Raw genomic sequence first — 56,850 nt, forward strand, 5'->3', positions numbered from 1 at the left:
CCCGCTGTTCCTGGCCGGGATCGGCGGCGGGATGGTGGTCACCCCCAACATCACCCTCGCCCTGGAGGCGGTGCCCGTGCGGATGGCCGGCGCGGCCGGTGGAGCCCTGCAGACCGGCCAGCGGATCGGCGCCGCGCTGGGCACCGCGGCGCTGGCCAGTGTGTTCTACTCGGGGCTCACCCGCACCCATGACTACTCGACGGCCATCTCGGACGCGTTGTTCGCCGCCGCCGGGTCCATGCTGCTGGCCCTGGCGCTCGCCGTCGCCGAACTGGTCCGGCGGCGGTCGCGGCAGCCCGCGCCCGTGCCCACCCCGCACCCGGAGTGCGACCTGCACCGCATCTGACGGGACGGTCTTGCTCCGGGCATCGCCCGTGGCTCAGGAATTTGGCCGGTTGGCCTGTGGCCACGGGGCATCGGCGGTTGCTGCGGACGGGTGCCCGTGCGGATGTGGCGGCCGACGGCGAGGATCCCGCCGACGGCCAGCGAGTTGGTGATCCGCCGTCGAGCACCCAGCTGACCGAGGCGCGGGATCGGCTCGATGCCGAGCGGCGCCCGACGGGTGCGGGTCTACGCCGGAATCGACCCCGTCGCCCGCCGCCGGCACAACCTCGTGGAGATCGTCCCGGCCGGCCCGGACATCGAACGCCGGGCGCGAGACCCGAGACCGTCTGCTCAGCGACGTTCAGGCGCAAGAAGTTGGCGGAGTCACTTCAGTCACGCGCGGGCGGGGACCGGACGGACATCATGTCCGCCCGGTCCGCGAGGGGTGGAACCGTTCAGACCTTCGTAGCGAGCAGCTCGCCCAGGTGCTGGTCGATCTGCGGCATGTAGCCAGGTGCGACGCCGAACAGCCCCAGGTGACCGAGGATGTCGTCGACGACGCGCAACTCGCTGTTCTTGATGTGCTTCTGCTCGGCCTCGTGGTCGCGGACCGGGAAGAACATGTCCTCGTTGATCGGTATCACGAAGGTCCTGGCCGTGATCCGGCCGAGCGCCGCCGCGAGATCGCCGTTCGTGTGGCGGGCGACATCGCCGTGCTGCCACTTCCAGGCCATGGTCAACAGGTCGTTGGGGTCCCTGACGGTGAAGTAGGGCTCGAGGAAGCCTTCCATGAAGGCCTCCTTGGACTCGAACTCCAGCGCACGCCAGACCTCCTGCTTCCAGAACTCGGTGGAGAAGCCCATCACCGCCCAGATCCCGGCATGGCGCGTCAGCCCGTCGACGACGTCGACGTTCGACTTGTACTCGCCCTCGGCGAAGCCCGGGTCGGACGTGATCGCCTCCATCAGCGCCTTCCCGAACAGGTAGTCGTGCGGCGTGTTCTGCGCGGTGCCGGCGATCGGGGCCGCGCGCAGGACCTTGCCCGGGAACCGGACCGCCCACTCGTAGGTCTGCTGGGCCCCCATCGACCCGCCGACGACCAGTTGCAGCTGCTCGATGCCGAAGTGCTCGCGCAGTAGCCGCTCCTGCGCCACGACGTCGTCGCCGATGCGGACTCTCGGGAAATGGGACATGGAGATCTCGTCGGGGGCGTTGTGCGGCGAGGTGGAGAGCCCCGACCCGATCTGGTTGATCACCACGATGAAGTACCGCTCGGGGTTCAGCGCGTGGTCCGGCCCGATGTAGACGTCGCGGAAGATCTGGTGGGTGCCCGAGTACCAGGTGGTCACCAGAATGGCGTTGTCCTTGGCCTCGTTGAGCGAGCCGAACGTCGCCACGGCGAGCTCGCAGTCCGCGATCGAACCGCCCTCCTCGAGGTCCAGCCTGCCGACGGAGATCAGGTCGTAGTCGCCATGGAACTCGTGGGAGTAGAACGGGTTGTCGATCATGCCAGTGCTCCCTGCCTGCCGGTGTCGAACACGAACCCTTCGTAGTCATTGGCGACGATCTCGTCGCACTTGGCCCGGTAGGGGCCGACGAAGCTGAGGTGGGGCATGAACACCCGCGGCTTGCCAGGGATGTTGGCGCCCATGTACCAGGTGTCGGCGGTCTCGAAGAGTGTCGGTTTGACCAGCTCCGCGTTGTGCACCACCCAGGCGTCCTCGGCCTCCTTCGTGGGCTCGACGGTCGCGGCCCCGCGGTCGCGCACCTCGCCGATGATCGTCGCGACGAGGTCGACGTGCTGCTCGATCGAGACCGGCATGTTCGAGAGCACCGAAGGGCTCTGCGGCCCGGTGATGGTGAACAGGTTGGGGAACCCGGCGCTGGTCAGGCCCAGGTACGTGCGGGGACCGTCCGCCCACTTCTCCCCCAGCAACTGACCACCGCGACCCCGAATGTCGATCTTGTTCATCGGCCCCGTCATCGCATCGAAACCGGTGGCGTAGACGATCGCGTCGAACTCGAAGGTCGCGCCGTCCTCCAGCCGCAACCCCGTCGGTGTGACCGCGGCGATCGGGTTGGACTTCACGTCCACCAGGTGCACGTGCGGCTCGTTGAACGTCTCGTAGTAGCCGGAGTCGAGCGGGTTCCGCTTGACCCCGAACGGATAGCCCTTGGGGATCAGCAGCTCCGCGGTCTCCGGGTCCTTCACCTTCTCCCGGATGCGGTCGTGCAGGAAGTTGCGGACCTTGGCGTTGGCGTCGTCGTCGAAGAACATGTCGACGTAGCTGCCCAGCCAGATGCCGAACCCGCCCTCCTCCCAGCGGGGCATCAGCTCGCTGTAGATCTCCTCGTCCGTGGACTCCAGCGCGCCCTTCTCGAGCAGGTCGAGCTCGAAGCCGAAGTACGACTGCTGGATGCGCTCCCGGATGCCGGCGTAGTTGCCCAGGCGCGCCTGCCGGATCTCCTCGGGCACCGGCCCGTTGTTGGCCGGGATGACGTAGTTGGCCGTGCGCTGGAAGACCGTCAGGTCGGAGGCCTCCTTCGCGATCAGCGGGATAGCCTGCACGGCGCTCGCGCCCGTACCGATGACGCCGACACCCTTGCCGGTGAAGTCCACGCCCTCGTGCGGCCAGTGCCCGGTGTGGTAGGTCTCGCCCTGGAACGAGTCGCGGCCCGGAAAGTCCGGCAGGTTCGACACGGACAGCGCCCCGACAGCTGTGATGAGGTATCGCGCACTAATCGTCTGACCCTTGTCGGTCGTGACCGTCCAGCTGTTGTCCGCCTCGTCGAAGGTGGCGCCTGTGACGCGGGTGTCGAAGGTGATGTCCTTGTTGAGGTCGAACCGGTCCGCCACGTGCTCCAGGTAGGCGCGGATCTCGTGCTGCTCCGGGTAGCGCTCGCTCCATTCCCACTCCCGCCACAGCTGCTCGTCGAAGGTGAAGCCATAGACGTAGCTGTCGGAATCCGACCGAGCACCGGGATAGCGGTTCCAGTACCACGTCCCACCCACCCCGCTTCCCGCCTCGAAGACCCGGACCGTCAAGCCCATCCGGTCGCGCAGCTTGTGCAGCATGTAGAGGCCGGAGAACCCGGCCCCGATCACGACCGCGTCGACGGTGCTCGTGCGGGTGTCGTCGCTGACTGTCATCGGACGTGTCTCCCTCAGAGGTGCGGGATGGGTGATGCGCACAATCCCGGCACCGTTGCCTCCGAAGCTTGAACGCGCGGCTCGTCGGCGTTGAAGAACCTTGCTCGATGGAAGGATCAGCCGCAGCGGTAGAAGAACCTTGCGCAAAACAGCTGTGATCGGGACCACACGACATACTCTGACAAGCGGAACAGGTGGCGTCGGCGCGGACGCGGAGGTTCACATGGCGGAGGAGTTCATCGCCCCCGACCAGCTCCCGCAGTGGGTACCGGGACAGCTCACCGTGCAGAGCCCTGCGGCGGGGTGGGACGGGGTGTCCGTGCGCGGATACCGCTACGCGGGATCCGACGTCGAGGTGCCGCCGCTGCGGGACTACATGGTCGTCGCCTACCGACGGGGCGAGACCTCGATGCGGCGCCGCATCGACGGCGAATGGATCAACGAGACACTCGGGCCGGGCGACGTCTCACTGCTGACCCGCGCCGCTGAATCGCACTGGGTGTGGCCGGAGGACATCGAGGTCGTCCACGTCTACCTCACCCAGGACGAGCTCGCGGCCACCTGCCGGCAGATGTACGAACGCGACGTCCAGGAGGTCGAGCTCCACGACACCGTCAAGGCCAACGACCCCGCCATCCACCAGACCGCCATGCAGATCGCCTGTGAGGCCGCGCAGGGCGCCGCAGGCAGCAGGCTCATGGTTGACTCGCTGTCCTGCCAGCTCGCCGTTCACATCCTGCGCCGCCACGCCCACGTGCTCTTCCGCGAGCGCGGCGGGGCCGACGGCCTGACGTTCCAGCAGGACCGCGCCGTGCGCGACTACATCCACCAGCACCTCGACGAGAAGATCTCCCTCGACGACCTGGCGACCGAGATCGGCCTGAGCCGCTTCCACTTCGCCCGCAGCTTCCGCGCGACGACGGGAACGCCACCCCATGAGTTCGTCCTCCGGGAACGGGTCGACAGGGCACGGATGATGCTCGAACGCTCCAACCGGCCGCTCCTCGACGTCGCCTGCGCCTGCGGCTTCGCGGATCAGAGCCACATGACCCGCGAGTTCAAGAAGCGGGTCGGAGTGACGCCGGGCAGGTACCGGTCTCAGAACCGGTAGCCCGCACGCGGCGCGATCCGGTCGTCAGTTCGCCCGACCGACGAGCGTTGCGCTGGCAGGCAGGTTCCAGACGGTCTTGAGAAGTGGTTGAACCGATGGCTGCCTTTCGCTCAAGGGCGGAAATGTCAGCCGCAGCCGGCTCGTGCTCGCGCTCGTCAAGCACTCACGTTGTCGGCTGTCTGGTGATCCGTCGCTCCGCCGAGCGCTGCTCCTGCCGCGCGACGGATGTGTTGTCCCCAGAGGTCGGCGGCCCCCGCCGCGTCCCGGGCGGTGATCCGGTCGAGGACGCGTTCGATCTCGGTGACGCTCGCATCCGGCCGGCCCGCGCTGGAGAGCGACCGGGCGCGGAGCCGGTAGAGGCGGCTCTGGAGTAGCGCGGCCTGGTCGCGGAGTATGTCGTTGCCGGAGCCGGCGTAGAGCGCGTCGTAGAAGTCCTTCTTGACCTCGAGCATCGCTGGGACTTCGCCGGAGCGGTGGGCTCTTCGTACGGCCTCCACCGCCGTACGCAGTCGGTCGATGTCGGCGTCGCTGCCACGTTCGACGAACAGGCGTACGGCCATGCACTCGAGCGCCTCGCGCACTTCGTAGACCTGTCGGGCCTCGTCGTCGGTCAGGACGGTGACGGTCGGTCCCTTATGGGGGGCGATGGTGATGAAGCCTTCGACCTCGAGCTGCCGGTAGGCCTCGCGGAGCGTGTTCCGCCCGACATCGAGCTCGGCGCAGAGTTCCCGTTCGATGAGCCGCTGGCCGGGCTTGAGGCCACCGTTGATGATCTCTGCCCGGATCGCGTCCGCGACCTGCTCGCGGACCGGAGCGTATACGCGGGTGATCTTCATCTTGGCTCCCTCGTCCTGTCTCGGGGTCGAGCCTAACACCGTCGCCCTACGACCCCACGGCCCTATGGCCCAACTGCCCCATTGCCCGATTGTGGGGCAATCGGCTAACGTTCCTCTCGGTCACCGATTCCGAAGAAAGGCTCTGGCATGTCTCACGCCGCCGACACCGCGGTCGCCCATCCGCCGCAGGTCCCGCCCACGCGCTACGGCTTGTTCATCGACAACGCCTTCGTGGAGCCGTCGGGTCCCGGGTACGTCGACGTCGACGACCCGGCGACCGGTGAGGTCTGGGCCCAGGTCCCGGACGCGTCGGTCGACGATGTGGACCGCGCAGTGCGCAGCGCGCGTCGGGCGTTCGAGGAGGGCCCCTGGCCGACCTGGCGGGCCGCGGACCGTGCCGCGTTCCTGGTGCGGTTCGGCCAGGCCATCGGGGAGCACGCCGAGGAGCTCGCAGCGCTGCAGGTGCGGGAGAACGGGAAGCTCTACCGCGAGATGTACGGGCAGGCCAAGCTGCTGCCCGAATACTTCACCTACTACGCGGGGCTGGCGCAGATGCCCGCGGGGCACACCAACCCGCTGCACCTGACCGACATCATCAACTACACGGTCCGTGAGCCGCTGGGCGTCGTCGCCGCGATCACGCCGTGGAACTCGCCGCTGCTGCTGCTGATCTGGAAGCTCGGCCCGGCGCTCGCAGCCGGGTGCACGGTCGTCGCGAAGCCGTCGGAGATCACGCCGGTCTCGACGCTGCGGCTGGCCGAGATCGCCGCCGAGTGCGGCCTGCCCCCGGGCGTGTTCAACGTCGTGACCGGGCTCGGCCAGCCCTCAGGCACGGCCCTGACCGGACACCCGGAGGTCGACAAGATCGCTTTCACGGGGTCGACCGCGACGGGGCAGGCGATCGCCTCGCAGGCGGGCAAGTCGCTGAAGAGCCTGTCGCTGGAACTGGGCGGGAAGTCCCCGAACATCGTCTTCGCCGACGCCGATGTGGACACCGCCATCAACGGCGTGATCGCGGGGATCTTCGGCGCCAGCGGCCAGACCTGCATGGCCGGGTCGCGGATCCTGGTGCAGGACGAGATCTACGACCGGGTCGTCGACGAGCTCGCCCGGCGCGCCGAGGCGATCGTGGTCGGCAACCCGCAGGACGACGCCACCCAGATGGGCACGATCGCCAACCAGGCCCAGCTGGAGAAGGTCCTGCACTACATCGACGTGGCGAAGGCCGAGGGCGCCCGTCTCGTCGCCGGGGGAGTGCCGGCGACCGTCGCGGACCTGCCGAACGGGCTGTTCGTGCGGCCCACCGTGTTCGCCGACGTCACCAACGACATGACGATCGCCCGCGAGGAGGTCTTCGGCCCCATCGCCTCCGTCCTGCGGTTCACCGACGAGGCCGACGCGATCAAGATCGCGAACGACAGCGAGTTCGGCCTCGCCGCGGGGGTGTGGACGGGGAACGTGCAGCGCGCGCACCGGGTCGCCGGGAAGCTCCGCGCGGGCACGGTCTGGATCAACAACTACCGCAAGACCGGCTACGCCACCCCGTTCGGCGGCTACAAGCAGAGCGGTGTCGGCCGGGAGAACGGCCCCGACGCGCTCCACGCCTACACCGAGGAGAAGAGCGTCTGGGTCGACACCGGTCAGGGTGTCAAGGACCCCTTCAACCCGCGTGCCTGAGGAGCGAGGAACCATGAGCGAGAACCCCTACGACGTCGTGGTGGTCGGCTCCGGGATCGCGGGCCTGTCGGCCGCGGTCGCTGCGGCCGAAGAAGGCGCGCGCGTCCTGGTCGTGGACCGGGCCGCCGAGTCCGAGGCCGGGGGCAACACCCGATGGACCGCGGCGTACTTTCGGCTCGACGACGTCTACGAGCCGGACCCGACGTTCGTCGACGATCTGGTCGGCTTCTCCGACGGCCGCACTCCCCGCTGGTATGTCGACGAGCTGCTCGAGCGGTTGCCCGAGACGATGGAGTGGATCCAGGGGCACGGTGCCCGCTTCCGCCGGTTCCCCACGTACTTCATCAACAGCGCCCGACCTCGGCTGCAGCCCCACGGCGGCGGCGAGGCCCTGCTGGCCGCGTTGCGCCCGGCCGCTCAGAAACTGGGTGTCGAGTTCCGCTACTCCACCACCGCCGAGAGCCTCGTCATCGAGGGGCAGCAGATCACCGGGCTGCGGGTCACCGGGCCCGAGGGGCCGGTGACCATTACGGCGGGTTCGGTGGTGATCGCCTCCGGCGGGTTCGAGGGCGACCCGGAGTTCCTCACCGAGGCGCTCGGTCGGGACGCGTCCACCCTGCTGCCGATCGCGCCGAGCGTGCACGGCAACCGCGGCGAGGGAATCCGCATGGCGCTCGACGCCGGCGCCGCCCGAGCCGGGCAGTGGGACTCCTTCCACGCCGAGCCCGTCGACCCCCGCAGCGCCGACGCCGAAGCACTGGTGATGGTCTTTCCCTACGGGATCCTCGTTGACCGGCACGCCGAGCGGTTCGTCGACGAGGGCCGCGGCACGGTCGACGAGACCTACGAAGCGACTGCCCGGGCCGTCTGGGCCCGCGACGGGGGAACGGCCTGGTTCATCACCGACACCCAACTCGACCGCGTCACCGACCGCGAACGAGGGCTGCTCACCGGCGTCAAACCGGTGGTCGCCGACACCCTCGCCGAACTCGCCGACGCCACCGGTCTTCCGGTCGATGCCCTCACCTCCACCGTCACCGCCTTCAACGCGGCCACGGGGGAGGGCGAGTTCGACTGGCGCCGGCCCGACGGGCTGGCCACCACCGGGCTGGAACCGCGCAAGAGCAACTGGGCCGTGCCGCTGGCCGCACCGCCGTTCCGGGCCTGGCCCGTCTCCTGCGCGATCGTGTTCACCTTCGGTGGCCTGGCCACCGACGAGCGCGCCCGCGTCGTCCGTGACGACGGCTCCACGATCGCCGGGCTCTACGCCGCAGGCGAATGCACCGGGCTCTACCACGGCAAGTACCCCGGCGGAACCTCCGTGCTCCGCGGAATGATCTTCGGTCGCACCGCGGGCATCGACGCCGCCCGCGCCGGCGCCGCGTCCACCGCGGCCCCGGCCGCCACCACCTGACCTCATCTGGAGGGCCAATGTCGGCTCCAAGTCAGACCCCCGAGCACGTCGCACCCGCAGTCCAGCACCCGTTCCGCACCCTCCTCGGAGCCGGGGTCGGCAACACCCTGGTGTGGTACGACTGGAGCGTCTACGCGATCTTCGCTCCGTTCTTCGCCGCCCAGTTCTTCGTCGACGACAGCCCGACCGGGGCCCTGTTGTCAACCCTCGCCGTGTTCGCCGTCGGGTTCTTCATGCGACCCATCGGCGGGTTCGTGTTCGGGTGGCTGGCAGACCGTCGCGGCCGCCGGTTCTCCATGACCACCTCGATGCTGCTCATGGCCGCCGGGAGCCTCGTCGTCGGCGTCGCGCCCACCCATGCGAGCGTCGGTATCTGGGCTGCGGTCATCCTCGTCCTGGCCCGGCTCGGGCAGGGGCTCGCCCACGGAGGCGAGATCGCGGCGTCCTACACCTACATCGCCGAGATCGCCCCCCGCGCCCGCCGCGGGCTCTGGTCCACCAGCCTCTACATCTCCGTCACCGCCGGGATCGTCCTCGCCTCCCTGATCGGCGCCGGAGCCACGAGCGTGCTCGGCACCGACACCCTGCGGGACTGGGCCTGGCGAATCCCGTTCCTCGTCGGCGGGCTCCTCGGAATCGTGGGGCTCTACCTCCGCCGAAGCCTCCCCGAGACCGAGGCCTTCGCCGAGCAGGACGACGACACCTCCACCAGCCGCAGCACCCGCGAGCTTCTCCGCGGCCTGGCCCGGAACAAGGCCAGCCTCGCCCGGATCCTGGGGCTGAGCCTCGGCGTCACCGTCGTCTACTACATCTGGGCCGTCGGAGTGTCCGGATTCGCGATCAGCGCCAAGGGCGTACCGGCCAGCGGCGCGCTCTGGGGCAGCGTCATCGCCAACGTCTTCTTCATGATCACGCTGCCGCTCTGGGGAAAGCTGTCGGACCGCTTCGGCCGCAAACCGGTCTTCCTCACCTACGGCATCGCGTTCGTACTGCTGTCGTTCCCGCTGCTCAACGCCATCAACGACTCCGCGCTGCGGCTGACCCTGATCATGATGGTCGCGCTGTTCTTCCTCGGCGCCTTCGTCGGGATCATGCCCGCCTACTTCGCCGAGCTGTTCCCCACGGCGGTGCGGGCCTCCGGGATCGGGGTGCCCTACTCGTTCATCGTCGCCATCTTCGGCGGCACCGCACCCTATGTCCTGACCTGGCTGACCTCGCACGACCTGCAGTGGGTCTTCGCCCTCTACATGATCGTTCTCGTGTCCATCGGGCTGATCACCACCCTCCTCACGCCCGAAACGAAGGGACGCGAGCTGACCTGACCGTCGACTGCCAGCACGTTCGGGAGGCTGTTCGGCCGGGCGGGCTGGGGCGCGGTCAGCCCGGCGAACCCCCTTTGCTGCGCGGCTACCGTGAATCCGGTCCTGGGGCGAAAAGGTGTCGCATGTTGCTGCCATGGGCCGCGAATGCGGCTGATCTCATGGCCATGAGCGCTGGTACAGGCCCTGTTGGTCGGTTCACGGCCGCCGCAGGGACGACCACCGGGCCGACCGGCCTCAGGGCCACGGCGGGCCAGGGCCAGCACCGGCACCTCGCAGGTGATCACCGGCCTGGCCGCCGGCGACTACCAGTTCGGACCCGCGACGCAGGTCGTCGCCAAGCTCAGCACGGGGAGCGAGGGCCCGGCGGTAGCAGTGCCGTGACCACACTGCTGCCCCCGCTCACGGAGGGAACGCTGCGTCGGGGGCGAACGGTCCATGGATGACGCCGCACTGCGGTCCGGGTCAGCCAGCCGGACGCTCGAAGGTGACCAGCAGGCCCTCCACGCCGCCCGGCCCGACCCGGCCCTTCACCTCGGTGCTGGTGATCGCCTTGAGCTGCCACCCCTGGCGGGCCTCCTCGTTGAGCAGCTTCTCCAGCTTGTCCGCCGAGAGCTTCCCGCCGATCATGCTCTCCCGGATCTGCAGCACCCGGTACTCGTATCGCGTCATGGCCCCCACCCTGCCAGCCTTCCAACCTGTCGTTCGCCGTGCGCAAACAGCCTCGTGCTATTCCGGGTGTCCGGACGATCCACCTCGCCCCGGCGCGGAGAACACCCCGCCCGTCGAGTCCGCCGGCAGCTCCGTCGACGCGCACATGTGCCGCTCGTTCATCGCGTCGACGATCGGCTGCAGCGCCGCGGTGCTGTGCAAGGTCGCGGCCTGCTCGCCGTCGTGCATCGTGATGATGCTGTTCGGGTGAAGTCCTTCGAGTACGTTGCGGGCTACGACGTCCGCCGTCACCCCCGCCTCCGTGTCGTGGCTGTCGTCGAAAAGCATGTCGTCGTGGTCGCTCCACGGCATGATCAGCCGTAGGCCCAGCTTGGTGGCGATCTTGTCGACCTCGAGATTCACGGAGCCGTAGGGCGGACGGTATTGCGTCGGGGTCGGAGCGCCCGCCGCGGTGATGACGCGGTTGTCCATGATGAGCTCGAACTCGATCTGCGAGGCGCCCCACGGTGTCCGTCCCACGCCGGCGAGGTCCGTGCCCGTCACCAGGTTGAAGTGCCGGTAGGAGTGGTTCTGCACGCTGTGGCCCTCGGCGACCTCTCGCCTGATGATCTGCTCCCGGCCGGCGACACGCTCGCCCATTACGAAGAACGTCGCTTTGAGGTGCAGTGCGGCCAGGCGATCGAGCAGGAGCGGTGTGTGGACGTTCGGACCGTCGTCGAAGGTGAAATGGACGGTCCCACCGGAGCAGTCGTTCGCCAGCGGACGGGCTGCCCCCCCGCTGCTCTGCGCCGCGACCTCGTCCGTGGAGGCCTGCTGGTCGACGACCACAGCCGCTGGTGCCGAGGTACCGCCCGTAGGTGGGCTCACTGTGAGCGCGGCGGCCACGAAACCGCACGCGGCGAGGAATGCCAGCCAGGCCCAAGGCGAGAAGCCGGCACGGCCCCCACCGGCCACCTTGTGAGAAGACACGGACGACCTCCGGTGATCAGGATGGAAGGGATCTCAGGTGAGCACGAGGCGGCCGACCTCGGAGGCGAACCGCCAGCCACCGGCGTCGTCGGCCGCGGTGTTCCAGCAGAAGGCGCCTCTGACCCCTGGCACGGCCTGCTGAACCCGGCACCACGCGTCCGCGCAACGCTCGACCGTCATGTAGAGCGGCGGTCCGGAGATGATGCCGAATCCGACGTAAAGCCGGGTCGCGCCCACGAGGCCGGCCCATTCGCCCACGCTGTCCACGATGTACTGAGTGCTCGTCAGTCCCGGGTCGTCGTAGTACTGCGGTCCGCAGAGGTCGAGCAGGCCCGCTCCGGCCATGTCTCGGCAGAAGGCCCTGTCGGTGTCCCGCCAGGGCGCAGGTGGCGCACACACGGCGAACGCTTCGCCGTAGGCGGATTTGAGCCCTTCGCTGATCCACGAATACTCGTCGAGGTTCGGCCGGTGCTTGTCCTCGAACGTGTTGAGATCCACGCCGTCCACCCCGCCGAGCTCGGTGTCGATGATCCGACGGAGGCCGTCGACGAACCGGGTGGAGGTCGCGCGCGAGTCGAACGTGATCCCGTGCCCGGCGCCGCCGACGGACAACAGGACCGCGCGACCCTGGCTCTTCCGCGCGAACGCGATGTCCGTCCTCAGGTTCGTTCGCGCTCCGCGGCCGTCGCCGGGCGGTTGCCACGCGACGTCCCCGGAGGTTCCCCTCGGTGTCGCGGCGAACAGGTGCACCACGTTGTACTCGGCGGGAAGGTCCCGCACCCGGATCGCGTCCGGCACCCAGGTCGGCCAGTAGCCGGCGACGACCTTCGCCGGCAGCGGGGGCCTCTCCACGGAGGCGCCGCAGGAGAACGCCGACAGGCCCAGGCTCGCCGTCCCGGCGAGGAGGGCCCGCCGCGAGAACGCGGGGGTCACGGGACCGTGTTGAGGAGGCGGTAGACGGTCCACCGGGCCTCGGGGTCGACGGTGTCCGCGATCGGGCCCTCCTGCATGTAGTCCGCACTTCGGTTCAGGGCGTCGAGCAGCGCGTCCTGCGCCGGGGCGGCCGCGGAGTAGGGCTGCAGGATCACCATCGCGTACCTGCGGGCGGCGACGGCCCCGCGAACGGCGTCCGGGCCCGCGGCGTAGAGCGTCGACGTCCCCTCCCACCGAGGAGCGTCCAGCCGGCCGCGCGTGTAGTAACGCAACGTGTCCGACGCGGTCGAGAGGTAGAGGCCGGGGGTGCGATGGCGTTCGACGACGGCCAGGGCAGGGCGCACGTCCACCCAGCCGTGGAACATCATCTGGGACTGGGCGGTGGCCAGCACGGGCGCCACCACGAGCACGGCCAGGACCGGCACCCACCGAAGCAGGCTTCGCGACATCGCGGCCAGGGCCTGCCCGGCCAGAGGCGCCAGGAGCAGGGCCGAGTAGGCGCTGAGCCGGTTCGCAGACGTCGTCCCGCCGGCCCACATGGCGACGAAGGGGACGACCGCCCCGGTCACGAGGACGCAGACCGGGAGCAGGCGGGCGCCGCGCGGCGCGAGCGCCGTTCCGGCGAGGGCGAGGAGCCCGACGACGGTGAGATCGAGGCCGAGCCAGCCGATGGTCGGACCCAGGTCCACGAGGTGCGCAGGCAAGGTCCCCGGGGCCGTCGTCGTCACGACGAGCCCCTCGGTGAAGGCCGGGCCCTCGAGCAGGAGGAGACCGGCGAGGAGGCCCGTCAGCACCACCGTGGCGGCCAGAGCCATCTGTACGCGCTCCGACCAGGTGCCGCCTCCCTTCCATCTGCGGAGCAGCACGATCACCAGGACGACCGCTGGGAGGAGCAGCAGTGCGACGTACTCCAGCGCGACGGCGAACGCGAGGGCGCCGCCGCACAGTGCCCCGGCGCCCGCGGTCCGTCCGGCTACTCCGCACCACAGGGCGAGGGCCAACATCAGCAGGCACAGGGCGTCGGGCGTGGCCAGCGCACCGGTGTAGACCGCGCCCGCGGTGAACGCGAACGCGGCGCCGCTGAGCAGGCCGAAGCGTGCGGACGAGGTCGCGGTGGCCGCGGTCGCCCTGAGCAGCAGGATCGTTCCGAGCAACGCGCACAGGCTCAGCATCCGGACGGCCGCGAGACCGCCGAACGCGTCCAGGACCGCGGCCAGCACGGGGTAGAACGCGGGGGCACCGCGCAGGTGGAGCGGCTCCGTGGCCGCGGCGCCCAGGCCGTACGACAACTGATCCCGGCCGATCTGGATCAGCGCGGCCTCGTCGGTGAACACCGTGTTGTCCAGCGCCAGGACCATCGCGGCGAACACCACCAGCACGGCGAGGACGGGAAGCCTGCCGATCCGCCGCTCCGCAGCCGCACCTCGCCACCGCAGCGGCAGCAACCCGGCCACCGCGGTACGCCAGGGCAGACGACGGTAGGGGATCGGGGGAGGTGTGTGGGAGCGGACCGTCGGCGCCGACACGTCGATCATCGCTGGTCACCCGGTTCCCGGCCCACGATGTCCCGAGGTCGCCGGGGCACCAGACGGTACAGCGCGAGGCCGACCACGAACAGGGTCAGAGCGGTGAACAGCCAGGTGGCGATCATGAAGAGGTCGTGGCCGAACTCGAGCAGGAGATCGGCGATGGTGACGTGGTCCATCAGGTGACCCACTCGGACTCGGTGCGGCGCAGGCTGCGGAACAGCGCCTTCCAGTAGACGAACGACTGCCGGACGTCGTAGAGCCACATCGGGACGAGACAAACCGCCCAGAGCCGAGCGCGGCCTCCCGCCTTCCAGGCCGACACGAGCTGGTCGAGCATGAACACCGGCAGCACGATCAGCCAGAACGCCTGGAAGGTGATCGACTCGAACGCCAGCGCGTAGCCCCAGTAGGCCACCATCAACAGCGGTATCAGGGATCGGAAGTACGTCCAGACCTGGATCGCCCAGGCCTTGCGCGTGTGCTGCACGAAGCCGTACCCGAACAGGGTCTCGAGGGTGCCCCGCTGCCAGCGCAGACGCTGCACGGACCAGGCCTGCCAGGTGTCCATCACGTCGGTGACGACGCGGCAGTCCCGGGCGTTGACCGGCCGGTAACCGATGCGCTTCAGAGCGACGGTCAGTTCGTAGTCCTCGGTGAGGGACTCCTCGTGGTAGACCGATCCGCGCGGCCCGGGTAGCGCGGGCGAGCCGCGGAGCGCGGCCACCTTGCGCAACGCCCCCGCCGAGAACATGCAGGCCGCCCCGGACAGGACGTGGATTCGACCACCGCGGGAGTGCACGGTGTGGAGACCCTGCGCGTACTCGATGCGCTGGAGCAGAGCGACGACACGCGGGTCGTCCCGCGCCACATAGGACCCACTGATCGCCCCGCGATCCGGTGTGCCGACGAGGTGGCGAAGTCCGATGTCGACGAAGTCCGGCATCAGCCGGCTGTCCGCGTCCATGGCCAGCACGACGTCCTCGTCGCGCAAGACGGGCAGGACCATCTCGAGGGCGAAGTTCAGCGCTCCCGCCTTCTTGTGGACATTCCCGACGGTCTCGACGACCTCGGCGCCGGCCTCACGGGCGAGCATCACCGTCTCGTCCGTGCAGTTGTCCGCGACAACGATGATCCGGTCCGGTGCGCGAGTCTGGTCGCGCAGCGAGCGGACCGTCCCGGCGATGCCCTCGCGCTCGTTGTGCGCAGGGACCAGGGCGACGACGGTCGTCGTACGCCGGACCTGAGGCGGCGTTGTCGGGCGGGCGGAAGGACGGCTGGGCAGGGGCTGGAGCCGACGCTGGCCGGGGATCGTCGGAAGCGGTGCTCGGCCGACGCCGGAACCGGGCGGGGCCTGTCGAACCATCGGACCGCTCCGCGCCTGCGGCATGTTCGGAGCTGTCCGGCGGTGCTGGACGACCGGACCCGTCCGGCCCTGCTGGCTGATCGGGTCGGCTTCGGCGAGGACATGCGCGCCGGACCGGGCGCCCTGGTGAGGATGGGGGAGCGAGGGCGATGTCTCGGATAGGCGATCATTGACGCGGTCCACTGCGGATACCTCGGTCAGGCCTTTGTGGCCGTAACGCGACTGATCCGTTTTCATCAATCTTGATGAACTCGTTCGGCCCAACCGCGCTGCCATATGCTGCCCGTTCAGAGGAGCCGTCAGGCGTAATCGAAGCGGAGCGTGAGCGTGAGCGACACTAACGAGTGACGGTCGCGGGCCCGAGGAAGATGCCGGAAGCCACTGGGTCATCGGCACCAGCCTGTTCGCAGTCGGCGCAGCGATGAATCCCGGGCGAATCGGGCGAGCGGCCGGGCGGGGCCCCGACGAGCAGGCGTGGTGGCGGCGTGCCCTAGCGGAGATCGGCGACCAGCGGCCGGTGATCCGACGAGGTCACCCGGTAGGTCTCGGGCTCCCCCACGGTGCTCAGGCCGCGCGTGAACAGGTAGTCGATCCTCTCGCCCTGCGGCTCGGACCCGCGGCCGTCGACCTGGTTGCGGCTGGTGGACCGGTTCCTTGCCCGGTCGACGTCCTCGAAGTCCCTGAGCAGCGGCGCGAGCAGCGATGTCTCGGCCGGGCTCGTGTTGAGATCACCGAGGACGACGGCGGTCGCAGACGCGCGCGCGGCCTCCGCGACGACCGCGATCTGATCCCCGCGTACCGCACCTCCGGTCGAGAGGTGGGTGGTGACGACCCGGATGTCCCGGCCGTCCTGCCTCCGCAGGGTCGCCGCGAGGTAGGCACGAGGTTCGTCGTCGTCAACTCCGCTGCGCACGGGGAGCGAGGCCACGACCGTCGATCCCGCCACGACCTCCAGCCTCGTGAGAAGGGCCTGGCCGAACGCACCGGTCCCGATCTTCCGTCGACCGCAGTCGACGCTGGCGAAGACCCTGCCGCCGTCGACGGAGGTGGGGACGGGGCCGGGGACGAGCCGGTACCCGATGCCGTAGTCGCGCCCGAGGATCGCCCGTAGCTCTTCTGCGTCACCCGAGCAGATCTCCTGCAGCGCGACGACGTCCGGGTCCTGCGCCGCGATGACCGGCGCCCAGTCGGGCGGGGCGAAGTGGATCGTGTTCACGTTCCAGGTCATCGTCCGGATCAGCTCCGGCGTGGGCGGCGAGGTGGTGCACCCGCCGGCGGAGCCGAGGAGCAGCAGCGCGGCGATGGCCGCGACGGCCGCCCTGCGCAGGCCCATCCGAACTCCTCGTGCGGTGCGTCCGGTCCTGTCTCGCGCGTCCGCTCACTCCCCGCCGAACTCGGCGGCCTCGCGCTCGGCGTCGGTGCGGTCGTCGACCCCGCTGTCGGTGGGGTACGCGGTGCCCTCGTCGGCGTCCCGGGTGTGCGCCACGTACGGGCCGCCGGGGGAGTCGTCGTCGGACCGGTCGTCGGCGGACTCGGGACGGGTGGTCGGCATGGGCCCTCCAGGATCCGTCGCCCCGGCCGGGAACCGGGGCGGGCGTGCGAGGCGTGCCCGAGCCGGCGCGTCGGCAAACCCGTGGAGCGGACGGGCCGCCGGGCATGGGTCGCCGAACGCACCGCCGGAAGTCACTTCACGAGGCACCCGGCGTCGACCGGAAGCGCGACGCCGGTGATGTAGCGGGCATCGTCGGAGGCCAGGAACACCAGCGCCTTGCTGATGTCGATCGGCTCGACCCAGGGGATGGGCAGGGCGTTCATCGCCTGCGAGGAGACGGCGAAGTCCTCGCGCGTGGGATTCGGCTTGTCCGGGACGAAGATCTTCATCGTCTCGTCATTCATGACCATGTCGGTGTCGACCTGGGTCGGGTGGATGCTGTTGACCCGGATCCGGTCCGGGGCGTACTCCACCGCCAGGGTGCGCATCAGTCCCACCACGCCATGCTTGGCCGACACGTAGTGCGCGATGTTGGCGTAGGCCTGCAGCCCCGCGGCGGAGCTCGTCAGCACCAGCGCGCCGCCCTCGCCGGCGGCCAGCATGTGCGGCAGGGCGGCCTTGCAGGTCTGCCAGACGCCGGTGAGGTTGATGTCGATCATCTGCTGCCAGACGTCGCGCTCGATCTCGTGCGCCCGGTGTGGCATCGACCCGATCCCGGCGTTGGCGGCGACGATGTCGAGCCGGCTGAGCTGGGAGACGCCGTCGTCGACCGCGGCCTTGAGGGCGTCGAAGTCGCGGACGTCCGCCTTCGCCGCGACGATCCGCCGGTCCAGCGCCTCGACCTGCTCGACGGTCTCCTGCAGCTTCTCCCAGCTGCCCGTCGGGTACGGCATCCCGTCGACCTGCTCGCAGATGTCGACGGCGATGACGTCGGCGCCCTCCCGGGCCAGCTCGATCGCGTGGCTGCGGCCCTGGCCCTGGGCCGCGCCGGTGACCAGCGCGACCTTTCCCTCGACTCTTCCCATGCCGGCGGTTCTACCGGCACGTGTTCCCGATCACAACCGAGAGCGGCCGCGCGGGTGCCCCGCCGGCGCGGTAACACCCGGGCGACGCCGCACACATCCACCCGCCGACGGGCGCGCAGGGCATGAACACCGGCATCCAGGACGCCGTCGCCCTGGCATGGCGGCCGGCGCTGGCCGTCGAGGGCGTGGCCGCCGAAGGGCTGCTCGACAGCTACGACGCGGAACGGAGGCCGGTCGGCGAAGAGGTGGTCGGGCGGACGGTCAGGCACGCCCGCGCCGGGTTCGAGGCCGGCGATCCGGCCCGGATGCTCCTGCGCGAAGCTCAGCTGCTGGTCGCGCACCCGGACAGCCCGGTGGTCGGCGAGGGCGCCGGTGTGGAGGCGCTGGACGGCGGTCCTCGCCCCGGCGAGCGTGCTCCGGACTGCCGTGGTCTGCGCCGCGCGCGGTGGCGTTCACGGGTGCGGCTGTTCGAGCTCCTCGACGGACGGCGGCACACGCTGCTGCTCTACGCGGACGAGGCGGGCCGGCTCCCCGACCTCGCCGCCGCCGCGGCCCACGAGCGGGCGCGCGGCCGGCTCGCCGTCATGCCGGTCCTCGCCGCGGGCTCGGACACCGGGGTCGTGTCCTCGACGCCCTGAGACCGGTTCCTGTTGCAGTGCGGGGGAGCGGGGTGAACAGTCACTCGGATCCGTTCGTCCGTCGGGGGAACGCACATGGTCACATCGGATCACGGGTGGCGCCGAGCGCACGTCGGCGTCGACCACGAGCGCGGAACCGCATCGCCGGGCGACGCACCCTCCGAGCGGGGATCGACGGCCACCAGCACCGGGCCGCGTCCGCCCGTCACCCCGATCGGCCGGCACCCGCGTGATCTGGTCGTCCTGGGCGTCGCCGCCGCGGTCGTGGTGCTGTGCTCACTGGTGGCGCGCATGCCCGTCGCCAACCCCGTCGAGGTGGCGATCTTCGAGCAGATCGGGCAGATCCCGGCGGCGTCGACCGTGGTGTGGAAGGTGCTCGCCATGGCCGGAGGCTGGCCCGGCATCGCGGTCGTCACCGCGGGGACGCTGTACCTGAGACGGATCAGGCTCGGGCTGCAGGTCGCGGCGGCCGGCGTCCTCGCCTGGGGCCTCGTCCGAGCAGTCGAAGGGCTCGTCGGTCCGCGACCCCTGCCCGCCGAGTTGCTGGCCACGGCCGGCGTGCGGCTGCCCGACGCCGCAGGCTTCGCGTTCCCGGCCCTGCACGCCGCGGTCGCGGCGGCGATGGTGGCGGTGGCCGGGCCCTACCTGCAGGCGCGTCACCGCAGGATCGCGTGGGGTGTGGTGGTGCTGGTCGCCGCCGCCGACGTGTACCTGGGCACCAACCTGCCCCTCGACGTGTTCGCCGGGGCGTTCCTCGGTGCCGGTGTCGGCGCCGTCTTCCACCTGGTGCTCGGCGCCCCGGGCCGTCAGACGTCCGAGCCCGCGGTGGGCCGGGCCCTGGAACAGGCCGGGCTCGCGCCGGCGGAGATCGTCCGCATCCGTGGCCACCTGCTCGGACCCCTGGAGTTCCTGGTCACCACCGCCGACGGGGACCGGCTGCGCGTGCAGGCGGTGCGCCGGCTGCACCGTCGCGCCGGGCCCCTGTACCGGCTCCGGCGGCTGCTGGCGTCCCTGGAGGTCGAGGACGAGCCCCGGCTGTCGAGCATCCACCACGAGACCGATCACGAGGCGCTCGTCACGCTCTTCGCGCAGGCCGCCGGCGTGCGCACCCCGCCTCTCGTGCTGACCTGTGCCACGCGGCACGGGCCACCCCTCCTGGTGCGCCGGCAGGTCGACGGCCGACGGCTCACCGCGCTGCCCCCCGACACGATCGACGACCGGTTGCTCGACGCCATCTGGGAGCAGGTGGCCACGCTGTGCGAGGCGCGGATCGCGCACCACGACCTGCGCGCCAAGAACGTCCTCGTCGACACCGCCGGCGACCCCTGGCTGCTCAACCTCACCTTCGGCAAGATCGGCGCCTCGACGGCGCGCACCGCCCAGGACCTCGCCGACGCGCTGGTCTCCCTCACCTCGCTCGTCGGAGTGAACCGCACGATCGACAGCGCGTGCCGCGTCCTGTCCGCCAACCAGCTCGAACCGGCGCTGGCCTACCTGCAGCCGCTCGCCCTGCCACGCCGCATCCGCACGCAGCTCAGCGACGAGCGCTACCTGCTCATCGACCTGCGGGAGACCCTCGCGGAACGCATCGACCGGCCGATCCCGACCCTGCGCTCCCCGGTCCGTCCGGCCACCGTCGTGGGTCTGCTGCTGCTCGGCGGCGCCGTCTACACGGTGCTGCCCCAGCTGTCGGGCATGCGCGAGGTGGTCGGCTCGCTCCGGCACGCGGACTGGGGATGGCTCGCCCTGGCCACCCTCACCGGGCTGCTGGCCATCGTGGCGTCCGCGGTGTCGATCATGGGTTCGAGCACGACGGCACTGCCGTTCTGGCGGACCACGGCCGTGCAGGTCGCCGCGGCGTTCACCGGGCGCACCACCCCGGGCGGCATCGGCTTCTTCGGCATCAACATCGCCTTCATGGAGCGCCTCGGCATCCGCCGCTCCAGCGCGGTCGGCGCCACGGTGCTGAACATGACCGCCACCGCGGTCGTCGGCGGGGTGTGGTGCGTCATCGGCGTGCTCGGGATCGGTGTGTCGAACTCGCTACGCGGCCTTCGGATCCCGCTGGGATGGCCCGCGGCGACCGTGGCCGTCGTGGTCGTGGTCGCCGCCGTCGCGGTACTCGCCTCGCCCTTCGGGCGGCGCAAGGTCGTCCGTCCGGGGCTGCAGGTGACGCGCGAGCTCCTGGCGACCCTGCGCCGACCCGTGCGGGCGGCTCAGCTGTTCGGCGGGGCGACGGCGCACCTGCTGCTGTCCGGGCTGGGCCTCGCGGCGAGCCTGGCCGCCTTCGGCTCCCACGTCCCGCTGTTCGGCGTGCTCGCCGTGTTCATGGTCGGGCAGACCCTGGGCCACATCGCCCCCGTCCCCGGGGGCCTCGGCCCCGTCGAGGCGCTGATGATCGGCGGGCTGACCGCGCTGGGCATCGCGCCGACGGCGGCCGTGGCGTCGGTCCTCGCCTGCCGACTGCTGACCTACTGGCTGCCGGTGCTGCCCGGGATCGCGGCCTTCCGGTACCTGCAGCACCGCGGCGTCATCTGACGCCGGGCGCCCGGGGAACCGCGCTCCGCAACCTGACGGACCCCCGCCCGCCCGCCGGGGCCCAGCCGCCCACCCCGCATCGCCGGAGCGTGAGGAGGAGGTCCCCGCTGCCGCGCTTCACCTCGAAGATCAGGCGGTTGTCGAGCATGCACTTCCAGTTGCTCGGCAGCGGCGGGAGCGGGCGCATCTGCGTCGGGATTCGGCTGTCGTCGAGGGCGTTGTCACCGATGACGATCCTCATGACCGGGACCTTGTAGTCGGGGTCGGCCGAGGCGCGCGACGAGGTGGACCACATCCGCCCGTCGGGCATCTTCATGACGTTGGTCAGGTAGATCACGTCGCCCTTGGTCGTCGGCGAGCCGTCCTGGTACCGGGTGAAGTCGACGACGAACATCTTCGGTAGGTAACTGTGTGACTTCGGTCCGTACTTCATCGTGTAGTGCGGGTTGCCGTCGCTCTCCGGCGCGGTGTGCCCATTGTGCAGACGGGTCAGAGAGGACCAGTCCGGAGCGCCGAAATCCTGGCGGTCGAGGACCAGCGGGTTCTCGTCGAGGTGGTTCTCGAAACGGACGAGCACGGGCTTGCCGTACTCGGCGTTGATCCGCTGGCCCCGGGAAAGGTGCCGTTGAAGCCGTAGATGGTGCTCAGCGGCAGGTCCGCTGGGTGCCTGCGTCAGCCGTTGTTGGAGTGGGCGAGACACCCGCAAATACGGGTACAGGAATCGTCGAAAAAGGACGATTCGGCGGTATTTCCGGGATGCCATGTCCGGATCGACCGTGAGACGGTCCGTCGGCCGGCAGCGGCGGGGACGACCCCGAAATTTGGGTGTCCGGCCCGCCACCGTTTGCGGGTTCCCGCAGCTCCGCGTCCCCCGAAGCATGCAGACAACAGGTTTTCGGAGGGATCGGATGGCCGATGGCCTCGACTACCGGTGCGACGCCGAGGTCGCACTCGACCGGTGCGACGACGAGTACGAGGAGTACGAGGAGTACGAGGAGTACGAGGAGTACGAGGAGTACGACGGGTCGCTGCACAACGACTGGTGGGGCACCTGCGACCGGCGGCGCCCCGATGTGGACGAGGTGGGGCCGCCGCTCCCGCCGCCCGAGAGCTCGCGCTACGCGCTGCTCGCCGGGGCGGTGGCCGTCGCGGCCCTGATCGGCCTGCTCGCGTTGCCGGTCGCGGCGACGGCTCCCGGCGTTGCCCCGTCGGGAGCCGTGGCCGATGTCGTTGCCGGGCCGGTGCCGGGCCCGGAGGCGCCGCTGATCGTGGCCCTCGCGGCCGAGAACAGCGGTCCGGGCGCCGACGTGTCGGTGACGACCGCCGATTCCGACGCGCGGGCCCAGGCCGCGATCACGTTCGCGATGAAGCAGATCGGCATCCCCTACGTGTGGGGCGGCGACGGGCCGGCGAGCGGGGAGGGCGGCTTCGACTGCTCCGGGCTGACCAAGGCGTCCTACGACTCGGCGGGGATCGACCTGCCGCGCACCGCGCACACCCAGTTCTACGCCGGGCCCCACGTGCCCGCCGACGCCGCGCTCAAGCCCGGTGACCTGGTCTTCTACGGCACGCCGCGACGCGTGCACCACGTCGGGCTCCACCTGGGCGGAGGGCGGATGGTGAACGCCCCGCACACCGGCGCGCTCGTGCAGGTCGCGTCCGTCCGGTGGGAGGGCGACGACTATCTCGGCGCCACCCGGCCGGCGGCCGGACCGGGCTCGCTGATCACCGGTCCGATCGACGCGGTCGTCGTCGCCCCGGTGCCGGGGCCGACCGCACCCGTGACCGACGAGTTCGTGGCGCCCCCGGCGGCGCTCCCGCCGGCCGCTGCGCCGGCCCTGCCGGCGACCGCGCTCCCGGTGGCTCCCGCACCGGCGCCGGTCGTGGCCCCCGCGGTCGTCGCCCCGCCGGCTGCGGCTCCGGCCGGCACGGTGCCGGCCCCGGCTGCCACGACGCCGCCGGCCACCTCGCCGGTGGTAGTCCCGAGCCCGACGACACCGGCGACCACACCGCCCGTCGTCGTGCCGGTGCCGCCGTCGCCGGCCACCACTCCTCCGCCGGTGTCGTCGACCACGTCGTCGTCGTCGCCGCCCCCGCCGTCGGCCCCGGTGGTCGTGCCCCCGGTGGTCGTGCCCCCGGCGGCCGTGACCGCCGCGGTCACGACCACGACCACGACCACGGCCGCCCCGCCCAGCCCGTAACCGGGCCGGGCGGCCTCGGGACGGCGGACGCCGCGATTCCCGTGGCCGGACGCCGGAGGGCCGGCCCGCAGGAGCCGCGGGCCGGCCGTTCAGAGGACGCCTCAGGAGGCGGGGACCACCACGGGCGCCCCGGCCAGCCGGAGGAGGTCGCCCATCCGGAACGACGGGCCGCCGACGGGGGTGAAGCCGGCCGGGGAGTTCCAGTACGACCCGAGGTCGATCTGCATCAGGCCGAGGATGACCTCGGCGACGATCCGCCCGCCCACGGGGCCGAGACGGCGACCGCCATCGAGCTCCGCCTCCCGGAGGCAGTAGAACCACAGTGGCGCCTTACCTCCCCACCGCGGGTCGGCCAACCCGAGCCGGTCGTTCGTGAGCGGGGCGGGCATCGTCGGAACCCGGGTGCGCATCGCGGCGGCGACGTCCTGGCCGGACGGGAGCCCGAGCCGCTTGCCCCGCAGCAGGTTGCGCTGGGCCAGCGCGATGATCGCGCCCGGGGTGTGGGCCACCACGGAGTCGGGGAGATCGTGCAGCGGCCGGGCCACCTGGGTGTCGATGAGCCGTGCCATGTTGCGGTCGTCGGGCGGCCGGACGCCGGGGATGTCGAAGAAGTAGTTCCAGTCGACGGTGGCGTCGGTGAAGAGCGGGCGGGAGCCTCGCAGGTCGCGGGGGTTCGGACCGGTCTCGGTGCTGAAGATGGGCAGCACCGCGGGATTGGGCGACAGCGACGTGTCATGCATCTCGTACTCGGCGCGGATGCCGCTGTGCCCCCAGCGGTAGGCGGCCACGGAGTACTCGATCGGCATCATCGGCCGCAGCGGGTTCCCCGGCCGGTAGAACAGCGTCCGGGCCCGGGTCCGCCGGCCCAGGGCGAAGATCATCTCGTCGAGAAGCTGCCGGCCGACGACGTGCGGCAGGAAGTCGTTCACGATGACCCACTGGTAGTGCCAGCGGGTCTGCTGCCGGGCGCGGGTGAAGTTCTTCTCGGTGTCCATGAAGTGGTTGTGCAACTTGATGAACGCCATCTGCATCTGGGCGATGATCAGGTTCTCGTCGTTGCGCGGGTCCCCGACGAACGCCGAGCCGTTCGCGCCGCGGGGCAGATCCTCGAGGCCGTTGGCGTTCTGGCGGAGCAGCAGGTAACCGGGCCGCTGCGGGTCGTAGAGCTCGGGGTTCGCGGTGGGACCGCCGCCGTAGACGGAGCCGAGATCGAACCGCGGGGTGTCGAAGTTCGTCAGCCCACGAGGGTCGACGCGCTGGTCGGCCAGCGGCGTGGCGTCCCGGGTCATGTCGTGGTCGATGAACTGGCCCAGGTAGATGAACCCGGCCGGCATGTCCGGGTTGTCCAGCCCGTCGGGGCGGATGTCGTCCTCGGCGCCGCGGGCCTCCACCATCCTCTCCGACAGCCCGACCAGCAGGTCGTCGTCCGGCGCGAACCCGGTGAGCTGCTTGAACATGGTGCCGAAGCGGGCCTCTCGCGCCCGGCCGAACCTGGCCACGACGTCGCTGCCCCGGGGGTCGCCGACGGCGTGCCTGCTGCGCGCCACACCCGGCAGCGGGCTGCCGTCCGCCGGTCCGACGGGCGGGCGCGGCGTCGGCGTGGGGGTCGGTACCTGCACGGGACCGGTCGCCGCCAGGGCCTCCGACGCGCCACCGGTGATGACCGTGGCCGCGGCCAGCAGCGCGGAGCCGGCAAGCATCCGCCGGCGCGACAGTCCACGGCGGCCGGGGCGGGAGTCGTGCCCCCTCGTGGCGTCGGCTCTTCCGCCGCACGTCTTGTCGTCTGTCATCGCCTGCCCTGCCCTGCTGTGGTGCGAACGGTCCCGATGCCAGGACGACTGTCGCAACCGGACGGCGCCGGGGGCAGCCCGACGGAGGGGGTTGGCCGGCCCTGAAAGCAGGGGGTATCGGCCGGTCACCCAGAGGCACCGGCTCCGCGAGTGCCCCGGTGTGCGGTGGAGGGGACGACCGCACACCGGGCTCTCGACGGCCGGCGGAGCGGGCCCGCCTCGAGGGGCGGGCGGGCCCGGGGAACGGGCCGGCCGAGAGATCGAGCCTGACAGCTGCGGCCCGACCGGCCCAGTGGACAAAGGTCCTAGTACCAGCCGGGCGACCACGGCGGATCCGGCCGCCGGACGTCGTCTCCGGGGCGAAGGACCGGGCCGGAATGCTCCGCCGCGGTCCTTTGCAGGATGCTCAGGCCAGGTTGATGCTGGTGCCCTCCACCGTCACCGGCATCGTCGGGAGCGGGGCCTGGGCGGGCCCGTTCGCGACGGTGCCGTCGAGGTGGAACTTGCTGCCGTGGCACGGGCAGTCGATCGTGCCGTCGGCCACCTTGTTCAGGACGCAGCCCTTGTGCGTGCACACCGCCGACAGCCCGACGAAGGTACCGGCGGTCGGCTGGGTGACCACGACCTTCCGGTCGGCGAAGATCTTGCCGCCGCCGACCGGGATGTCGGCCGTGGAGCCGAGTTCGCCCGCGCTGCCGGAGGCCGCGGTCGGGGCTCCCGCCGTCGGGGGAGCCGCGGCCGGGGTCGTGGCCGCCGAGCCGGGCGCGGCCGAGCTCGCGCACCCGGCGGCGAGGAGTCCGGCGCCGAGCGCGACGGCACCCGTCCCGGCGACGACCGCGCGCCGGGGCACGGGGCGCCGGACGTCCGTCACGGGAGGGAGAGGGGTGTTGTCCTGGGGCATCGAATCTCCTCGTGGTGGAGGGAGGGGCGAAGCCGGCGCCTGTCAGGCACGCGGAAGGAGGGGGCGCGGCGGGCGAGGACGGCTCCGCAGGCGATCGCGAGCGGGACGCTCGCCACGACCCAGGCGGCGAGCACGATCAGCAGGGTGGTCATCGGCCGGTGCGCCGACGCCCGGTGGACACGACGACCGCGAGGCCGGGCCGGACGAACGCCGCCGGGCCCTCGGTCGAGGACGTGCGAGGCATCTTGTGCTCCTGATCGTGACGGTGGGGCCGGCAGGTCCGGGCCTACTCGGGCGACCCTCGCCCAGCAGTGTGGACGGCGGCCATTGGCCATTGGTCCTACGACCCCGCCCGGGCGAGGTGCTCGCGGCCCCGGAGCGCGGCCTGGACCCTGTCCGTCGCCCCCAGGACACGGAAGACGCGGTGCAGATGGGCCTTGACCGTGCGCTCGGTGATGCCGAGCGTGCGGGCGATCTCCCGGTTGGAACGGCCCACGGCCAGCAGGCGGAGGACCTCCCTCTCCCGGGGGCTGAGACCGTCGCGCGGGGCGGCCGGCGGCCGGGGATACGCGAAGCCGCCGCCCGCCGCGCGCCGGATCGCCTCCAGCAGCACGTCCACCTCGGCGTCCTTGAGCACCACCTCGCAGGCACCGGCGTCCAGTGCCTCGGAGACCCGGTCGTCGGCAGAACCCGTCAGGACGACGACCTGGACCCGCGGGTCGTGGTCGACGATCAGCCGGGTCGCGCCGACGCCGTCGAGGACGGGCATGCCGATGTCCATGAGCACGACGTCCGGCCGGGTCCTGGTGACGAGATGCAGCGCCTCGATGCCGTCGGCCGCCGTCCCGACCAGCTCGATGTCCGGGGCGGTCTCGACGACCCGGACGAGTCCTCGTCGGACGATGGCGTGGTCGTCGACCACCATGAGTCTGATCATCGCGGTGGCCCCCGACGTCGGGTGGTCCTGCCGGCCGGGAGCCGACAGAGGCAGGGCCGGATGGCCCCTTGGTATACAAGATCGCGGTCGCGGGCATGATCCGTCCAGCCCATCGGTGGGGGGCCACGGGCCCTCAATGCGAGGGGGAGACGCGCCGTCCACGCACCGGGCGCCGGGCCCCCGTTCCCCGGTCACAGGGGCACCTCCAGCCGCAGGGCCGTTCCCCGGCCCGGGGCGGAGTCCAGGACGAGCACGGCGCCGTGCTGCGCGGCCAGCCCGCTCAACGCCTTCAGCCCGAGGTGTCCGGACGCGACGGGCCGGTCGGGCGCGGACCCCTTCCCGTCGTCGGTGACGCACAGGACGAGGACGCCGCCGTCCTGGCCGAGAGCGATCTCCACGGTGCTCGCCGCGGCATGCCGCACGACGTTGCGCAGGCCCTCCTGGGCCACCCGGAAGACCAGCTCGACCTGCTCCCGGCCGAGCGGGGGCAGCGGATCCCGGACGTCGAGGACCGACGTCGTGCCCGGCGGGACGAGCCGCGCCGCCAGGTCCGACAGCGCGGCCGGCAGGCCCTCGTCGTAGAGGTTCGGCGGGTAGATGTCCGCCAGGAGCGAACGCAGTGCGCGGACCGAACGGCGGACGGTGTCGGCCGACTCGGCGAGCTGTGCGGGTTCGACCCGGGCAGGGGCGCCCACCCGGGCGGCCGCCCCGAGTGCGAACGCGACGCCGGCGAGGTCCTGGACCACGCCGTCGTGCAGGTCGGCGGCGATCCGCCGGCGCTCGTCCTCGAGCGCGGTCAACGTCCGGCGCAGCATCTCCTCCCGCTGGACCCGGGCCCGGCGCAACCTGCGGGCCAGTACCGCCGAGATCGGCATCTGCAGGAGCTCCAGGAGGACGAGAGCGCCCACGCCGAGCGGGATGAACCGGGTCCAGACCTGCTGGGTCGCCTCGGTGACCCCCGCGTAGCGGGAGTAGGCCTCGAACAGCACCGGCACCCCGCCGGAGGTGCGCAATGGGAGGTAGACCTCGAGGAGGGGCACGCTGCGGTCCTCGAGCCGGTTCTCCGGGGCCGAGAGGTCCGACATCTCGGCGTCCGGGTGCCCGCCGTGCAAAGCCTCGATCTCTTCCGCACCGAGCCCGAACCGCTCTCCGATCAGCGCGGGCTCGTCGGAGTAGAGGATCCGCCCGGTTCCGTCCCAGATCTTCACCCGCACCATCGAGACGTTCAGGACCTTCTCGCGGACCGCCCTGTCGAGCCCCTCGAGCGCTGTCGGGTCCCCGGTGAGCACGCCGTCGGTCAGGACCGGGGCCACCGCCTCGTCGGCGGCGAGCTGGGTCGCGGCGATCGCGCCGTCGACGGCGTAGTCGGCGGCGACGATCCGGCTCGCCCACACGCTGCACAGCGCCACGACCAGCACGGAGATCAGCGCCGTGACGACGTACTGGACGGCGATGCGGGACGTCCGCACGGCCGGTTCGGCGCCGCGGACGTCCGAGGCGGGGCGCATCGACGCGGCCGGCGGACCCGGGAGCGGACCGGCGCCCGCCTCGCCCCTGCTGTGACGTCCGGCCGACCGGGATCGGCGAGTCCCCGTGTCGACGATCCGGAGCCCGGGCGGACAGGGCGGGACGCGCCCCGCGACATCGGTCGTGCGGTGTCCGGGGCGGGCCGTCGGCCCAAGGGTCGGACCGGACCGGCGACCCGGTTCGGGACCCACACACGAGCTCACGACGACACATGATCGGCCCGGCCGACTACACCGAACAGCCCAAATCGAGCGGCCTGTCGGCCCCCAAACGGAGGGGGCGCGGGGCACTCTCCGCGACGGACCCCCCAGGTGCGGGGGGCTCCGGCCCCCCTCCTCGGTCTGCCGCCGGAGCAGCCCAGGCAGCAGCGTGAGGGTCGATGTGTCCGATCGGCCGGACGCGCGAGGGGGGGAGTACCGATGGTCCTCAGGTTCGCGGTGGTCAAAGGGGTGGCAGCAGCGGTCTGCGTCGCCTCCGGGTCGGTCTCGCCCACGTTGCCCGCGACGTTCGCCCCGGCCGGGACCTGCTCCGCGGCGGACCCCGCCTCCACGTGCACGGTCCCGGCCGCGGCGCCGTTGCTCGCCGAGGACGCGACGGCGAGCACCGCCACGGACCCCGCGCCGGCCGCGGCGCTCACGGAGACACCCGCCGCTCAGGACACGGGCACCACCGCCCCCGAGACCGCGGCGACGGCGGACCCCTCGTCCGAACCGGCGACCGCCGACCCGAGCACCTCCGCCGACTACCAGGCCGGGTACGCCGCGGGATATGCGGACGGCCTCGCGCCGGGACAGGGGACGACCGGCGACGGCACCACGACGTCGGGCACGACGGGCACGTCCGGCACCACGTCGTCGTCTCGAACCGTGACGGCCACCTCCGCCCCCGGCGTCACCGCGGCGGCGAAGTTCGGCTGGGGCACGCCGTCGCGCAGCGACGAGTTCACGGGGGACCTGAGCCAGTGGGGCCTCTACGACGGTCCCGGGCACGCCGGCAAGGGCACCCGCAGCCCGGGTGCGGCGTCGATCCAGGACGGGGTGCTCGCCATCAACGGCGACTCCGCGGGCACCACCGGGGGAATGGCCTGGGGCAAGGGCGCGCAGTACGGCCGCTGGGAGGGCCGGGTGATGGCCCCGGCGAGCGACCCGTCCTACAACGCCCTCCTGCTCCTCTGGCCCGACGCGGAGAACTGGCCCGAGGGCGGCGAGGTCGACTTCATGGAGATGTCGGACCCCGCCCGGCAGAAGACGGACATGTTCCTCCACTACGGGGCCGGCAACTCCCAGCTCCACGGCCAGGTGAACATCGACGCCACGCAGTGGCACAACTGGGCGGTCGAGTGGACCCCCGACCACATCGCCGCCTTCGTCGACGGGCAGGAGTGGTTCCGCACCACGGACACCTCGACGCTGCCGCCCGGCCCGATGCACCTGACGATCCAGCTCGACTGGTTCCCCAAGGGGGGCAGCGCCACTCCGTCGGCGATGCACCTCGACTGGGTGCACTACTACCCCCTCACCGCCACGGGCTGACCGGCAGCACGCCCTGAGGACCGAGGCAGGGGACAGCCGGATGGGCCGCGCGCACAGGAGCGACGCCGGGTACGAGTCGCCGGACCTGCGCGGTGCCCGGATCCCTCGGGTGCGGCGGCACCGGCATCTACGTCTGGGGCGGCGACGGCCCGGCCGAAGGCGGGTTCGACTGCTCGGGCCTCACCACGGCGGCCTACGCTCCGTGGGGACGGCACCTCCGTCGAGGAGCGCCCCGCGTCGGGCACCGGTGAGCGCCCCGTCAGCGGCTGTCCCGAGCGGCCGGGTATCCGCGTCCGCAACCACGCCGACGAGCCCGCCGACGACGTCGTCGGCCGTCGTCACTCCGGCCGGTACGACTCCCTGACCGGGCGTCGACGGCCCGAACGGAGCCGGGGCTCAGCGTGCGGGCTCGTCCAGCGAACCCGGCCGCGGCCAGACCCGGACGTCCACGGTGCCGACGACGTCGGTGGCGGGCACCGGGCCGAACGCACGGGAGTCGACCGAGACCGCGCGGTGGTCCCCGAGCAGGAACAGCCGGCCGTCCGGCACGGGGTAGGGGCCGTAGTACACCCCGTTCTCCAGGCTCCGGTCCGCGTAGGGCTCGTCCACGGCACGGCCGTCGACCTCGAGTACGCCGTCCGAGATCCCCACCATGTCTCCGCCGACGGCGACGACCCGCTTCACGATCAGCGTCCCGTCCTGCGGATCGGGCACGACCACGAGGTCCCCCCGGGACACGGCTCGGCCGCGGTGGTCCAGCACGACATGGTCCCCGGGCTCCAGGGTGGGAGTCATGCTGTCGCTGGGTATGCGGACCAGCTCGAACGGCACGACACCGGTGGCCGAGCCGAGCCCGACCGCGACGACGGCCGTGACGGCGAGGGCCGTCACGACCGTCCGGAACCGCGGCCGGGTCAGCCGACCACGCCGGTCGCCCACAGCACCCAGACGCCGATTCCGACGACCAGCACCGCGTTGCCCGCCACCGAACGCAGCCGGTCGGGCAGGAGGGTGATCATCGCCGCGATGGTGGCCAGCTCGCACACCACGACCGTGATGCCCAGGAAGTCGGGGTCCTCGGGCCGGTCGGCGTGCGGCCCGATCTGCAGTCCGATCGTGCGGCTGTACACGTAGAGCACGACGAGCCCGACCAGGGCGGCCAGGCCGAGGCCGACCCGCAGGGGCGTCGAACCCCGGCGCAGCCCGGCGCCGGCGCCCGTCTGCACCAGGCCGACCACGATGAAGAACACCGCGAACGTCATCTGGTGCTGCACGTGTTCCAGGGCGGCGAGCAGGTGCAGCACCCCTGCGACGGTCACCGCGCCGGCCGCGACGAGGCCGGCGGTGACGGTCGGTACCGGGGAGCGGAGGGCTGACGAGCCGTCCTCGTCGACATCTCCGGGGTGGGCGGGGTGCGGGTCCACGACGGCCCGGGCCGCCGTCGTCCGGTCGGTCACAGCTTCAGCCCCGCGGTCCAAGGGAGGGCCGGCGCGGCCGTCATCGGGTCCGGCCCGGCGGTGCCGACCTCGAACTGGGTCATCATGTCGTGGTCCTCGTGCGGCAGATTGTGGCAGTGGACCATGTACCGGCCGGTCTGGTGCTCGAACTTCATCAGCAGCCGGACGGTCTCGTTCTCGCCGACGTAGACGACGTCCTTGGGGCCGAGCTCCTCGGGTCGCGGCGGCTTTCCGTTGCGGGAGAGAATCTTGAAGTCCACGAGGTGGATGTGCACCGGATGGAACCAGCCACCCGACTTGTTCGTGATCTCCCAGACCTCGACGGCGTCCTTGGCCGGGTTGGCGATGACCTTCCGGTAGCCGGAGGCGACGATCTGCTCCCACGTGACACCGTTGACGGACCACTCGCCGTTTCCGCGGATGACCTCCAGCTTGCGGGTCGCCGTCGACATCGACTCGGTGAGCCCCATCGCGGACGGGTTCGGGTTCAGGACCGACGGGACCTCGTTCTTGGTGCCGTCGGTCGGCTCCGCCGCCACGTCGAACGCCATGATCTGCTTCGTCGTGTCGTAGTCCGTGGAGTTCTTCACGCCGAGGTTCTGCAGGACGACCCGCTGCCCGATCTTGTACTTCGCGAAGTCGATCACGATGTCGTAGCGCTCGGCCATGCCGTGCCGGATCTCGGAGACCTGCTGCGGGGCGCCCATCAGCCCACCGTCCGTCGCGATCACCGTCATCGGCTCCCCGGTGGAGAGCTTGTACCGGAACCCGCGCGAGAGGGACGCGTTGAGGATCCGGAACCGGTACTTGCGCCGCTCCACGGGCATGCGCGGCCAAGGCTTGCCGTTCATTGTGATCACGTCGCCCCAGAGCCCGGAGTGGCTCTTGTCCTCGTACATCAGCTGGCCGTCCGCCGTGAACATCTTGTCCGACAGGATCAGCGGGACGTCGTAGCGGCCGGTGGGGATGGGCAGGCCCCGCTCCTGCGCGTCGGTCAGCTGGTACATCGCGGCGAGGCCCATGTAGGCGTTCTCCGCCGTGTGGGCGGCGCCGTGGTCGTGGTACCAGAGCGTCCGTGCGGGCTGCATGTTCGGGTAGACGTAGTCCTTGTACTGGCCCGGCTGGGTGATGTCGCTGGCGTAGCCGTCGTACTGCGGGAGCGAGGCCGACCCGTGCAGGTGCACCGACGTCCACGGCGTGTACGACCACCGCGGGTGCTTGGCGGGCAACCCGTTGACGTGCCGGACGACGACCTGTCGGCCCTGGCTCGCCATGATCGTGGGACCGGGGACCTGCCCGTCGTAGCCGAAGAGGTCGGTTCCGACGCCCGGCAGGATCTCGGCCTGCACCTGGCGCATCGACATCTGGTAGTAGTCCGTCGTCGCGTCGCTGCGGATGGGCTTGGCGACCGGGGGCACGACGAACGGGACGGTGAACGGCTTCGGGAGCTTGCTCTCGGCGATACGTGAGATTCCCTTCGCGCGCACCACGCGCTCGAACGGGAGCGCCAGCGCTGCGGCGCCGAGTGCGGAGACCTTCAGCAGGTCGCGACGGGAGACGGCCCGGGTGGACATCGTCGTACTCCTCGACTTGGTTCGAACTGTCGGTTTCGTCGAGTCTGCGGCGAGGAGGCTGTGCCGGGGCAGCCGTGGTTGGGGGGAACCGTGCCCCCCGACTCTGGGGGGTCTATGCGGTCAGCACTGCGTGACAGGAGGAGGCGAGGGCTCTGTCGAGGCGGGCGTCGCCGCGCCGGATGTCGTTGTCGCAGTTGAACAATCGCGCGCGGGCGAGCTCGGCGACACGGCGGACGCAGAGGTCGAGGGGGCCGGCGTGGTGCGCCGGACGGGCGGTGCGGACGTCGACGCGGCCGGGGGCGTGGACGACGTGGCGGGTGCGGACGGAGGCGCGGACGACGGGGCCGGCGGGGTGGTGACTGCCGGCGCCGGGGGCACCTCTGCGGGGACGGACGGCGGCAGAATCTCTGCGAGGACCGGCGCTGCGGGAACGGGCGCTGCGGGAACGGGCGCTGCGGGAACGGCCGTGGCAGGGGCGGCCGCGGACACCGGCGCTGCGGCGGGGAGGGGCACGGCGGGCACCGGGGGTGCCTCGGCGGCGAGGACCTTGGCGGCGCTGGCCGACACCGCCGGAATCGGCGCCGGTGGCAGGACGAGGCCGCCCGCGTAGGCGGCTGCGGCCGCGAGGACGTCCCGGACGTACTCCATGGAGGCGTTGTAGCGCAGCAGCGCCGCCGTTACGCCGTCTGCTGTGGACAGATCCCGGCCGCCCGAGCAGAGGAAGCGTCCCGCGGTGAGGGCGGCGTCGAACACGTTGTTCGGGTCGGCGGTCCCGTCACCGTTGCCGTCCGCCGCGTACGTGCGCCAGGTGCCGGGCAGGAACTGCATCGGGCCGACCGCGCGGTCCCACGCCGGGTCGGTGTCGAGGGATCCACCGTCGGTGTCCGACACCGTCGCGAACCCGTCCGACCCGGAGAGCTGCGGCCCGAGGATCGGGACGAGCGTCCTCCCGGCCGCGTCGATCTCGCCGCCCCCGGCATGGCCGGACTCGATCCGGCCGATGCCGGCCAGCAGCGACCACGTGAGCCTGCAGCCCGGAACCGCATCGGCGAGCGTCCGCTCCGCGGAGAGGTACGCGTCCTGGACCATCGGCGCGATCCCGACCGCGGTCACCGTCCCGCCGGTCGCTCCACTCCCGACGGGTCCCCTCTCGATGAGTCCACTCTCGACGGATCCTTCGCCGGTCGCGCCTTCCCCGGTAGGGAGGGAGGCGGGCAGGGCCGACGCGGCCCGGGTGCCGGCGCCGGTACTCGTGAGGAGGGCCGCCTTCACGGCGTCCGCGGTCGGGGCCACGACGCTCCCGACCGACGGATGCGAGGCGGACGCCGGACCGAGGACCAGCCAGACGACGAGCGCGATCCCCATCCGACGGCGTAGCACGCCTGCCCGCTCGAGCATTCGTCTCCCACCGTCGCACCGTGTCGTCGCGGGCGATCTTGGTCGGGAACGCGGCCGGGTGGCAGCCGAGGGTGGGGGTGGGTCGGACCCCCAGTTCTGGGGGACGCTCCTATGGATGGTCAAGCCGTGGCGGGTGGGTTTTCGAGCTGTCGGTAGAGCTGTCGGGTGTCGGTGGCCGCGACGATCGGTCCGACCCCGGACACGGCCAGCAGGTCCGGCCGCCAGGACCGCACGATCGCCCGGATCGCCGTTCGTGCTCGGCGGCCTCGTCCTCGCCTGGAGGGACGTGAAGGTCCCGGTCCCAGGTCGGAGCCGGCAGGACCGTGATGAGACACGCCGGCGGCTACTGGCGGTCAAGCTCCTGATCAGGGCAGCTACTCCGGGCGGGGCCGGTGCCGACAACAGCAGGTGGGCAAGTCCCCTGCAAGGCACCACAGCCAGCCAGACGAAGGGCCACCTACCGCTGTCACACACCAACCCGGCATCACCGGGCTGGTCACGCCATCCTCACAATCAGACGACGATCGCCAGCGGGAGTACCGCCTCGGCGACGGTGCCGCCGGCGGGCCCGGGCATCACGGAGAAACGGCCGCCGAGATCCATGAGCCGGTCGGAGAGCATCCGGATGCCGAAGTGACCGTCGTGCTGCCGGTCCGCCTCCGCGGCGGGGATGCCGACGCCGTCGTCGCACACCCGCAGCCGCACGGCCTCCTGCTCCGGCCCCAGGACCTCGAGGAGCACCTGCACGTGGGACGCCCCCGAGTGCTTGGAGACGTTCATCAGGGTCTCGCGGGCCACCCGGTAGATGCTCGCCGCCGTCTCCGGATCCAGCGTGGGCAGCGGCGCGACGTCGACGAGGACGTCGACGTTCCGTTCCCGCAGAGGCCGGACCAGGCCCTCGACGGCGACGGCGAGGCCGGGCCCCGACAGGTCGGGCGGGTAGATGTCGACCATCAGATGGCGAAGCTCGTCGACCGCCGAGCGCACCGCGCCCGCGACCGTGTCGGCGACGCCGCGGCGCCCGGGAGCGACCGACGTCCGGAGCGCGGCGAGCGCGTACCCCGCCCCGGCGAGGTCCTGGACGACCCCGTCGTGCAGGTCGGCCGCGATCTTCGCGCGCTCCTTGTCCGACGACGACAGCGCCCGCTGCAGCAGCCGCACCCGCTCCGCCTCCTGGCGGCGGACGCGCCGGGCGAGGGAGAGCGCGATGGGCAGCTGCACCAGCTGCAGGACGACCAGCGGGACGACGGCGAGCGCGACGAGCGTCCCAACCAGCGCCGCGGCCTGGCTGTCGACGCGCGCGGAGCTGAAGTAGGCCTCGAACGCATACCGGGTGCCGTCGGCCAGGGCCAGCGGCACGTACACCTCGACGAACCGCTCGTCGCCCGGCAGCACGCCCGCCTCGTCGGAGTCCTGGAGCTCGGCGCTCACGGTGTTCCGTTCGATCGCCGCAACGGCCTCGGCGGGCGGCGTCTTCCGCGTCCCGATGATGCGGGCCTGGTCGGCGTAGACGATCGTGCCGTCCCGCCGCCACACGTTGACCTCGCTGATCGAGCCGTCGCTGAGCCGGTTGTAGATCGCCACATCGAGCTCGTCACGGGCACGGGGATCGTCGGCCATCACACCCGCCAGCAGCGGTTCGACGACGAGGTGGGCCAGCCGGTCGGTGACGCGCTCGGCGTCCCGGAGCGCCTCGGCCCGCGCGACGGTCCGGCTCGCCAGCACGGCGCCGAACGCGATCACCGCGAGGACGATCACTCCGACCGTGATGAACGTCGTGACCTGGCGCCGGACCGGGGAGACCGGAGACCCGGCCCTCATCGCGGCTCGTCGAGCATGCCGAGCTCCTGCGCCTTGACGACCGCCTCCAGCTGGGAGCTCACGTCGAGCTTGGACAGCAGCGACTTCACGTAGCCGCGGCAGGTGTGCACGCTGATGCCCAGGACCCGCGCGATCGCCTTCGGCGCCATCCCGCGGCCCAGGCAGGCGAGGACGTCCCGCTCGCGCTGGGTCAGGCTCGGCATCGCCGGGTTCTGCCGGGTCGTCGCGCCGGTCAGGGCGAACGCCGACGGGGCGATGAGCATGCTCCCGCTGCGCGCCCGGCGCAGGACGTCCAGCATCTCGGTGAGCGAACCGTTCTTCGGGATGAACGCCGAGGCACCCGCCTGGGTCGCCCGCACCACCCAGTCCGGCTCACGGTGCGCGGTCACGACGGCGATCACGGTGTCCGGGGCGACCTCGCGGATCCTGCGGCAGGCGGCGAGCCCGTCCTGGCGCGGCATCTCGATGTCCATGATCACGATGTCCGGGCGCAGCTCCTGGACCAGCACGATCCCTTCCGCGGCGTTGGAGGCCGTGCCGACACAGCTCAGGCCCTGTTCGGTCGAGAGGGCGAAGGAAAGCAGCTCGGCGAAGGTCGTGTGGTCGTCGACGACGAGCACCCGCAACTCGGCGGGCGCCGCCTCCACGGTGGTCGTTTCCACGCTCGCGTCGTCCATGTGCCCCCCTCCGTCGCAGACGCGTCAAGGGAAGGCTCGGCCCTGGAACGAGGGTGTTACGTTCTGCCCCGTTTGCCGACATCAGCTTGCCCGGATCGGCCCCCGCGAAGTGCACTGGCGCCCGGCCGGCCGTTGGGGTGGGATCCTGTTTCGCAGGTCCTCGGGGAGGTGATCGGCATGGACACCGTCGCGGACGTGGGAGGCTCACCGGGCTCCGCCACGGGTGACGCCCCGGCTATCCGGGTGCTGCTGGTCGACGACAGTGCCGCCGTCCGCTTCGGCCTCAGCTCGCTGCTCGACTCGGTCGGCGGATTCACCGTGGTGGGCCAGTGCGCCGACGGCGCCGAGTGCGTCGAGGCCGCGAAACGCCTGGCACCGCACGTGATCGTGATGGACGCGGCCATGCCCGGTGTCGACGGCGTCGCCGCGACCGTCCGGCTCCTGGCCGCGGCTCCCGGTTCCCGGGTCCTCTTCCTGACGTCCTCGGTGTCGGGCGACACCGTCCGCCGGGCGCACGCCGCGGGCGCCGTCGGCTACCTCTCGAAGTCGGCCCCGCCCGACGACGTTGTGGACGCCATCCGGCGGGTGGCCTCGGGCGGTACCGCATGGTCGCCCGCGGCGGCCGCCGCGCTGGGCCGCGAGCGCTGACCCCTCCGATTGGGGGACGGCGGCCCCCTTCGGCGCGGCTCCCGCGCCGGGGTGGATCGGGCGGATTGTCGATGAGCACGCTCATCGCCGCCTTTCTCCCGAGGAGCCGCCATGACCACCCCACGACGCCCGGCATTCCCCCGGTGGTGACCCCGCCGCCGCGGTCCCGCCGTGGCCGGGCAGCCGCGATCGCGGGCCTCACCGCGGCACTGACCCTGGCATCGGCGGCGGTGGGCGCCGGCGTGGCATCGGCTGCGCCCCCCGCCTTCCCCGACAACGTGGTCGTGTTCCCCGACCGTGACTTCGTGACGATCGAGGGCTACCAGGACCGGATCGGGCAGACCGCGCTCGTCGAGGTCACCCGCGCCGGCCAGGTCGTCGGCTCGGCGCAGGGCGTCGTGGAGACCGGCGACGTCGCGTTCGAGATCAACCACCCCGGTGGCTACTGCTGGGGTGCCGGCACCGACCTCGCCGTCACTCCCGACATCAAACCGGGCGACACCGTCTCGATCCGCTTCGCCGGGGCGCTCGCGGGTGACACCGTCGTCCAGGACACCTTCGTGGACACGAAGTCCAGCCTGAGCGGGAACACCCTGACCGTCACCGGGCGCATCGCCGCCGGCATTGACCGGACACGGCTCGAGCAGCGGATCGTCAACCCCGATCTCACCGACCTGCCCGACGTCGCCCGTCGGGACGTCCGCGCCATCCCGGGTGGGCCGGCGCAGTCGGCGAAGGGGAACTACCGGTCCGCGCTGTTCGTCGTGAGTGACCGGTTCACCGCGACCTACGAGTTCACCACGCCCGAGGCCGCGCAGACGGCCGCGAACGGCGGCGGCGAGCGGATGATGGCCTGGCAGGTCGAGGACGAGGACGGCAACCGGCAGGGCCTCACGATCGCGGAGTACGGCGAGCAGGGCGGGCCCGGCATGGGCGGCTGTCCGGTCGGGCCGTCGCAGCAGGGTGCGCCGAAGCCCGGAGACGCTGCGGTGGTCCGCTCCGGCGACCGCACGTCGATGCAGGTCAGCTGGACTCCGGCATCGGCAGTTCCCGGCGCGGCCGCGGTGACCGGCTACAGCGTCGTCGCCGTCGCGAAGACGGCTGCTGCGGGCCAGCAGGTGCAGGTCGGGACGCGAACCCTGCCCAACGCCACGTCGACGACTATCGCCGGGCTCGCCCCGGGCGAGACCTACGACGTCGAGGTCCGCTCGCTGGCGGGGCCGGCGACCGCGCCAGCGCTGCAGATGAGCGAGACGTTCCCCGTGAGCTCGCCCGCCACACCGCCGAACCCGGACCCCGGGCCGGCAGGGCCCACACCGAACGCCACGTTCGACAAGCCGACGGCCACCGCGGGTTCGACGGGCGTGACCCTCGCGAGCACGACGACGGGAACCGAGATCTACTACACGACCGACGGCTCCGAGCCGCGGATGGGAGACCTGCCGTCGAACAATGCTCTGCTGTACAAGACGCCCGTCGTGATCACCGCGGCGAACACGACGCTGAAATCCGTGGCGTTCGACAAGGACGGCAACTTCAGCGACACCGCGACGGCGGGGCCCTTCCAGCCGACCGCCCCGGCCGCCCCGGCCTCGCCCACCGCGGTCGCGGCCACCGCGCTCGACCGCTCCGCGAGGGTCACCTGGACGGGCACCCCCGCGGCGACGAAGTACGTCGTGACCGCCACCCCGGCGTCGGGCGCCACACCGACGCCCGTCACGCAGGAGGCGCCGGCGGGGGCCACGTCGGCCACCGTCGCGGGTCTGACGAACGGCGTGGACTACAGCGTGACGGTCATCGCCTACGCCGGCACGGCCCTCAGCCCGGCATCGGGACCGCCGGTGACGGTCCGGCCGGTCGCCACGGTGGATCGTTTGACGATCACCACGGCCCGGTGGAAGGCGGGTGACTTCCGGGTCGGCGGCACGGGCTCGATGGCGGGAGCGAACCTCACCGTCCACCGGGTGAACGCCGACGGCACGGCCGGCGCGGCGATCACCGGTGCCACGGCGACGGTCACGGCGCCGGTCGCACCCGCGACCGTGGGGGACTACTCCGTGCGCGTCCGCGCGGGCGGACCCACCACGAACCCCGGACGGATCATCGTGAAATCCGACAAGGGTGGTGCCACCGCTCCGTTCACCGTCACGAACGGCTAGCACATGAACACGAGGGGCCCGCTGCGACAGTGTCGTGGCGGGCCCCTCCGCCGTACCCTGGCGAACCTGGGTCGGCGACGAGGGCCGTCGAGTGCGGGTCCTACGACCAAGGTCCGATGGTGTGTGACGCGGTGACGGGTCACGCTGGAGTACGCCTCCGTTGTGGGGCGCCGTCTCCCCAGTCCTGGAGTTCCGATGTGCGCTGAGCCTCACGCCTCTCCCGTCCCCGACAGACGGACGAGTCTCGAGTCGCCCCGTCTGGTGGTCACGGACCTGGGGCAGCGTGGCGTCCGCCTGATCGTCGACGCGCTGGAGGCGAACTACCACGTCACCGCCCTCGGGGAGGACGCCGGATGGATCCGGGAGGTCGTACGCGGCCTGTCCGCGAACGACTGGGCGGCCGGCGTGCTTCGGCGAGCGATGCGCCGCGGCCGGTGCGTGATCACCGGCGACAGCGTCGCGTGCGCCGGTCTCGGTGTCGCGATCTGCCCGCTGTCCGCCGCCGCGCCGGAGACGGACGCGGAGATCGCCGCGGCCGCGCTCGCCCCGTACCTGCGCGCCGGGGCCCTCGTGATCCTCGAAGGTGACACGCGGTTGCGGCAGGCGGCGGAGGTCTTCTCCGCCACGGCGGAGCTGCTCACCCCGCTGCAGGTGGGACGGGACGTGTCCCTCGGGTACGTCATGGAGGACATCGAGCTGCCCGGCTGCGTCGTCAGCGGCGTCGATCCCCGCTCGGCGGACCGCACCGAGGAGTTCTACCGCGGTCTCAACCGGTCGGTGAGCGCGGTCGGGACGTTCGAGACCGCCGAGCTCGCGATCGCGGTCCGGAACGCGCTGCGCGCACAGGCCGAGGACGGCGCCGCCGCGACCATGATCGCTGCGTCGGGCCGTCACCCGTCGTCCCCCGGGCGGCCGCGGTGAGCGCGGGTTCCTTACCGCGACGATGAGCGTCCGCAGCGCGTCGCGCACGAGGTCCGGCCGTGTCGACGCGCCCGCCGGCGAGCCGCGGACCCGCAGCCGCAACCTCCACGACGAGCGGCAGCCCTCGAGCGCGGGCCTCGCCGTGCGCTACGCGGTGACCGGCCTCGTCACACTCCTGGTCGTCGCCGTCGCCGCCGCCTACGCCGGCCGCACGATGAGCACGGAGGTGGCGATCGACGCCGCGGTCCGCGCCACCGCCCTGGTCGGCGACCTGGCCGTCCGGCCCGCCCTCGACGATGCCGTCCTGAGGGACGATCCCCGGGCGGTGGCCGCCCTCGACGAGGTCGTGCGCTCCCGCGCCCTCACCGGTTCCCTGGTCCGGGTGAAGATCTGGGACCGGAGCGGCAGGATCCTGTACTCCGACGAGCCGCGCCTGCGCGGGGAGCAGCTCGCGTTCAGCGCCGACGAGCGCCAGGTGCTCGCGACCGGCGAGCGGCACGCGGAGCTCAGTGACCTGACCCGTCCGGAGAACCGGTTCGAGGACCACGACATCGCGTTGCTGGAGGTCTACGAGCGGCTGACGACCCCCTCGGGCGTGCCGGTGCTGTTCGAGGCCCACCACCGCTACGAGGCGATCACCGAGGAGGGCAGGCGCACCTGGACGAGGTTCGCCCCCTCCCTCTTCGGCGCGCTCGTCCTGCTCGCGCTGCTCCAGCTGCCGATCGCCCTCGCCCTCGCCCGCCGGCTCCGGCGGGCCCAGCGTCAGCGTGAGACCCTGCTGCGACGGGTGATCGAGGCGACCGACACCGAACGTCGCCGCATCGCCGGGGACCTGCACGACGGCGTCGTGCAGGACCTCGCCGGGGTGGCGTTCGCGCTGGGCGCCGTGGTGCGCGCGGGAGGTGCTGTGAACGTCGCCGAGGTGGACGGCGCGGCGTGGCGGATCCGGCACACGGTGCGGTCCCTCCGCTCGCTGCTGGTGGAGATCTACCCCCCGAACCTGTACGAGGAGGGCCTCCAAGCGGCGCTGTCGGACCTGCCCGCCCGCCTGAGCCACCGCGGGATCGAGGCCGAACTCCGGGTGGAGGTGCCCGTCGAGGTCCTCGGCCGGGAACAGATGGAACTGCTGTACCGCGTCGCCCAGGAGGGCGTCCGCAACGTCGTCGTCCACGCGGACGCGCGCCGCGTCGTGGTCACCGTGGGCCGCGCGGGTGATGCGCTGGTGATGACCGTCGCGGATGACGGTCGTGGCCTCCCGGGCCCGGTGCCCGGCAGGCCCGGCCATCTCGGGCTGAGGTCCCTGGGGGACATGGCGAAGACGCTCGGCGCCGTCCTCCAGCTCGAGTCCGTGCCCGGACGCGGCATGGTGCTGCGGTTGGAGGTACCGCTCGGATGATCAGAGTGATCGTCGCAGACGACCACGCCGTGGTGCGGCACGGCCTGCGCCAACTGCTGGAGACCGCGCCGGACATCGAGGTCGTCGCGGTGGCCGCGGACGGCGAGGAAGCCGTCGCCCTGGTCGGGGAGCATCTGCCGGACGTGGTGCTCATGGACCTCGCCATGCCCGTCACGAACGGCATCGAGGCGACCCGGCGGATCGTGTCCGGGCATCCCGACGTCCGGGTCGTCATCCTCACGTCGTTCGGCGACGAGGCCCGCATCCTCGAGGCGCTCGACGCGGGCGCGCGGGGCTACCTCCTCAAGCACCTGGAGCCGGACGCGTTGATCGACGCCGTCCGCGCCGTCGACGCCGGGGAGGCCCCGCTGGACCCGAGGGCGGGCCGGGTGCTGCTCGACCGGCAGCGCGCGCGCTCGGCGGTCACCGACCTGTCCCAGCGCGAACGCGAGGTCCTGACGCTCGTCACGGAGGGGCTCGCCAACAAGCAGGTCGCCCGCCGGCTCGGCATCAGCGAGCGCACGGTCAAGGCCCACCTGACGAACGTGTTCCAGCGCATCAAGGTCACCGACCGGGTCCAGGCGGCGATCTGGGCGCGCGAACACCTCCGGTGAGCCGCCGCCTCCTCGCGCCGGAAGCGGCAGCGCGGTTGTTCCCCAGGGGGTCCTGGTACACCTCGAACTTGCCCGCCGTGTCTGCTCCTCACGATCGCTCCCACGTGCTCCGACGCGGCCGGAAGATGGGGCGAACGGTGCGCGAGCTGCGGCGACGCGCCGGCGCCCGGCCTCGACCGGTCCGATGTGTACCAGAATCACGAACCGCGGCATCCGGCCGTGATCGAGGTTCACCTGAGAGTGGCCGAGAGTCTTCCGCATTGTTTCTCCCGGTCGATAATGTGAGTCTTCTGCCGGAGAGTCCGATTTCGCCGGCACGGAGACGGAGGGCCCCTTCGATGGCCACGAACTGCGCAGTCCCGATGCCCGGCGAGGCGACCGGATGTCCGGGCACGCCCCTCGGTCGGTGCGTCGGATGTGGCGTCGAGTTCTGTCTCGAGCACGCGGATCGCCTCACCCTCGCGGCGAAGCGCGGTGGCCCGTCGATGACGGAGTACTCGTCGAACGTCTGCGTCTCCTGTGGAGCCGACGCGCGCCGCGGCACCCCTCGGCCGCGGGCCGCGCAGCCGCCGCGTATCCGCACCTGACGCCCGGCTTCCGTCCAACGGAAGCGCGCCCTGACAGGCTGGACATCGGCACCCATACTTCCCCGCACCTGCTCACCGGGGAGGGTGACCGTGACCGAATCAGTGTCGATGTCCGGCAAGAAGGCCGGTTCGGGAGGACGGGGGTCGCCGCGCTGGGTCGCGCCGCTGTGCTGGACCGCCGTGGCGCTCGAGGGGTTCGACCTCGTCGTCCTCGGCGTGGTGCTGCCGTCCCTGCTGCGTGACCCGGCCTGGGGACTGAATCCCGCGACCGCGTCGCTGATCTCGGTCGTCGGGCTGCTCGGCGTGATGGTCGGCGCGCTCGGCATCGGTCCGCTGACGGACCGCTTCGGCCGCCGCCGGATGATGCTGATCACTGTCACGTCGTTCTCGGTGCTCACCCTGCTCTGTGCCTTCGCCACCGGTCCGGTCATGTTCGGGGTCCTGCGGTTCCTCGCGGGGCTCGGCCTCGGCGGTGTGTTGCCGGTGGCGCTGGCGATGGTCAACGAGTTCGCCCGGGTGGGGAAGGGTGGCAGCGCGACCACGACCATGATGACGGGCTACCACGTCGGGGCCGTGGTGACCGCGCTGCTCGGGATCCTGGTGATCCCGTCGTTCGGGTGGCGGGCGATGTTCGTCATCGGCGCGCTCCCGGCACTGGTCCTGGTCCCGCTGATCGCGGCGCGGCTGCCCGAGTCCTTGACCGGGGACGCCGTCGCCGAGACCGCCGAGGTCACCGGCACCCGCAACCCCGTCGCGGCCCTGTTCCGCGGCGGCTACCTGCGCGCGACGCTCGCCTTCTGGGTCACCTCGTTCATGGGCCTGCTGCTGGTCTACGGCCTGAACACCTGGCTTCCGGAGATCATGCGGTCGGCGGGCTACGAGCTCGGTGCCGCACTGGCTCTGCTGCTCGTGCTCAACGTCGGCGCGGTCGTCGGGCTGCTCGTCGCCGGCCGCGTGGCGGACCGGATGGGCCTTCGGAAGGCGGTCATCGGCTGGTTCACGGCGGCGGCGGTCTTCCTCGCGCTGCTCAGCATCAGGCTTCCGGGCATCGGCGTGTACGTCAGCGTGCTGCTGGCCGGCGTGTTCGTGTTCAGCTCGCAGGTCCTCGTCTACGCGGCGATCAGTCGCCACTACCCGGCCGCGGTGCGCGCCACCGCGCTCGGCGCGGCGAGCGGCATCGGCCGGCTCGGCGCGATCACCGGGCCCCTGATCGGCGGCGCGCTGCTCACAGCCGGGATCGCCTACCCCTGGGGCTTCTACGTGTTCGCGCTGGTCGCGGCGCTCGGCGCGGTCGCCGTGGCGGCGGTCGGCCGGATCGGCGCGCCCACCCGGAAGGCCGACGCATGAGAACCGTCCGGGACGCCACCTTCGACGTCCTGCGCCGCCACGGCCTGACCACGATCTTCGCCAACCCGGGCTCCACCGAGGTCGCGTTCCTGACCGACCTGCCCGACGACATCGACTTCATCCTGGCCCTGCACGAGGGCTCGGTCGTGGGGATCGCGACCGGCTGGGCCACCGCGAACGACCGCCCGGCCCTGGTCAACCTGCACACGACGGCCGGGCTCGGCAACGCCGTCGGTGCCCTGGCGACGGCGCGGGTCAACCGGGTGCCGCTGGTCGTCCTCGTCGGCCAGCAGGACCGCCGGCACCTCGCGTTCCGGCCGTTCCTGGCCGGCGACCTCGAGGGCCTCGCCGGCAGCTACCCGGTCTGGACGACGACGCCGGCCCGACCCCAGGACGTCCCGAGCGCGGTCGCGCGGGCCTGGCACGAGGCGCGCGACGGCCGCGGTCCCGCCCTGGTCGTCGTGCCGTCGGACGACTGGTCCGCCGAGGCCGGGGACGGCGAGGTCGCCGCGCCCGCGGTGCTGCGCCACGGGACGGCCGTCGACCCGTCGGTCGTCGACGAGCTGGCCGCGCTCGTCGGTGACGCGCGGTCCCCGGCGCTCGTCGTCGGGGCGGACGCGGACGGTGCCGGGACGTGGTCCGCGCTGGTCACGCTCGCGGAGAAGCTGGGCTGCCCGGTCTGGCAGGAGCCGTTCGCGGCGCGCGCGGGCTTCCCGCAGGACCATCCGCAGTTCGCCGGACACCTTCCTGCGGGCCGGGCCCGGTTGCGGGACGCGCTGGCCGCTCACGACGTCGTCCTGGCCGTCGGCGCGCCGGTGTTCCGCCAGTACCCCTACGAGCCCGGGCCCCTGGTCGCCGCCGGGACGAGGCTCGCGATGATCACCGACGACCCGGAGGACGCCCGGCACAGCCCCGTCGACCTGGCCGTCGTCGCCGGTCCGGCGGCGGTCTGCGCGGCCCTGGCCGAGCGGTTGCCGGAGCCGGCCGGAACGGCGTTCTCCCCGGTCCGCGCCTCGGCGCCGGAACCACCGGCGGCGGGGGAGCCGCTGCGGGCGGCGCACGTGCTCGCCGCGCTGGCGGCACGGGTCCCGGCGGAGACGGTGGTGGCCGAGGAGACGCCGTCGAGTCGGCCGGACCTGCATCGCCTGCTCCCGGCACGGCGCCCGCTGGGGTTCCTGAGCGCGGCGATGGGCGGGCTCGGGTTCGCGCTGCCCGCCGCGATCGGGGTGCGGATGGCGCGGCCGGACACGCCGGTGGTCGCGGTCGTCGGGGACGGGTCGTCGCTCTACGGCATCCAGGCGTTGTGGAGCGCGGCGCACTACCGGGTGGGAGTGCTGTTCGTCGTCCTCGCCAACGGCCGCTACGCGATCATGGACCGGCTGGCCGAGAAGCAGGGCGACGGGAAGGCGCCGTGGCCCGCGTTCACCGAGGTCAGTGTGGGTGGACTGGCCGAGGCGCTCGGCTGCCCGGCGCGCCGCGTCGACACCTGGGACGCGCTGGAGGAGGCGCTCGACGACGTCGTTCCCGGGTTGGCGGGGCGGGAGACGCCGCTGGTGCTCGAGGTGACCGTGGAGCCGGACGCGGTGTTCGAGCCTTAGGGCTCGAGCCCTGGCCTCCGCCGAACCATACGGGGAGGTCGAGCCGGAACAGCGGGCCGTCGGTGACCGTGCGGAGGTCGTCCTCCAGCGCGTTCACCCGCTCCTCGCCGAGCTCGGCGACCCAGCGCGCGCAGCTCGTCGAGGATCCGGGCGGAGCGGGGGGTGCCGGACTGGATCGCCTGATTCGGTCAGCCCCGGACTCGATCAGCCCCGACGAGTGTCCGGATGTCGTCCCGGCGGACGTAAGCGATCAGCGCGAACAGGACGCCCAGCGAGATCGGCGTGATCGCGTAGACCGGCGCCGAGTCCAGGATGAAGACCTGGGTGACCAACGCGCCGACCATCAGGGCGGCGAGGCAGGCGCCTGCGAGACCGGCCAGCCGGGGGATCAACAGGCCGATCCCGCCGGCGACCTCCAGGGCGCCGACGAGGAACCGGAACCACTGGCCGGCGCCGATCTCGGTGAACATCTCGACGGCGGTGGCCTCGCCGAAGAACTTCGGCGCACCCGATCCGATGATCATGAACAGGCCGAGGAAGATCTGCAGGGCCCAGAGGGCGATGCGGCCGCGGCTGCGGGTGATGGTGGCGGTGAGGGCGGTGCCGGTGGTCATCGCGGGCTCCTGTGGTCGTCGTTGCCCTTATGACCGGTGGTCGTCGCCGAACTCATCGCCGCTCGTCACCGTGCTGGCGCGGGCCGCTCCAGGGCGGTCTCGTCGGGGGCGCGTCCGCGAGGTAGGCGAAGGAGACGCCGTCCGACACGGCGCGGGCGAAGCCGACGGTCCTGCCCGTTCCCGGTTCGTAGAGGGAGAGCACCCGCCAGGCGACGGCGACCTGGGTCTCGAGGTCCGCGCGGGCGCGCCAGCGCCCCCAGTAGGCCTGGGTGGAGAGGAACTCCCACACGGCGTCGCGGTCGATGCGGGCGGGATCGTCGTCGATCTCGTAACCGTCGTGCAGCGTGATCACGGGTGGAAGGGTGCCACGGTGGCGGGGTGGGACCGGAACGGGTTCTCGGCTCGGGTGTCCAGGACGGCCTTCATCGGCCCTCACCCAGGATCTCGGTGTCGAGGTAGCTCGTCGGCCTCAGCGGCTACGGCGCCGCGCTCGTGGTGCTGCTCGCGGCGGCCGCGCTGCAGCTCTACGCCACGATCCGGATCGGCGACTCACGTCCGCACGGGTAGCCGCTCCGCCCGCAGCGCGCTCCGCCGGAGCTTGCCCGCGTCGTCCCGCAGCGGGTCCGTGCTGAACTCGACGGTCCGCGGGATCTTGTACGGCGCGAGCCGCTCCCGCAGGTGCTCCTGCAGCTCCTCGGCGCCCACCTCGGACGAGGCCTGGACGATCGCGTGCACCACGTTGCCGAGGTCCTCGTCCGGCAGCCCGATCACGGCCGAGGACACGACGGCCGGGTGCTCGGCCAGCGCGGACTCGACCTCCGCCGGGTACACGTTGGCGCCGCCGACGAGGATCATGTCCGAGCGCCGGTCCGCCAGGTAGAGGTAGCCGTCCGCGTCGAAGTGGCCCATGTCGCCCAGGGACTCCCAGCCGTCGCGCTCGTTCGCCCGGGCGCCGAGGTAGTAGTACGTCGGCGGGGTGTCCGCGGCCCGGCGCATCCACACCTCGCCGACCTCGCCGGCGGGCAGCTCGCGCCCGTCGTCGTCGCAGACCCGCATCTCGCCCGACGCCACCCTGCCGACCGAGCCCGGGTGCTCGAGCCACTCCGCGCCGTCGATCACGCAGCCGGCCTGGGACTCCGTGCCCGCGTACAGCTCGATCAGCGTCTCCGCGCCGGCCCACTCGATCCAGCCGCGCTTCACGTGCGGCGGGCACGGCGCGCCGACGTGCAGCACGGTCCGCAGCGACGAGAAGTCCGACGCCGCCCGGACCTCCTCGGGCAGCCGCAGCATCCGGCCCATCATCGTGGGAACGACGTAGAGCCAGGTGACGCGGTGCTCCGCGACGAGCCGGACGGCCCGCTCGGCGTCGAAGCGCCGCATGACGACGACGTGGTGCCCCTGCAGCAGCGCCATCAGCGAGAACATGTTGGGGCCGTTGTGGTACATCGGCGCGGTCGCGAGCATGACGCCGTCGCGGTCGAAGCGCAGGGACTCCGCCTTCGTGCCGAGCACGGACTCGATGTCGGCCTCCTGACCGGCCACGATGAGCTTCGGGCGGCCGGTGCTGCCGCCCGAGGTCGGCGCCTTCCAGGACGGCCCGACGACGTCCGGGAGCGGTGAGTCGTCCTCGTCCGAGACGTCCTCGGCGCCGGTCAGCCACGCCCGGCCGTCGGCCGGCTCCAGGCCCACGACCAGGGACGGGTCACCGACCTCCAGCAGGGCCGCCAGCTCGCCGCCCGGGAGCCGGTGGGAGAGCGGCTGCGGGATCGCGCCCAGCTTCCACGCGGCGACGGACGACTCGGTGTGCCGGATCTGGTTCGGCAGCGCGATCGAGACGAGCGAGCCCTTCGTGACGCCGAGCCTCGCGAACCGGCGGGCGAGCTGGTTGGTGCGCGCGTCGAGCTCCGCGCGGGTGATCGTCGCGTCGTCGTCGGTGACGGCGGGGGCGTGCGGGTTCTCGGCGACGAGCTCGCGGAGGCGGACGGCGAGGGCGGTACGGGTCTCCGGGCTCGGCTCGGCCGTGGTCATCTGTGCTCCCTTGCACCGGTGGTCACCCCCGACACTAGTTCCCGCGGCGGCCGTCGGCGGCCACCGTTACCCTCCCGTTCATGCCGTTCCTTTGACGCCCGCTGTCGCCGTCTGGTCGGTCACCGGCCTGCTCGCCGAGGTGCCCTCCGGTGCGCTCTCGGACCGGTTCCCCCGGCGGTACGTGCTCGGGCTGGGCGGCATGCTCCAGGCCGCCGGCTACACGGTCTGGCTGCCCCTGCCCGGCTTCGCGGGCTTCGCCGCCGGCTTCGTGCTCCGGGGGATCGGGACGTCGTTGTTCTCCGGCACGGTCGAGGCGCTGGTCTTCGAGGGCCTGAGCGAGGCCGGGGTCAGACCGAGGCGAAGCCGGGCACCCAGCGCTCGACGATCCCGCGCGCGGCGACCGTGCAGTCCAGCTGGGCGAGGATGTTCATCCAGCCGGACAGCACCCGCAGGACCAGCACGAACTCCGCCGGCATGGCCAGCGCGCGCCCGGTCTCGCGGTACGCGCGGTTGCCGGGGTTCGCCACCCGTGAGCCCTGGCGCGCCATCCACTCGCGGGTGAAGTGGAAGCGCTCCTCGCGCAGCGGGTCCGCCAGCGCACCGACCCAGCGCAGCACGTCTGCGGCTTCGGCGTCCGCGGCGAGGAAACCCTCGTCCCGCAGCAGCGCGGTCAGGGCCTCGGACTCGCCGCGGGCGGTGAGGACGAGGATCCGCGCGAGGACGGGCGGGATCCCGCCGGGCAGCTCCGCCACGGCGCCGAAGTCGATCATTCCGAGCCGGCCGTCCGGGAGGACGAGGAAGTTGCCGGGGTGCGGGTCCGCGTGCAGCAGCCCGATCCGCGCGGGGGAGGCGAACATGGACTCGACGATCGTGTGGCCGTAGCGGTCCCGGTCCGTCTCGTCACCCACGCCACCCAGGAGGTCTCGCAGCGGGACGCCGTCCAGCCAGTCCGTGACCAGCACCTTCGGGGCCGACGCGACGACGCGCGGCACCACGAGGGCGCGGTCTCCGGTGAACTCCGCGGCGAACCGCCGCTGGCGGTCGGCCTCGATGCGGTAGTCCACCTCCTCGAGCGTGCGTTCCCGCAGCTCGCGGATCAACGCCCGGACGTCCAGGGCGGGGAACACCGCGGCGAAGAGCCGGGAGAACCGTTCGAGCGTGCGCAGGTCCGAGTCGAGGGCGACGTCCGCGCCCGGGTACTGGATCTTGACGGCGACGTCCCGGCCGCCGCCGTCCGCGCAGCGCCAGGTGGCGCGGTGCACCTGACCGAGGCTCGCGGCGGCCCGCGGCTCCTCGTCGAAGTCCGTGAAGCGCTCCCGCCAGCCGCGGCCGAGCTGCTCGGCGAGCATCCGGTGCACGTCCCGTGGGGGCATCGGCGGGCTCGAGGTCTGGAGCTTCGCGAGCGCGTCGTGGTAGGGCGCGGCGAACTCCGAGGGGATCATCGCGTCGTAGACCGAGAGCGCCTGGCCGAGCTTCATCGCGCCGCCCTTGAGCGTGCCGAGCACGGCGAAGAGCTGCTCGGCGTTGCGCGCGACCGTCGCGGCCGCGATCTCGTCGGAGTCCGCCCCGGCCAGCGTGCGGCCCCAGCCCGCCACGGCCCGTCCGGTGAAGGCCAGCGGCAGCGACGCCAGCCGCGCCGACCGCCCGATGCCGCCCTGCGGGACGCCCCGGTCCGTCATGATCCCCCGATCCGTCGTGCCCTGCCCTCGGCGGAGCGGCTGCCAGGCGGACCTTATCTGCTCGTCCCGGCGGGCCGGGCGGCGAACCCGGGAACCCACTCCTCCGTGAGCCCGCGTACGTCGACCGTGCAGCCCAGCTGCGCCAGGATGTTCAGCCGGCCGGAGAGCACCCGCACGACGAGCCGGTGTTCGGCCGGCAGCGCGAGCCTGCGCCCGGTCTCCCGGAACGCCCGGAGGGGCCACCGCCGTCAGGCGCCGAGCAGCGCGAGCAGCTTCTCGACGGTGTTCCAGTTCCGGCCGGTGACGGACACCTTCCAGCTCTTCCGGACGAACGCCGCGACGTCCGGGGCGTTCGAGATCCCGTCCGGGCACCACTGGTAGATCACCCGGTCCGTCACCCGGATATGCCGCGGGTCCAGGTCGACGGGGTCCGCGGCACCGGGCGGCGCGGGGTCGAGGAGGAACAGGGCCGTCATCCGGGAGCCGTCGTCCGCGACGTCCCGCAGCGGGTGCGCGTCCGCGATCTCCCGCAGCTCCGGGCCGGCGAGCACCAGGCAGCGCACGTCCATGCCGAAGGCATCGGCGATGGCGACCTCGCAGCGCTTCGCCACGGTCGTCGCGGGCTCGTCCGTGGTGACGACGGCGTTGCCGCTCTGCAGGTACGTCCGCACGTCGGCGTAGCCGAGGCCCTCGAGCAGCGTCCGCAGGCCCGCCATCGGAACCTTCTTGTGGCCGCCGACGTTGATGCCTCGGAGCAGGACGGCGTATCCGGTCACGCGCGGAACGTACACGCGGCCCGACACTCCACCGTTCGTCGCACACGACGGGCGTGTGGCTGACCGCAGGTGAAACGCGGGGGGTAGCCCCACCGAGTTTCCCGGCAAGGTCTGTCACTCTGGAGTGCGTCCCCCGACGGGTCGGCTGCACGACGAAGGTTGACCGGCGCGCCACACCCGATGCAGGAAGGGCCCCGTGCACGAACTGTTCGGTGTGATCGCGGCCTTCGACGCCGTCCTGCACAGCGTCTGGCTGCTGCCGGTCCTCGTCGTCCTCATCGCCCTCGACGGTCCGTTCCCGGTGCTCCCGAGCGAGACCCTGCTGATGTCCGCCGCCGCGGCTGCCTTCGGCACGCACGACCTCGCCGCGGTGGTCGGCCTCTTCGTCGCCTCGATACTCGGATCGGTGCTCGGGGACGTCCTCGTGTACTCCCTCGGCCGCTCGTCGAACCGGATCCTCCGCGGCGCCGAGAAGAACTGCGGCATCGGCGCCTGGGTGCGCCGCAACCTGCACTCCCGGCCGGAGGTCTCGCTCGTCGGGGCCCGGCTGGTGCCCGGCGGCCGGCTGGTGAGCACCGCCGCCGCGGGCCGGGTGCGGCTGCCGCTGCGCCGCTTCCTCCCGGCGACGACCGCGAGCTCGGCGGTGTGGAGCCTCTACATGCTGCTGGTCGGGCTGGCCCTCGGCCCGATGACTCGCGGGAACCCCCTGCTCTGCCTGGCGGCGGGCATCGCGATGGCGATCCTCACCGGCGGTGGCTTCGAGCTGGTCCGCCGGATCCGCGGGGTGGTCCGCCGTCGCCGCGGACTGGATCGCGAGCTCGCCGCCGTCACCGCGGCCGCTGCCGAGCCGGCGGTCGCCGGGCGCTGAGGTGCGGGTCACCGTCTCGATCTGAGACGCCGGAAGCCCGCTCCGGCATCGACACTGCGCTCGTGCGCAATGACAGCTGGGTCGTCGACGTCGGTGAGGCGAACGCGGAGTGGCTCGCCACGGAGAGTCGCACCGCGCGGCTGGCCCGTGAGTACAGGCCCGTCGACCTCGGCGGCGGCCGGATCGCGTTCTCCGCCCTCGCCCTGGGGGCCTCCCGCGAGCTGGGTGAGGAGGAGGACGGCTTCATCACCGACGACGCCGAGGGCGTGCGCGTCTGGATCGGCGACGACGCCTTCGAGCTCGAACTCGCGGAGAACAGCCGTATGTGACGAGAGCACTGCTCTTGACCCGATGTCGTCCTGGGTGTTCACTCCTCTCATCAGAGAGCACTGCTCTCGAGCTTGAGGAGGAGCAACGGCCATGGACGCGAAGCCCCGGTACCTCACCCCGAAGCGCGCCGACGAGCTGTTCGGCACGGTCGTCGCCCGGCTGACGAGGATGGGCCTGACCGTGGCCGGCAGCCGCGTCCTGGCCGTCAGGGGCCGGACGAGCGGCGAGTGGCGCACCGTCCCGGTGAACCCGATGACGGTCGACGGCGAGCGCTACCTCGTCGCGCCCCGCGGGCATACCCAGTGGGTGCGCAACATGCGGGCCGCGGGCGGCGGGGAGCTGCGGCGGGGACGCAGGGCCGAGGCGTTCACCGCGGTGGAGCTGCCGGATGCGGACAAGCCGCCGGTGCTGCGGGAGTACCTGCGCAGGTGGGCCTGGGAGGTCGGCCGGTTCTTCGAGGGGATCGACGCGACGTCCTCGGACGAGGAGCTGCTCGCGGTCGCACCGGGCTTCCCGGTGTTCCGGATCGCGTCCTGATCCCGGGTGGCACCGCGCGATTGCTGTCCGGTGCCGGTGGGGGCTCCCCAGTTCCACCGGCACCGGTGATCAGTTCAACGCGTGGGGCGCACGGGAGTTGTGGGTCGATTCGTCCTCCTCACCCCTTCGCAGCGAGCGGCCGTCCACACGCGACGACCGGTAGTACTCGCTGGTAGGTCCGAACGCGCGTACCGGTCCTCGGGCCTCAGCTGTCCAGCGCACGGGCGAAGTCGATCAGCGCTTCACTGACCTCGGCCGGGCGTTCCTGCTGCGTCCAGTGCCCGCACCCGGGCAGGATCTCGGCGCGCCGCAGGCCGGGCACGCTGCGCCGCAGCACCGCGACGACGGCCTGCGGGTCCCGCCCGGCGAGCACGAGATCCCGGTCCCCGGCGAGGTAGAGCGCCGGCACCCGGACCCGGGCGTCGCGCCAGGGGGCGCTCAGCTCCCAGTTCCGGTCCAGGTTGCGGTACCAGTTCAGCCCGCCGGTGAAGCCCGTCCCCGCGTACTCGTCCACGAGGACGTCCAGGTCCTCCTCGGTGAGCCAGCCGGGCAGGGGTCGATCCGCGCCGAGCGCGTCGAGGAAACCGCCACCCTCCGGGACGACGGGGACGGGCGGTTCCTGCTCGCCGCCGGTGCCGCCGAGCAGCCGCCGGAACGTCTCGCGGGGGTTCGCGCCGAGCTCGGCGTCCGCGACGCCCCGCTGCTGGAAGTGGACCATGTAGTAGCCCTCGCCGAGGGACGCGCGCATCGCCGCGAGCGGCGGGACCGGGCTGCGGGGGACCAGCGGCACGGACAGCCCGGCGACACCGCGGACGCGGTCCGGGCGGAGCAGCGCGGTGTGCCAGGCGACGGGGGCACCCCAGTCGTGCCCGACGACCACGGCCCGCTCCGCGCCGACGGCGTCGAGCACGCCCAGCGCGTCGCCCACGAGGTGCAGGATCGAGTACCGCTCGACGGCCTCCGGCGCGTCGCTGCGGCCGTACCCCCGCTGGTCCGGGGCCACGGCGTGGAAGCCCGCCGCCGCGAGCGCGACGAGCTGGTGCCGCCACGAGTACCAGCACTCGGGGAACCCGTGGAGCAGCAGCACGGTCGGCCCGGTGCCGGCCTCGGCGAGGTGCAGGCGGACGCCTTCGACCTCGACGTCCCGGTGGGTGATCTCGGGGTTGGGCGTGGCGGTCACGCGGCGGACGCTACGCGCGGTCGGCGACGATCTGCGGGGCTACAGTCGCCGCGTGGCGGGCGCCGAGGCGGACGACAGGACTCAGGACGACGAGAACGGCGGCGGCGAGAGCACCCTGACCGTCCTGATCGCCGGCGGGGCGAACCTCGCGATCGGCGTGCTGAAGCTCGTCGCGGCGCTGTTCACCGGCTCCGCCGCGATGTTCGCCGAGGCCGCGCACTCGGGCGCGGACACGGCCACCGAGGGACTGCTGCTCACCGCCCTGCGCCGCTCCGCGAGGCGCGCGGACCGCCGGCATCCCTTCGGCTACGGCAAGGAGCGGTTCTTCTGGTCGCTCATCGCCGCGGTGTCGATCTTCGTCTCCGGCGCGGTGTTCGCGATCTACGAGGGCATCTCGACCATGGTCGGCGAGGAGAACGAGCAGACGCTCGCGTGGGTGGCCTACGCCGTGCTCGGGGCGTCGTTCCTGCTGGAGGGGGCCTCCTGGCTGCAGGCCGTCCGGCAGGTGCGGAACGAGGCCGCCGCGGAGAACGTCGGCTTCCGCTCGTGGCTGCGCACCACGGACGACCCGACGGTGAAGACGGTGTTCTTCGAGGACAGCGCGGCGCTCCTCGGGCTGCTGCTGGCGTTCGGGGGCGTCGGGCTGCACCAGCTCACCGGCTCCGCGTTCTGGGACGGCCTGGCGTCGCTGCTGATCGGGCTGATGCTGGCAGGCGTCGCGTACGTCCTGGGCCGCACCAACAAGGGTCTGCTGATCGGCCGGCAGGCGGACCGCAAGCTCGTGTTCGCCATGCGGGACCGGCTGACGGAGCGCGCCGAGGTGGAGGCCGTCGTCGACCTGCTGACGATGATGCTCGGCACGGACAGCGTGCTGGTCTGCGCCCGGCTCGACTTCGCGGACACGCTCGGGGCCGCGGACGTCGAGCGGGCCTGCGTGGAGATCGACGCACAGCTGCGGGCGGAGTTCCCGGACCTCGAGGAGATCTTCCTGGAGCCGGTGCCGCGGAACGACGAGACCGTCCGGGCGAGGGTCCTGGAACGCTACGGCCGGACGTTCACCACCCCCGACGTCTGAGTCCCCGGCCCGCGTGCACCGCCGCTCGAGTGGCTCAAGCGCCACTCTGCGCCGCTTGAGCCACTCAAGTACCGGAGGCCGCCCGGAACGCGAGAAGACCCCCGGTCCTGGGGACCGGGGGTCTTCTGCGCAGTGCCGTCAGGCGATCTGGCGGTCCGTCGGGTTGATCGGGCGCGGGAGAAAGTCCCGGCCCGTCAGGTACGCGTCCACGCCCGCGGCGGCCGAGCGGCCCTCCGCGATCGCCCACACGATCAGCGACTGGCCGCGGCCCATGTCCCCGGCGACGAACACGCCGTCGACGCTGGACATGTAGCTGTCGTCCCGCGCGACGTTGCCCCGCTGGTCCAGGTCGACGTCCAGGTCCGTGAGGAGCTTGCCCTTCTCCGGCCCGACGAAGCCCATCGCCAGCAGGACCAGGTCCGCCGGGATCTCCCTCTCGGTGCCCGGAACCGGGTCGAAGCCCTTCTCGCCCCGGGTGACCTCGACCAGGCGCAGCGCCTTGATCTTGCCGGTGCCGTCGTCGACGAACTCGGTGGTGTTGACCGAGAACAGCCGCTCGCCACCCTCCTCGTGCGCCGAGGAGACCCGGTAGACCATCGGGTACGTCGGCCAGGGCATGCCCTCGGTCCGGTGCTCCGGCGGCGTCGGCATGATCTCCAGCTGGGTCACCGAGGCGGCGCCCTGGCGGTGCGACGTGCCGAGGCAGTCCGCCCCGGTGTCACCGCCGCCGATGATCACCACGTGCTTGCCCTCGGCGGTGATCTTCGGGGCGTCGATGTCGCCCTGCTGCACGTGGTTGGCCCACGGCAGGAACTCCATCGCCTGGTAGACGCCCTCGAGGTCCCGGCCCTTGGCGGGCAGGTCCCGCCAGGCCGTCGCCCCGGCGGCGAGCACGACGGCGTCGTAGTCCTCGCGGAGCTGCGCCGCCGTGACGTCCGTCCCGACGTCGACCGAGGCCCGGAAGTGCGTGCCCTCGGCCTGCATCTGGGCGAGCCGGCGGTCCAGCCGCGACTTCTCCATCTTGAACTCGGGGATGCCGTAGCGGAGCAGCCCGCCGATGCGGTCCGCCCGCTCGAACACGACGACGTCGTGCCCGGCGCGGGTGAGCTGCTGGGCGGCGGCGAGCCCCGACGGACCCGACCCGACGACGGCGACCTTCTTGCCGGTCTTCGTCTCGGCGGGCTGGGGCGGGACCCAACCCTCCTCCCAGGCCCGGTCGACGATCTCGATCTCGACCTGCTTGATGGCGACCGGGTCGTTGTTGATCGCCAGCACGCACGCCGCCTCGCACGGGGCGGGGCACAGCGTCCCGGTGAACTCCGGGAAGTTGTTCGTGGCGTGCAGCCGTTCGATCGCCTCGCGCCAGTCCTTGCGCCACACGAGGTCGTTCCACTCGGGGATCAGGTTCCCCAGCGGACAGCCCTGGTGACAGAACGGGATGCCGCAGTTCATGCAGCGCCCGGCCTGCATCTCCAGGTGGTTGTGCGGGAAGTCCTCGTAGACCTCGCGCCAGTCCATCAGGCGCAGGTCCACCGGCCTGCGCTTCGGGGTCTCCCGCGGGGTGGTCAGGAAGCCCTTCGGGTCAGCCATGAGCCGCCTCCATGATCGCCTCGTCCACGTTGCGGCCGTCCTTCTCCGCCTGCTCGCGGGCCTGCAGGACCCGCTTGTAGTCCTTCGGCATGACCTT

At 72.1% G+C, this 56,850-nt stretch carries 49 protein-coding genes and 4 pseudogenes (1 of these 53 only partly in view); 21 read left to right on the top strand and 32 right to left on the bottom strand.

What is annotated here, in order from left to right; genetic code table 11:
* Positions 1–346 (top strand): annotated as a pseudogene (locus JWP64_RS06165) (MFS transporter); the annotation flags it as partial.
* Positions 347–779: 433 nt separating this feature from the next.
* Here the strand turns inward: JWP64_RS06165 and JWP64_RS06170 are convergent.
* Positions 780–1,832 carry an alpha/beta fold hydrolase gene (locus tag JWP64_RS06170; RefSeq protein ID WP_297493374.1) on the bottom strand — a complete coding sequence of 351 codons (1,053 nt, stop codon included), beginning with the start codon at positions 1,830–1,832 and terminating at the stop codon, positions 780–782.
* Complete coding sequence (locus tag JWP64_RS06175; RefSeq protein ID WP_297493377.1) at positions 1,829–3,475, bottom strand: NAD(P)/FAD-dependent oxidoreductase; 1,647 nt, start codon at positions 3,473–3,475, stop codon at positions 1,829–1,831. Before JWP64_RS06175 ends, JWP64_RS06170 begins: the two co-directional genes overlap by 4 nt.
* A 223-nt stretch (positions 3,476–3,698) precedes the next feature.
* Between JWP64_RS06175 and JWP64_RS06180 the strand changes: the two genes are divergently transcribed.
* A complete protein-coding gene (locus JWP64_RS06180) occupies positions 3,699–4,586 on the top strand; it encodes an AraC family transcriptional regulator (RefSeq protein ID WP_297493381.1) in 888 nt (295 codons plus the stop codon).
* A gap of 155 nt (positions 4,587–4,741) precedes the next feature.
* Here JWP64_RS06180 and JWP64_RS06185 read toward each other — a convergent pair whose 3' ends face one another.
* Entirely contained in the window at positions 4,742–5,422 is a 681-nt protein-coding gene (locus tag JWP64_RS06185) for a GntR family transcriptional regulator (protein WP_297493382.1), read from the bottom strand.
* 147 nt (positions 5,423–5,569) lie between these two features.
* Here JWP64_RS06185 and JWP64_RS06190 point away from each other — a divergent pair, with 147 nt between their 5' ends.
* The 3 genes from JWP64_RS06190 to JWP64_RS06200 are packed head-to-tail and all read left to right on the top strand — an operon-like array spanning position 5,570 to position 9,835.
* A complete protein-coding gene (locus JWP64_RS06190; protein ID WP_297493384.1) occupies positions 5,570–7,099 on the top strand; it encodes an aldehyde dehydrogenase in 1,530 nt (509 codons plus the stop codon).
* 13 nt (positions 7,100–7,112) lie between these two features.
* Positions 7,113–8,513, top strand: a complete 1,401-nt coding sequence (gene tcuA / locus JWP64_RS06195) for an FAD-dependent tricarballylate dehydrogenase TcuA (protein ID WP_297493387.1) — start codon at positions 7,113–7,115, stop codon at positions 8,511–8,513.
* Positions 8,514–8,530: 17 nt separating this feature from the next.
* Complete coding sequence (locus tag JWP64_RS06200; protein ID WP_297493390.1) at positions 8,531–9,835, top strand: MFS transporter; 1,305 nt, start codon at positions 8,531–8,533, stop codon at positions 9,833–9,835.
* Between the two features lie 462 nt (positions 9,836–10,297).
* Here JWP64_RS06200 and JWP64_RS06205 read toward each other — a convergent pair whose 3' ends face one another.
* The 9 genes from JWP64_RS06205 to JWP64_RS06245 form a co-directional block, all read right to left on the bottom strand.
* Positions 10,298–10,504, bottom strand: coding sequence for a DUF4177 domain-containing protein (locus JWP64_RS06205; protein ID WP_297493393.1), 207 nt, complete (start codon positions 10,502–10,504; stop codon positions 10,298–10,300).
* Between the two features lie 57 nt (positions 10,505–10,561).
* Complete coding sequence (locus tag JWP64_RS06210) at positions 10,562–11,473, bottom strand: polysaccharide deacetylase family protein (protein WP_297493397.1); 912 nt, start codon at positions 11,471–11,473, stop codon at positions 10,562–10,564.
* A gap of 33 nt (positions 11,474–11,506) precedes the next feature.
* Positions 11,507–12,406: a glycosyl hydrolase family 18 protein gene (locus JWP64_RS06215; protein WP_297493399.1), complete on the bottom strand. Its 900-nt coding sequence runs from the start codon at positions 12,404–12,406 to the stop codon at positions 11,507–11,509.
* The gene (locus JWP64_RS06220) at positions 12,403–13,941 is read right to left on the bottom strand and encodes a hypothetical protein (protein ID WP_297493402.1); all 1,539 of its coding nucleotides are present in this window, start codon (positions 13,939–13,941) and stop codon (positions 12,403–12,405) included. Before JWP64_RS06220 ends, JWP64_RS06215 begins: the two co-directional genes overlap by 4 nt.
* Positions 13,938–14,111, bottom strand: coding sequence for a hypothetical protein (locus JWP64_RS06225; protein ID WP_297493403.1), 174 nt, complete (start codon positions 14,109–14,111; stop codon positions 13,938–13,940). The genes JWP64_RS06220 and JWP64_RS06225 overlap by 4 nt, the downstream gene beginning before the upstream one ends.
* Positions 14,111–15,298: a glycosyltransferase family 2 protein gene (locus JWP64_RS06230; protein ID WP_297493406.1), complete on the bottom strand. Its 1,188-nt coding sequence runs from the start codon at positions 15,296–15,298 to the stop codon at positions 14,111–14,113. The genes JWP64_RS06225 and JWP64_RS06230 overlap by 1 nt, the downstream gene beginning before the upstream one ends.
* 490 nt (positions 15,299–15,788) lie before the next feature.
* A complete protein-coding gene (locus JWP64_RS06235; protein ID WP_297493409.1) occupies positions 15,789–16,631 on the bottom strand; it encodes an endonuclease/exonuclease/phosphatase family protein in 843 nt (280 codons plus the stop codon).
* 45 nt (positions 16,632–16,676) lie between these two features.
* Positions 16,677–16,850 carry a hypothetical protein gene (locus JWP64_RS06240; RefSeq protein WP_297493411.1) on the bottom strand — a complete coding sequence of 58 codons (174 nt, stop codon included), beginning with the start codon at positions 16,848–16,850 and terminating at the stop codon, positions 16,677–16,679.
* Positions 16,851–16,981: 131 nt separating this feature from the next.
* Positions 16,982–17,815 (bottom strand): mycofactocin-coupled SDR family oxidoreductase, encoded by an 834-nt coding sequence (locus JWP64_RS06245; protein ID WP_297493413.1) that lies wholly within the window; start codon positions 17,813–17,815, stop codon positions 16,982–16,984.
* A gap of 92 nt (positions 17,816–17,907) precedes the next feature.
* Here JWP64_RS06245 and JWP64_RS06250 point away from each other — a divergent pair.
* Positions 17,908–18,453: pseudogene (locus JWP64_RS06250) on the top strand (FAD-dependent monooxygenase); the annotation flags it as partial.
* Between the two features lie 75 nt (positions 18,454–18,528).
* Positions 18,529–20,991 (top strand): lysylphosphatidylglycerol synthase domain-containing protein, encoded by a 2,463-nt coding sequence (locus tag JWP64_RS06255; RefSeq protein ID WP_297493415.1) that lies wholly within the window; start codon positions 18,529–18,531, stop codon positions 20,989–20,991.
* Here the strand turns inward: JWP64_RS06255 and JWP64_RS06260 are convergent.
* A complete protein-coding gene (locus tag JWP64_RS06260; protein WP_297493417.1) occupies positions 20,984–21,568 on the bottom strand; it encodes a hypothetical protein in 585 nt (194 codons plus the stop codon). The two genes, JWP64_RS06255 and JWP64_RS06260, sit on opposite strands and share 8 nt — an antisense overlap.
* 331 nt (positions 21,569–21,899) lie before the next feature.
* Between JWP64_RS06260 and JWP64_RS31395 the strand changes: the two genes are divergently transcribed.
* Complete coding sequence (locus JWP64_RS31395) at positions 21,900–23,192, top strand: C40 family peptidase (protein ID WP_366889484.1); 1,293 nt, start codon at positions 21,900–21,902, stop codon at positions 23,190–23,192.
* A gap of 101 nt (positions 23,193–23,293) precedes the next feature.
* On the opposite strand, the gene JWP64_RS06270 is transcribed toward JWP64_RS31395, so the two are convergent.
* The 4 genes from JWP64_RS06270 to JWP64_RS06285 all read right to left on the bottom strand — a co-directional run bounded on the left by JWP64_RS06270 (position 23,294) and on the right by JWP64_RS06285 (position 28,328).
* Complete coding sequence (locus JWP64_RS06270) at positions 23,294–24,892, bottom strand: heme peroxidase family protein (protein ID WP_297493418.1); 1,599 nt, start codon at positions 24,890–24,892, stop codon at positions 23,294–23,296.
* A 496-nt stretch (positions 24,893–25,388) separates the two neighbouring features.
* Entirely contained in the window at positions 25,389–25,883 is a 495-nt protein-coding gene (locus JWP64_RS06275; protein WP_297493421.1) for a Rieske (2Fe-2S) protein, read from the bottom strand.
* Between the two features lie 340 nt (positions 25,884–26,223).
* On the bottom strand, positions 26,224–26,808 hold the full coding sequence (locus JWP64_RS06280) for a response regulator transcription factor (protein ID WP_297493424.1): 585 nt from the start codon (positions 26,806–26,808) through the stop codon (positions 26,224–26,226).
* A gap of 203 nt (positions 26,809–27,011) precedes the next feature.
* Positions 27,012–28,328 (bottom strand): sensor histidine kinase, encoded by a 1,317-nt coding sequence (locus JWP64_RS06285; protein ID WP_297493427.1) that lies wholly within the window; start codon positions 28,326–28,328, stop codon positions 27,012–27,014.
* 438 nt (positions 28,329–28,766) lie between these two features.
* Between JWP64_RS06285 and JWP64_RS06290 the strand changes: the two genes are divergently transcribed.
* Both JWP64_RS06290 and JWP64_RS06295 read left to right on the top strand, forming a co-directional pair.
* Positions 28,767–29,879 (top strand): glycoside hydrolase family 16 protein, encoded by a 1,113-nt coding sequence (locus tag JWP64_RS06290; protein ID WP_297493430.1) that lies wholly within the window; start codon positions 28,767–28,769, stop codon positions 29,877–29,879.
* Between the two features lie 122 nt (positions 29,880–30,001).
* Positions 30,002–30,130, top strand: a pseudogene (locus tag JWP64_RS06295) (NlpC/P60 family protein); the annotation flags it as partial.
* A 145-nt stretch (positions 30,131–30,275) separates the two neighbouring features.
* On the opposite strand, the gene lepB reads toward JWP64_RS06295, so the two are convergent.
* The 6 genes from lepB to JWP64_RS06325 all read right to left on the bottom strand — a co-directional run bounded on the left by lepB (position 30,276) and on the right by JWP64_RS06325 (position 36,806).
* Positions 30,276–30,770 carry a signal peptidase I gene (gene lepB, locus JWP64_RS06300; protein ID WP_297493433.1) on the bottom strand — a complete coding sequence of 165 codons (495 nt, stop codon included), beginning with the start codon at positions 30,768–30,770 and terminating at the stop codon, positions 30,276–30,278.
* A gap of 23 nt (positions 30,771–30,793) precedes the next feature.
* A complete protein-coding gene (locus tag JWP64_RS06305; protein WP_297493435.1) occupies positions 30,794–31,336 on the bottom strand; it encodes a hypothetical protein in 543 nt (180 codons plus the stop codon).
* Positions 31,333–32,910: a multicopper oxidase domain-containing protein gene (locus JWP64_RS06310; protein ID WP_297493437.1), complete on the bottom strand. Its 1,578-nt coding sequence runs from the start codon at positions 32,908–32,910 to the stop codon at positions 31,333–31,335. The genes JWP64_RS06305 and JWP64_RS06310 overlap by 4 nt, the downstream gene beginning before the upstream one ends.
* 120 nt (positions 32,911–33,030) lie before the next feature.
* Positions 33,031–34,308 (bottom strand): lytic murein transglycosylase, encoded by a 1,278-nt coding sequence (locus tag JWP64_RS06315; RefSeq protein WP_297493440.1) that lies wholly within the window; start codon positions 34,306–34,308, stop codon positions 33,031–33,033.
* Positions 34,309–34,821: 513 nt separating this feature from the next.
* Positions 34,822–36,129: an ATP-binding protein gene (locus tag JWP64_RS06320; protein WP_297493442.1), complete on the bottom strand. Its 1,308-nt coding sequence runs from the start codon at positions 36,127–36,129 to the stop codon at positions 34,822–34,824.
* On the bottom strand, positions 36,126–36,806 hold the full coding sequence (locus JWP64_RS06325; protein WP_297493445.1) for a response regulator transcription factor: 681 nt from the start codon (positions 36,804–36,806) through the stop codon (positions 36,126–36,128). The genes JWP64_RS06320 and JWP64_RS06325 overlap by 4 nt, the downstream gene beginning before the upstream one ends.
* Positions 36,807–36,983: 177 nt before the next feature.
* On the opposite strand from JWP64_RS06325, the gene JWP64_RS06330 reads away from it, so the two are divergent.
* The 7 genes from JWP64_RS06330 to mdlC all read left to right on the top strand — a co-directional run bounded on the left by JWP64_RS06330 (position 36,984) and on the right by mdlC (position 46,076).
* The gene (locus tag JWP64_RS06330; protein WP_297493447.1) at positions 36,984–37,454 is read left to right on the top strand and encodes a response regulator transcription factor; all 471 of its coding nucleotides are present in this window, start codon (positions 36,984–36,986) and stop codon (positions 37,452–37,454) included.
* A gap of 71 nt (positions 37,455–37,525) precedes the next feature.
* Positions 37,526–39,613: a fibronectin type III domain-containing protein gene (locus JWP64_RS06335; RefSeq protein WP_297493449.1), complete on the top strand. Its 2,088-nt coding sequence runs from the start codon at positions 37,526–37,528 to the stop codon at positions 39,611–39,613.
* Between the two features lie 261 nt (positions 39,614–39,874).
* A complete protein-coding gene (locus JWP64_RS06340; RefSeq protein ID WP_297493453.1) occupies positions 39,875–40,534 on the top strand; it encodes a hypothetical protein in 660 nt (219 codons plus the stop codon).
* 22 nt (positions 40,535–40,556) lie between these two features.
* On the top strand, positions 40,557–41,930 hold the full coding sequence (locus JWP64_RS06345; protein WP_297493455.1) for a histidine kinase: 1,374 nt from the start codon (positions 40,557–40,559) through the stop codon (positions 41,928–41,930).
* Complete coding sequence (locus JWP64_RS06350; protein WP_297493458.1) at positions 41,927–42,544, top strand: response regulator transcription factor; 618 nt, start codon at positions 41,927–41,929, stop codon at positions 42,542–42,544. The genes JWP64_RS06345 and JWP64_RS06350 overlap by 4 nt, the downstream gene beginning before the upstream one ends.
* 695 nt (positions 42,545–43,239) lie before the next feature.
* Positions 43,240–44,478 carry an aromatic acid/H+ symport family MFS transporter gene (locus JWP64_RS06355; RefSeq protein WP_297493532.1) on the top strand — a complete coding sequence of 413 codons (1,239 nt, stop codon included), beginning with the start codon at positions 43,240–43,242 and terminating at the stop codon, positions 44,476–44,478.
* A complete protein-coding gene (gene mdlC, locus JWP64_RS06360; protein WP_297493460.1) occupies positions 44,475–46,076 on the top strand; it encodes a benzoylformate decarboxylase in 1,602 nt (533 codons plus the stop codon). Before JWP64_RS06355 ends, mdlC begins: the two co-directional genes overlap by 4 nt.
* Positions 46,077–46,264: 188 nt before the next feature.
* Here mdlC and JWP64_RS06365 read toward each other — a convergent pair whose 3' ends face one another.
* The 6 genes and pseudogenes from JWP64_RS06365 to JWP64_RS06390 form a co-directional block, all read right to left on the bottom strand.
* Complete coding sequence (locus JWP64_RS06365; protein ID WP_297493463.1) at positions 46,265–46,690, bottom strand: DoxX family protein; 426 nt, start codon at positions 46,688–46,690, stop codon at positions 46,265–46,267.
* A gap of 112 nt (positions 46,691–46,802) precedes the next feature.
* A pseudogene (locus JWP64_RS06370) lies at positions 46,803–47,042 on the bottom strand (GNAT family N-acetyltransferase); the annotation flags it as partial.
* Positions 47,043–47,239: 197 nt separating this feature from the next.
* A complete protein-coding gene (locus tag JWP64_RS06375; RefSeq protein WP_297493465.1) occupies positions 47,240–48,718 on the bottom strand; it encodes an AMP-binding protein in 1,479 nt (492 codons plus the stop codon).
* 347 nt (positions 48,719–49,065) lie between these two features.
* Complete coding sequence (locus JWP64_RS06380; protein WP_297493468.1) at positions 49,066–50,397, bottom strand: AarF/ABC1/UbiB kinase family protein; 1,332 nt, start codon at positions 50,395–50,397, stop codon at positions 49,066–49,068.
* 53 nt (positions 50,398–50,450) lie between these two features.
* Positions 50,451–50,573 carry a hypothetical protein gene (locus tag JWP64_RS06385; protein WP_297493470.1) on the bottom strand — a complete coding sequence of 41 codons (123 nt, stop codon included), beginning with the start codon at positions 50,571–50,573 and terminating at the stop codon, positions 50,451–50,453.
* Positions 50,574–50,645: 72 nt separating this feature from the next.
* Complete coding sequence (locus tag JWP64_RS06390; RefSeq protein ID WP_297493471.1) at positions 50,646–51,173, bottom strand: DUF1697 domain-containing protein; 528 nt, start codon at positions 51,171–51,173, stop codon at positions 50,646–50,648.
* 196 nt (positions 51,174–51,369) lie between these two features.
* On the opposite strand from JWP64_RS06390, the gene JWP64_RS06395 reads away from it, so the two are divergent.
* The 3 genes from JWP64_RS06395 to JWP64_RS06405 all read left to right on the top strand — a co-directional run bounded on the left by JWP64_RS06395 (position 51,370) and on the right by JWP64_RS06405 (position 52,908).
* Positions 51,370–52,041 (top strand): VTT domain-containing protein, encoded by a 672-nt coding sequence (locus JWP64_RS06395; protein ID WP_297493474.1) that lies wholly within the window; start codon positions 51,370–51,372, stop codon positions 52,039–52,041.
* A gap of 62 nt (positions 52,042–52,103) precedes the next feature.
* The gene (locus tag JWP64_RS06400; protein WP_297493477.1) at positions 52,104–52,370 is read left to right on the top strand and encodes a hypothetical protein; all 267 of its coding nucleotides are present in this window, start codon (positions 52,104–52,106) and stop codon (positions 52,368–52,370) included.
* A 91-nt stretch (positions 52,371–52,461) separates the two neighbouring features.
* Entirely contained in the window at positions 52,462–52,908 is a 447-nt protein-coding gene (locus JWP64_RS06405) for a nitroreductase family deazaflavin-dependent oxidoreductase (RefSeq protein WP_297493480.1), read from the top strand.
* A 205-nt stretch (positions 52,909–53,113) separates the two neighbouring features.
* Here the strand turns inward: JWP64_RS06405 and JWP64_RS06410 are convergent, their stop codons facing one another.
* The gene (locus JWP64_RS06410; RefSeq protein WP_297493482.1) at positions 53,114–54,088 is read right to left on the bottom strand and encodes an alpha/beta hydrolase; all 975 of its coding nucleotides are present in this window, start codon (positions 54,086–54,088) and stop codon (positions 53,114–53,116) included.
* A gap of 52 nt (positions 54,089–54,140) precedes the next feature.
* On the opposite strand from JWP64_RS06410, the gene JWP64_RS06415 reads away from it, so the two are divergent.
* Positions 54,141–55,163: a cation diffusion facilitator family transporter gene (locus JWP64_RS06415; RefSeq protein ID WP_297493485.1), complete on the top strand. Its 1,023-nt coding sequence runs from the start codon at positions 54,141–54,143 to the stop codon at positions 55,161–55,163.
* Between the two features lie 138 nt (positions 55,164–55,301).
* Here the strand turns inward: JWP64_RS06415 and JWP64_RS06420 are convergent, their stop codons facing one another.
* Both JWP64_RS06420 and gltB read right to left on the bottom strand, forming a co-directional pair.
* A complete protein-coding gene (locus tag JWP64_RS06420; RefSeq protein ID WP_297493488.1) occupies positions 55,302–56,753 on the bottom strand; it encodes a glutamate synthase subunit beta in 1,452 nt (483 codons plus the stop codon).
* A protein-coding gene (gene gltB / locus JWP64_RS06425) for a glutamate synthase large subunit (RefSeq protein ID WP_297493491.1) crosses the window boundary here: on the bottom strand, positions 56,746–56,850 show its end. The gene runs 4,482 nt beyond the window's last position; the window shows 105 of its 4,587 coding nt (coding positions 4,483–4,587); its start codon lies off the right edge, out of view — the gene reads right to left on this strand; its stop codon occupies positions 56,746–56,748. Before gltB ends, JWP64_RS06420 begins: the two co-directional genes overlap by 8 nt.

Origin of the sequence: Pseudonocardia sp., from assembly GCF_025465255.1 — a bacterium.
Lineage (GTDB): Bacteria > Actinomycetota > Actinomycetes > Mycobacteriales > Pseudonocardiaceae > Pseudonocardia.

Coding starts and splice junctions, on each gene's coding strand:
- JWP64_RS06375 (WP_297493465.1), bottom strand. CDS start 48,718: ATGACCACGGCCGAGCCGAGCCCGGAGACCCGTACCGCCCTCGCCGTC.
- JWP64_RS06275 (WP_297493421.1), bottom strand. CDS start 25,883: ATGCCCCAGGACAACACCCCTCTCCCTCCCGTGACGGACGTCCGGCGC.
- JWP64_RS06420 (WP_297493488.1), bottom strand. CDS start 56,753: ATGGCTGACCCGAAGGGCTTCCTGACCACCCCGCGGGAGACCCCGAAG.
- JWP64_RS06330 (WP_297493447.1), top strand. CDS start 36,984: ATGGACACCGTCGCGGACGTGGGAGGCTCACCGGGCTCCGCCACGGGT.
- JWP64_RS06405 (WP_297493480.1), top strand. CDS start 52,462: ATGGACGCGAAGCCCCGGTACCTCACCCCGAAGCGCGCCGACGAGCTG.
- JWP64_RS06325 (WP_297493445.1), bottom strand. CDS start 36,806: ATGGACGACGCGAGCGTGGAAACGACCACCGTGGAGGCGGCGCCCGCC.
- tcuA (WP_297493387.1), top strand. CDS start 7,113: ATGAGCGAGAACCCCTACGACGTCGTGGTGGTCGGCTCCGGGATCGCG.
- JWP64_RS06230 (WP_297493406.1), bottom strand. CDS start 15,298: ATGGTTCGACAGGCCCCGCCCGGTTCCGGCGTCGGCCGAGCACCGCTT.
- JWP64_RS06280 (WP_297493424.1), bottom strand. CDS start 26,808: ATGGTGGTCGACGACCACGCCATCGTCCGACGAGGACTCGTCCGGGTC.
- JWP64_RS06190 (WP_297493384.1), top strand. CDS start 5,570: ATGTCTCACGCCGCCGACACCGCGGTCGCCCATCCGCCGCAGGTCCCG.
- JWP64_RS06235 (WP_297493409.1), bottom strand. CDS start 16,631: ATGGGCCTGCGCAGGGCGGCCGTCGCGGCCATCGCCGCGCTGCTGCTC.
- JWP64_RS06345 (WP_297493455.1), top strand. CDS start 40,557: ATGAGCGTCCGCAGCGCGTCGCGCACGAGGTCCGGCCGTGTCGACGCG.
- JWP64_RS06380 (WP_297493468.1), bottom strand. CDS start 50,397: ATGACGGACCGGGGCGTCCCGCAGGGCGGCATCGGGCGGTCGGCGCGG.
- JWP64_RS06180 (WP_297493381.1), top strand. CDS start 3,699: ATGGCGGAGGAGTTCATCGCCCCCGACCAGCTCCCGCAGTGGGTACCG.
- JWP64_RS06355 (WP_297493532.1), top strand. CDS start 43,240: ATGTCCGGCAAGAAGGCCGGTTCGGGAGGACGGGGGTCGCCGCGCTGG.
- JWP64_RS06200 (WP_297493390.1), top strand. CDS start 8,531: ATGTCGGCTCCAAGTCAGACCCCCGAGCACGTCGCACCCGCAGTCCAG.
- JWP64_RS06170 (WP_297493374.1), bottom strand. CDS start 1,832: ATGATCGACAACCCGTTCTACTCCCACGAGTTCCATGGCGACTACGAC.
- JWP64_RS06185 (WP_297493382.1), bottom strand. CDS start 5,422: ATGAAGATCACCCGCGTATACGCTCCGGTCCGCGAGCAGGTCGCGGAC.
- JWP64_RS06310 (WP_297493437.1), bottom strand. CDS start 32,910: ATGTCCACCCGGGCCGTCTCCCGTCGCGACCTGCTGAAGGTCTCCGCA.
- JWP64_RS06315 (WP_297493440.1), bottom strand. CDS start 34,308: ATGCTCGAGCGGGCAGGCGTGCTACGCCGTCGGATGGGGATCGCGCTC.
- mdlC (WP_297493460.1), top strand. CDS start 44,475: ATGAGAACCGTCCGGGACGCCACCTTCGACGTCCTGCGCCGCCACGGC.
- JWP64_RS06240 (WP_297493411.1), bottom strand. CDS start 16,850: ATGCCGACCACCCGTCCCGAGTCCGCCGACGACCGGTCCGACGACGAC.
- JWP64_RS06290 (WP_297493430.1), top strand. CDS start 28,767: ATGGTCCTCAGGTTCGCGGTGGTCAAAGGGGTGGCAGCAGCGGTCTGC.
- JWP64_RS06175 (WP_297493377.1), bottom strand. CDS start 3,475: ATGACAGTCAGCGACGACACCCGCACGAGCACCGTCGACGCGGTCGTG.
- JWP64_RS06335 (WP_297493449.1), top strand. CDS start 37,526: ATGAGCACGCTCATCGCCGCCTTTCTCCCGAGGAGCCGCCATGACCAC.
- JWP64_RS06270 (WP_297493418.1), bottom strand. CDS start 24,892: ATGCTTGCCGGCTCCGCGCTGCTGGCCGCGGCCACGGTCATCACCGGT.
- JWP64_RS31395 (WP_366889484.1), top strand. CDS start 21,900: ATGGCCGATGGCCTCGACTACCGGTGCGACGCCGAGGTCGCACTCGAC.
- JWP64_RS06255 (WP_297493415.1), top strand. CDS start 18,529: ATGGTCACATCGGATCACGGGTGGCGCCGAGCGCACGTCGGCGTCGAC.
- JWP64_RS06320 (WP_297493442.1), bottom strand. CDS start 36,129: ATGAGGGCCGGGTCTCCGGTCTCCCCGGTCCGGCGCCAGGTCACGACG.
- JWP64_RS06225 (WP_297493403.1), bottom strand. CDS start 14,111: ATGGACCACGTCACCATCGCCGATCTCCTGCTCGAGTTCGGCCACGAC.
- JWP64_RS06205 (WP_297493393.1), bottom strand. CDS start 10,504: ATGACGCGATACGAGTACCGGGTGCTGCAGATCCGGGAGAGCATGATC.
- JWP64_RS06245 (WP_297493413.1), bottom strand. CDS start 17,815: ATGGGAAGAGTCGAGGGAAAGGTCGCGCTGGTCACCGGCGCGGCCCAG.
- JWP64_RS06285 (WP_297493427.1), bottom strand. CDS start 28,328: ATGCGCCCCGCCTCGGACGTCCGCGGCGCCGAACCGGCCGTGCGGACG.
- JWP64_RS06365 (WP_297493463.1), bottom strand. CDS start 46,690: ATGACCACCGGCACCGCCCTCACCGCCACCATCACCCGCAGCCGCGGC.
- JWP64_RS06350 (WP_297493458.1), top strand. CDS start 41,927: ATGATCAGAGTGATCGTCGCAGACGACCACGCCGTGGTGCGGCACGGC.
- JWP64_RS06220 (WP_297493402.1), bottom strand. CDS start 13,941: ATGATCGACGTGTCGGCGCCGACGGTCCGCTCCCACACACCTCCCCCG.